Here is a 57671-nt window from a genome sequence, read left to right as displayed (position 1 = left end):
CACCGCCTTGGGGCCGATCACCACGCGCGGTTTGCGCGAGGGCTTGAAGGAAAAGCTGAAGTTCGGCTTGGTCACCTCGATACCGCCATGCACATGCGAGCCCACGCCAACGGTGATGTCGCCGTTGACCGTCTCGATGTCCTTGCCGAGCTCGGTTTCGACCAGGCCGATACTGCCGTTGACGGTTTCCACGCCACCGCTGACCTGGCTGCCGCGCTCGACCAACACGCTGCCATTGACCGTTTCCAGGCCCCCGGAGACGGTGACCTTGCGGCCCAGGGAAATCGCGCCGTTGACTGTGGACACGCTGCCGGTGCGGGCCCCATCGCCGATCGTGATACCGCCGTTGACGGTTTCCACATCCTGGGTCTGCGCACCGGCGCCGATCTCGATGGAGCCGTTGACCGTTTCCAGGCCGCCGTAGGTCTTGCCGGCCTCGGCGCTGATGCGGCCGTTGACCTTGCTGATGCCTTCTTCGGCCCAGGCGGTTGAGCAGGCCAGGGACAATGCCAGGAGAAGATACTGGAGCTTCATGCTGAACCTCGCGCGGTGGCGTCTGTCTTGGGCGTGGCGGCGATCACACCATGCTTAGCTACAATCGCGCACCTGCCTGAAGTCACTGGACCTTTCGTTGCCCCCTTCGCCTGCACCGCTGCCGCGTCTGCCGCTCGTCTCCGCCACCGGCGTTGGACGCAGCTGGCTGGCCACGACCGCGTTGGTCTGCATGCTGCTCGGCAGCACCGGCGCGGGCGCGCAGAACCAGCGCGAGACCGAGCGCAAACTGCAGCAGCTGCGCGATGAGCTCAAGACCATCAGCGCCGACCGACGCGAGCTGGAAGGCAAGCGCGGCACCGCGGCGCAGCAACTGCGCCAGGCCGACGAAAAGGTCGCCAAGACCTCGCGCGCCCTGAGCGAAACCGAAGCGGCGATGCGCGCACAGGAACAGCATCTGTCCACGCTGCAACAGGACCGCGCGCAATTGCAGCGCGGCCTGCAGAACCAGCGCGTGCAGCTGGCCGCATTGCTGCGTGCCGCCGATCAGGTAGGCCGCAACGCGCCGTTGAAGGTGTTGCTGTCGCAGGACACGGTAGGCGATGCCAACCGCATGCTCGCCGATCACCGCTACGTGCAGAACGCACGCGCGCAGCGGATCCACGCGCTGACCACGCAGCTGGATGCGCTGACCAAGGTGGAACAGGACATCGCCGCCCGGCGCCAGGCGCTGGATGCGGCGCGCGCGCAACAAAAGGCGCAGGCGGCCACCTTGCAGAAGGACCGCTCGCAGCAGGCGGCCACCGTGGCGCAGCTGGACGATCGCTATAAACAACGTGCCGAGCGCGAAAAGGCGCTGGGCCAGGATGCCAAGTCGCTGGAGCAACTGCTCGCCAATCTGCGCGCGGCCGCGGCCAAGGCCGAAGCCGAACGCCGCGCGGCTGCAAAGCGCGCGGCCGCCGAAGCCGCCGCACAGGCCAAGCGCGGCAAGACCGATCGCCCCGAGCGTCCCGGCAAGACCCCGCCCAAGGTCATCGCCAGCGCACCGGCGCCCAAGGTCGGTGGGCTCAGCTGGCCGGTGGCGGGCAATCTGCTGGCACGCTTCAACGCCACACTGCCCGACGGTCACACCAGCAAGGGCGTGCTGATCGGCGCGCCCAAGGGCAGCACGGTCACCGCGGTGGCCGACGGCACGGTGGTGTTTTCCGACTGGATGACCGGCTACGGCATGATCCTGATCGTGGACCACGGCAACGGCTACATGAGCCTGTACGCGCACAACGACACCTTGCTGCGCGATGCCGGTGCGGCGATCAAGCGCGGCGAAGCGGTGGCCAAGGTCGGCAGTTCGGGCGGGCAGGGCGTGCCGGCGCTGTACTTCGAATTGCGGCGCAATGGGCAGCCGGTCGACCCATCGAGCTGGTTGCAACGGCGCTAGTCGCTACGTGCGGTGAGCGGCGGCCGACGCGGAGCATCGCGGAACTCGCAGCCGTGCTGCCGGTCGCTGCCGTGCTCGCTGGGTGATCAGTGTCTGTGCGTCCTCGCAGCGCGCCACGGTCACCGCAGCGGCCAGGCGCTGCTCACCAGCACGTGGCGGCGACATCGCAGCGATGCAGCGCGTTTCGCCGCTGCAGCCTTCCCGGCCACCCCGGCAATGCTTTCATCGCGGCACTGTCCGGCTGCACATCGAAGCAGCGCATGGCACTGCGGTTGGCGGTTGGCGGCCGGGTGCGAGCAGACACCCGTGCGCTGCACGCTCGCCGCCCGAGTTGCAGATGCCCGGCCGCACCAATGCGTCACACATCCGTGCTTCGGTCGCCAGCCAGCTGGCCGCCACCGAACTGCCCACGCAACACGCGCGTAATTCAACGCGGATTTACCGCTGCTTCGCGCATAATCCGGTCAGCTCCGTCGTGCGGAGCGTCTTATCTCTTTGTCGGAGTGCTTCATGCGCGTAGCCGTCCTGTCCGTTGCCCTGTCGCTGGCCTTGTTCGCGTCGCCTGGTTGGGCGCAGACCGCCCGTCCCGCCGCCGCCCAGGCCGCTGCGGACGATCCGGAAGCCAATGAAGCCGCTGTCTCCAAGGTACCGCTGGACGAAATCCGTCGCTTCGTGGCGGTGTACAACGCGGTCAAGCAGGCCTACGTCGACCCGGTCGAAGACAAAAAGCTGATGCACGCCGCGGTGCGCGGCCTGCTCTCTGACCTGGACCCGCACAGCACCTATTTCGACAAGGAAGATGCCGAAGCCTTCGACGAACAGGCCACCGGTGCCTATGACGGCATTGGCGTGGAGCTGCTGCAGCAACAGGACAACACGCTCAAGGTGATCGCGCCGATCGACGACACCCCGGCGGCGCGTGCCGGAATTCGCGCAGGCGATGTGATCGTGGCCATCGACGGCAAGCCAATCGATGCCAGCAAGGCGATGGAACCGCTGCGCGGCGAATCCGGCAGCAAGGTCACCCTGACCATCGTGCGCGACAAGACGCCCAAGCCGTTCGATGTGACCCTGCAGCGGCAGACCATTCGCGTGGCCAGCGTGCGCAGCAAGCTGCTGGAGCCAGGCTATGGCTACATCCGCATCAGCACCTTCCAGGCCGATACCGGCGCCGATTTCCAGAAGAACCTCAAGCAGCTGCAGGCCGGCGGGAAACTGCGCGGGCTGGTGCTGGATCTGCGCAGCAACCCGGGCGGTCTGCTGACCTCGGCGGTGCAGGTGGCCGACGATCTGCTCGACAAGGGCAACATCGTCAGCACCCGTGGGCGTATCTCGATCAGCGACGCCAAGTTCGATGCCACTCCGGGCGATCTGCTCGGCGGTGCACCGGTGGTGGTACTGGTAGACGCCGGCTCGGCCAGCGCCTCCGAAGTGCTGGCCGGTGCGCTGCGCGACAACCAGCGCGCGCGCATCATCGGTAGCCGCACCTTCGGCAAGGGCTCGGTGCAGACCGTGCTGCCGCTGGATAACGGCGACTCGGTCAAGCTCACCACCGCGCGCTATTACACCCCCAGCGGCAAGTCGATCCAGGCCAGCGGCATCGTGCCGGAAGTGATGCTCACTCCCGAACCGCAGCCCGGCGATGCCGACGTGCCGGCCAGCCTAGCCGATTTCAGCGAAGCCACCTTGCCGGGCCATCTGCGCGGCGATGCCGAGGGCGAAGAGGGCTATAGCGCCGGCGATGTATTGCCTGGCGATGGCCCGATCACCGCAGCGCTGGCCGAGCTCAAGCAGCCCGGCTCGGCCGCCAAGGCGCAAGCCGCGCTCAAGGCAAAAGCCCAGTCCGCACAGAAGGCGAGGGCGGCCACCAAGGCAGCGTCCGAGCCGAAGCCGGCAGCAGCGCATCCGGCGGGCACCGACAAGGCCAAGCCAACTGACCCAGCCAAGCCGGCAGCGCCAACGGATAAGCCGGCACCGGTCGAACCGACCAAGTAAGCGCAGCGAACAGGGTGCGAGCGCGGGTCGGCTGGATGGTGCCGGCGCCGCGCTCGTCACACGCGGCGCGCACGACGATGGTGCGCGCTGCGTGCCGATCAAGCTTGTCCATGCATTGCATGACGCGTGCTGCGTGCTGCGTGCTGCGATCAGCGAATTTGAAGCCGCATCCCTCAGTGACTCCAGTGCAGTGACTCCAGTGCAAAGCACGCGCTGTGTCTACGACGAACGTCATTGTCTGAGTCAGTGACAGCACCGATCGCTCGCACGGCGCCGGACGTTGTTCGATACGGTAATCGCTACAGCGCAGGAAACTTCGCTGCGCACCACACCCAGATCTTCGCAGGTAAACGAAGGCCGCGTACGTGCGTCATTCAATCACCCGCTCGCTCAGACATGCGTTGATCGGGCGATCATCGCTCTGTGAGGATCGACTAGTTGCATGGATTGCCAGCGGCATGCAGCGCCGTGTCGGGCGCCGGTTTCAGTGCAGCTAACAAAGGGACTTTGCAGGCTGCCGGTGCTCGGTGCGGCATGTACCCCGCGTACATTCCGGTTCCTCCGCGCCGTCCACGCCCACCTGACCACTGCTCGCTACGTGTTGTTAGCCGGGCTTCGTCCTACGCAATCCAGCGCCTTTGCAAACCTGTCCATGCGTTCGCGTGCGCATCGCTGCGCCATTCGCGTGCATAGGTCTTCGCGCATGCGTGGTTCGATTCATCACGCGAAACACGCGCTAGCGCGTCATCGCCAGCACTTCCGGATTGACCAGATTGCGCGGGGTGCCCGCAGCAAAGGCCAGCACATTGTCGAAGGCCGCTTCGAAGTACAGCGCGTAGCTGTCGCGTTCCACATACCCCAGGTGCGGTGTGGCCAGCAGGCGCGGGTGCTGCAGGAGCGGGTCGCGCGGGTCCTGCACCGGCTCGCGCTCGAACACATCCACCGCCGCCTGCCCCGGCCGACCAGCATCCAGTGCGGCCAGCAATGCGCCGGGTGCGAGTAATTCGGCGCGGCTGGTGTTGACCAGCAAGGCATCGGTGCGCATGTGGCCCAGATCCTGCGCGGTTACCTGATGGCGCGTCTGCGCGGTGAGCCGGCGATGCAACGACAGCACATCGCTGCGCTCGAACAGCTCCTGGCGACTGGCCGCAATCGCGTACCCATCGCGCGCCGCCTGTGCGCACGATGCTTCGCCACCCCACACCAGCACCTGCATGCCGAACGCGCGCCCGAACCCGGCCACACGTTGACCGATGCGCCCATAACTCCAGATGCCCAGCGTGCGCCCATGCAGCGATCGGCCCAGGCCGGGGTCGCCGACCGCCTGCCAGCGGCCCTGGTGCAACGCGCGCTGATACTCGGTCAGGCGGCGGCTGGCCGACAGGATCAGCGCCCAGGTCAGCTCGGCCGGCGCCACCGGCGAGCCGACGCCCTCAGCCACCGCCACCCCGAACTCGGTACACGCGGCCACATCCACATGCGTGCCCACGCGCCCGGTCTGGCTGATCAGCTTGAGCCGCGGCAACCGCCGCAACAGCGTCGCATCCACGCGGGTGCGCTCGCGGATCAGCACCAGCGCATCGGCTTCGACCAGGCGCTCGGCCCATTCGTTGGGATCGGTGGCCAATGCACCGAGCACCTGCACATCGTGGCCCTGCAGCCGCTGCAGACAGGGCAGCTGACGTACTGCGCCCTGGTAATCGTCGGGCACCAGAATGCGCATCAGCGTGGCTTGGTCGGCACCGGAAAGGCCACCACCTTGTCGCCGGTGGTGGCATCGCGGATCACCGACTGGCCTTTCTTTTCCACTTCTTCGATACGCACGATGCTCTGCATCGGCAGGTGCAAGGTCTTGGTATTGCCGAACTCTTCGCGCAGGCGTTCTTCGGTGGGATCCACCACCAGGCCGTCGTGCACGTCGAATACCAGCTCGCCGATCTGGTTGAAGCCCCATAGATGGCTGCCGGTCACTTCGTGCGCGTAGAGCTCGTACACCTTGCCGTGATTGAGAAAGGTGACTTTGTACAAGGGCTTGGACATGCACCGATTATAGGCGCGCCATCGCGATGGACGCAGCGTACGCGCGTTGACCCGCCACACGCCCGCGTCCCCGGTGCGTCGCTTGCCGCGCTAAAACCCGTGGCGCTTGCGCAACCGTCGCGCGATGGCCGCACGCACATACAGCCCGTAGACGATGCCGAACAGGAAGCCGGCGATGTGCGCCGACCACGCCACCATGCCGAACGCCGGGCCGATATAGGCGAACACCACCTGCAGCAGTGCCCAGGCACCGATCAGCAACGGTGCCGGCACGCGGATGAATTCCAGAAACAGCCCCAGCGGCAGCACCACGCCCAGCTTGGCGCCGGGAAACAACGCCAGGTAGGTGCCGATCAACGCCGACACCGCGCCGGAGGCGCCGATGATCACCCGATCCGGTGTGCCGATCGCAAAGATCGCCGCCAGGTTGGAGGCCGCGCCGCCCACCAGAAACAGCAACAGCAGGCGCCACGGCCCCAGGATGCGTTCGGCAGGCAGCCCGAAGATCAGCAGGAACACCAGGTTGCCGAGCAGATGCGACCAATCGGCGTGCAGGAACAACGCCGTGAACAGCCGCAGCACGCTGCCATCGCGCAAGGTCGCCCACCAGTCGCCCAGATTGGAGACGCCACTGGACAGCGCGCCCCAATCCAGCCACAGCGTATTGCGCGCTTCGCCCGGCCGGCTGATCGACCACAGATAGGCCAGCCACACCGTGGCGAACAACAGCGGCACCGCCCAGCGCGGGGTGGGTTTCTTGCGGGAGGGGAGGGAAACAAACATCGGAGACGCACAATAGCCGGTCCACGGGCCTGAACCCAGCCCCAACCCAACCGCGTGTTCAGGACGCAAGTCGTTATTGTTCGGTTAATCGTGGTGGGTATACTGCGTACGGCGTCGTATGTCGGGGGGGGGTCTCCGGCGCGCTCCAGGCACTGGATTGGTGCTGGGCGCGGGCGCTGAACCGACCATTGCAGTCTTTATCCGGAGAGCTACAACTCATGTCTACCGCTTCCACTCTGAGCCGCGCCACCCTGCTGGCTGTTGGTATCGCTGGCGTTCTGGCCGTTGGCCAGGCGCACGGCGCCGCATTCCAGCTGAAGGAAAACAGCGCCAAGGGCCTCGGCCGCGCATTCGCAGGTTCGGGCAGCGCCCCGGACGACGCCTCGATCATCGTCAACAACCCGGCCGGCATGCGCCAGCTGGACGGTCGCCTGTTCCAGGCCGACGTCAGCGCCATCCACTTCTCGGCCAAGTTCAAGCCCGAGAGCGGCAACTACGCCAACGGCGCCCCGGTGTCCGGCGGCAACGGCGGCGACGCTGGCACGATCGCACCGGTCCCGGCGATGTATTTCCACGTGCCGTTCGGCGAGAACAACAACATGCACCTGGGCACCTCGCTCACCGTGCCGTTCGGCTTCAAGACCGAATACGACCGTGACTGGGTGGGCCGCTACCACGGCACCAAGACCGAGCTGCAGGCGATCGACTTCAACGTCGCGTTCTCCTACGACGTGAACCCGTACGTGTCCTTCGGCGCCTCTGTGTTCGCCGAGCGTCTGGATATCGACCTGGGCAACGCGGTGGATTTCGGCAGCATCCTTGCCGCGCGCCGTGCGCCGGGCTTTGCGCCGGGCAGCGCCGACGGCTACTCGCGCATCAAGGGCGACAGCACCGAAGTGGGCTTCACCCTCGGTGGCTTGTTCAGCATCGACGAGAACACCCACATCGGCTTCAGCTACCGCTCGGAAGTGGAGCACAAGATCACCGACGGTGATGCCGACTTCACCACCCCGCCTAACGCCGCTGCCGTGCTGGGCGTTGCCGCACCGGGCACCTTCATCGACACCAAGGGCCGTGCCACCGTCACGCTGCCCGCCAGCGCCACCGCCAGCTTCACGCACAACGTGAACGAGCAGTGGTCGATCATGGCCGACGTCACCCGCACCGCCTGGAGCAAGTTCGACCAGGTGACCGTGGACTTCGCGTCCAATCAGCCCAACAGCGTGCTGGACTTCTCCTACCGCGACACCACCTTCGCCTCGATCGGTGCCGACTACCGCATGAGCGAAACGCTGACCCTGCGTGGCGGCCTGGCCTACGACCAGACCCCGACCACCGCCGAGCACCGTGACGTGCGCGTGCCCGATGCCAGCCGCAAGTGGGTCTCGCTGGGTCTGAGCTGGCGTCCGTCGCAGCAGGCCGAATACAACTTCGGTTACACCCACCTGTTTGTCAGCGACCCCACCAGCGACACCCGCAGCGCCACCGGCGACCGCCTGGCGGGTAGCTACGATGTGCAGGGCAACATCCTGGCTGCCTCGATCAACTACAAGTTCTGATCGTCGCAAACCGCGTTGTGTGATGAAAAACCCCGCTTCGGCGGGGTTTTTCTTTGGGCGGCTGTGCGTTGGGATGGTGCGTGAGCACACTGGGCGGCTGGGCCGATAAGCTGCATCGACAGACGCGTCGCGCGGTGATCTTGTTGCTGACCGTTCGCGGCTACGTCATCTCCGCAATCACAGCGCGACGCCGCCGACCTAACAAAGCGACGGCGATCAGTGATGGGCGACATTCCGCCGACGCAGCACGGTGATCGAAGGCGCGCGGACTTCCGAGCGTCAATGCATGAGGCTCGAGGCATTGGAAATCCTTTGATCACGCTGCTTACCGCAGCGCGTTTACATTGCTATGGTCGTGCACATGAGCCAACCCGACTTTATCCAGATCACCGACAACGCCGTGGCGGCCGCCGATTGCGCGGCGATTGTGCAGCGCATGCGCGACAGTCAGCAGCTGCATCCGGGCCGCATCGGTGGCGGCGTGTTTCCCGAACTCAAGTACAGCCGCGATCTACGCATCAGCGGTGTGGCCGAGTGGGCCGAAGTGGAAAGCCGCCTGCAACAGGCGGTGTTCGACGGCGTGCTGACCTATCTGCGGCAGTATCCGCAGGCGCTGATCTCGCCGTTGATGCTGCAGGTCACCACCGCCGACGGCACACCGCATCGGCTGGTGGCCGAGGACATCGCGCAGATGAGCGACCAGGCGCTGGGCGATCTGGCGCGCACCTGCCTGCGTCCGGGCGCGATCAATCTGCAGTGGTACACCGCCGACCAGGGCGGCTACCCGTATTGGCATTGCGAGCTGTATCCACGCGATGCCAGCGCCGACACGCTGCATCGGCACCTGCTGTGGACGCTGTATCTCAACGAAGACTTCGAGCAGGGCGAAACCGAATTCCTGTTCCAGCAACGCAAGGCCCGCCCGCGCACCGGCAGCCTGTTGATCGCCCCGACTGCCTTCACCCACACCCACCGCGGCAACCGCCCGGTCGGCGGCGACAAATTCATCGCCACCAGCTGGATCCTGTTCCAATCGGCGCAGGCGCTTTACGGCGGGGAATAGGGAATCGGGAGTGGGGAATCGCAACGGCAACGGCGGCGCGTCGTTGCCGTTGCCTGGCGGCTTTCATTCCTATGGCTGATTCCCGCTGCCAGAACAGCTATGTGGATTGATACGCGCTGCCGTAGTGACGACAACACTTCATCGCGATCAACCAGATCGCCCAGACATTGCAGACGTTTCATATCAGCCAATCGGACCTGATCGATCGAAGCGCCGTTGCCGTTACGAATCCCCAAGCCCAACTCCCCAATCCCGGCAGCTAAAACAACTGCCCCTGCGGCGAGTCGGGCACCGGCTTGGCCGGCGGAGCGGGGCGGCGGAAGGCGCTGCAGTCCAATGCCGGCATCGCGCGCGTCTCGAATCCTGCGCGGCGATGCGCGAGCGCAAAGCGGCGCGCCAGCAGGTCGGCATACACGCCTTGCCCACGGAATCGGGTGCCGAAGCTGCTGTCGTAATCCTTGCCGCCGCGTAGCTGCTGGATGGTGCTCATCACATGCGCGGCGCGCTGCGGGTGATGGGTCTGCAGCCAGTCGCGGAACAAGGGCGCCACTTCGTGCGGCAGCCGCAGCAGCACATAGCCGGCACTGCTCGCACCCGCGTCGGCAGCGGCCTGCAGAATCGCTTCCAGCTCATGGTCGTTGATCCACGGGATCACCGGCGCGGCCATCACGCCCACCGGCACGCCGGCCTCGTGCAAGGTGCGCATCGCGCGCAGACGCGCATGCGGTGCGGAGGCGCGCGGCTCCAACTTGGCCGACACCTGCGGGTCCAACGTGGTCACCGAAAAATACACGTTGACCAAATTCTCGCGCGCCAACGGTGCAAGCAGATCCAGATCGCGCGTCACCAACGCATTTTTGGTGATCAGCGTGAACGGGTGCCGCGTTTCCCACAGTACTTCGATCAATTGCCGCGTCAGTGCGCGCTTGCGCTCGATCGGCTGATACGCATCGGTATTGATGCCCAGCGCGATCGGGCTGGGCACATAGCTTGGCCGCGCCAACTCACGCCGCAGCAGGTCCGGCGCGTTGGTCTTGGCGAACAGCTTGGTCTCGAAATCCAGCCCGGGCGACAGATTGAGATACGCGTGCGAGGGCCGCGCAAAGCAGTAACTGCAGCAACACTGTATGGAGACTTCGCTTTTCTGTTCAGTTGCTTTGGAGGCTCAACGACGATATTTGGGGGGGGCATTTGGGCAAAGTGCGCAAGATCGGCTTGGTTGCATCCAAGGCTACTGGCCGCCAGCGCCACCCGTAAGGGGGGTTGGGGTAGCTTTCACGCCCCGCTTGAGCTGACCGCCTTGACCATGAGTGGTAGACGACCTGAAACCAGTTTTTGGCAGTGCGGCAAGATGAGCGACTAGGCCGTTGATCGCCCGTTTTCCTATGAGCTAAGTCTTAGCCCGGCGGACTATCATCACTTCCGCAAACTTATCTTTCGATACACCGTTTGATCCCAGTCGCTTCCCCTCCCTGGCCCATCTCTACCTACGCGCTATTGCCGCGCATCCACCAGTGCAATCCGAGAAAGCTATGAACCTGTACCACTACACCGATGCGCAAGCTGTGCAATCAATACTGGTCAACCGGAAGCTTTGGTTGACTGACTTACGTTTTATGAATGACTCGACCGAACTTTCGCATGGCGTCGAGATCCTGAAGAAGGCGATGGAGCACCAGCCGCATGGGCTGTTCTACAACTGGGATTATGCTGAGAAAGCCATGTCATATTTGTCTAATTCATTGAACGAATATGAAGACGCTTCGTGGACTGAGGATCCTGTGTTTGCCATGTCTTTCAGCCGAAAGGATGATCTGCTCAGTCAATGGCGTGGATACGGCAACTACGTCGTCGTCTTTGATAGCGAGCGCCTAAAAGAATTCGGACTAAAGCTGAGGGACTGCATCTACGATAGTAAGTCAAAGGCGGACCAAGCTTCACAGCAGTTGACCAATGCTGGCACCAGCATTTCGCGGTCCATGGCTAAGATTAACGGCTGTATTAGCGTTGATTCGATCGACAAGCAGATCGAACTGATCGAGTTGGCAGCTACCTTCAAAGATGCGGGTTTCGAGGAGGAAAGCGAAGTCCGCATGATCGCGCGCCCAGATCAGCACGACATCAAGTACAGACCCAGGAATGGGATGCTGATTCCTTACGTTGAGATCGAGATCCCCGCAGAAGCGATAGTTAGTGTTCGTGTTGGCCCCATTCGGGATCAGCACCTGGCTTCGCTATCCATGAAAATGTTTCTCGGCTCAGTTGAGAGTGCCTATCGCAGCGATGGCGGGGATGTTGAGTGGTCTGTGCCAGTGGATACATCGAAGACGCCCTACAGGCAATAGGGTCAGTTATTTACTCTCAGTTCTCGAAGTAGAACAAGGTGCTCAAGCTTCCTCAGCGTGCTGGTAGACCCGTTCACGCTCGACTCCTGCCATTGACACCCGATCTCCATCCGTTAATTTATGGATATCATTATGTCCAGCGATTCCGAAAAAATCCTTCCTTCGAATATTATTAAATATGTCGTAAAAACCACTTCCAGGGCAACCATCGGAATTTTTTGCCAGCACTGCACTGTAGATAGCTGTGCGTGTGTCGGAAAGCGCTCGGCTAGCGGCTTCCAAAGTATCGTACACGTCATTACTTCGAGTACCCTCATCGAAAATTTCGTGAAGCTTCTTAAATCCAACAGTGCTTCTCGACTGGGCAGCCTCAGACAATAACTTAGCCACGCTAGAAATTTTTTCTACAACAATCATGTAAGACCTCATCAATAGATGGCAACCTCATCTGCTACTCTAGCAATAGCGACGGCAGGAGGATTCAACTTCAATGTGCAGCGCACTCGCATCCCCGATGGAAGCCCAAATGAACGAAGAAAGTGCGATTCCGGTCACTGTTATGAGCGCATCTCAGAAGGGGAAGTTCTTTGTTCTTGAGCCCAGCTTCTGGGGAAATGGCAGACAGCCGGGCTTAGAGATTGCTAACAAGAAGCAGCTACGGCTCCCTGGGACTTTCATGATTGAAAATCCAAATGGCGATCCAAATCAGTACCCAGAAAAACCCCACCTGATCCATGTACCCGACCAAGGCGGGATGCCGAGAGATTTTGAAAAGTTGGCAGGTAAGTGGATTGTTTCCGAATCTCTGAAACACATCTTCGAGTCTATTGATCCGCACGGGTTCGCTTTTTGTGCGTGTGATTTTACCCTCGCCGATGGTTCTGCAGGTCCCCAGTACTACTTGTGTGGTGTGGTGCGTTCGCTCGATGCGCTCGATGAGGAAAATTCACGGGTGAAGATCGAGTATGAGCGCGATCACCAGACCGGAGAAGATCTCAAGTTCTACAGCGTGGCCGGCGGTGCAAGTCTCGGTTTCAAGGAAGAGATCGTTGGTGACGCGCACGTTTTCCGGCAACCGCGACTAGCGATAGATGCTATCTGCGACCGTGTTCTAGCGGATGCACTGATGGCTGCGAACCTCGACGGTGTTCGGATACGAGACGCTGCGGAAATTTGATTCCGCCGACGCATTCATGGATTTTTGCGCAGGAGCACCAGCATGGCCGACACACCTGTTTTCCAGGGACATCACGTAATTGAGCAAGTTGCGTATGCCCGCAGTGAATTACTACAGGCGCTATCGGAACGCGGTTTGTTTGAACTACATGGCCCACGCAATATTCTCAATCTGCCCGCAGACCAGGCATTGGCGGCAGAGATGGGATTGTCGCCTCATCCAGGTGGTCCCCTCGGCGCATACACCGACGAGCTTAAGACTGCTCTTGATCGGCTAGAGATATCTCCCGACGGCCAACAAACCCTGCTCGGGGATAAAGCAACGGATCCGGGAGCAGCTCAGCGAATCGCAGCTAGGGTCAACGCCTTAACCGACACTCTTAAGGTGGGCTTAGTAAATGGAGATCTTGTCACTAACACGCCTCAGGGCATGACGCAGGAGCAAGCGAACGCGAAGATCCGAGCGTTTCATGGGGATCTCGCTGCGTACAAACAGGGCCACGCAGCCCAGATTTCCGAATTGGGAAAGATGGCAGATGCAGAGGCGAAATGGGCTGGCGTCACTCAGTCAGAGCGTAACGTCAGGCTAGCATTGGATGCGATCAATCAGCCGGGATCATCTACCCTCAGCGACAAGTGGGGTGGCCACAAGTCGCTGGGCACCGCAGTTGCTGAAGCGAACCAGGCCGGGCGCCTATCAATCACCGAACCGATTGAAGCCCGTCTTCGCATCTCCTTTGCACAGGAGATGCCCCCAGTTCTCGCACGGCCACCGGCTGGGCCCCGGCTCCCGGGCACCCCAGGCGAAGGCAGCGTCGTGGCGGGCGAAGGGCTTGCAGCGGAAGCTGCCGGAGCGCGCGGGCTTTCTGGTGCTCGTGTCGCGGGTGCGGCCGGCGTAGCGCTCATGGCCTACGACTTCGCTGTGACCGGCCATCGCGTTGTCCAGCTAAGCACGCAGGGCAACGACACTGGCGCCGAGTCGGCAGCCACGCATTTCGTTGGGCGCAATGCGGGCGGCATCGCCGGCGGCTTCCTGCTTGGTGCAGGTTACGGAGCCGTCACAGGGTCGTGGACGGGGCCTGGCGCTCTGGCGACTGGCCTGGTAGGCGGCGTGGCGGGCGCCTACCTTGGCGAACGTTGGGCCGAGAAGCAAGACATCAACCGGATCTACACACAGCCAGATCGCAGTGGCAACGAGTGGACACGCAGCCCAGAAGATCCACAAGGCACCTGGACGCGTACGGTCAGCGCTCCGTTGCCAAGCGGCGGCTATCAGGAGACCCGCCTGGTTGCCGCTGGCCGCCTTGCCGATGAACTGAATTACCGCGCGGCGAACGACTCGTATTCGCTCGGTCTGGCAAATCCACCAAAGCCGCAGGATCCATACCGCTTAGATGCCAAGGCCGAAACGCACCCGCCGCGCGAACCGTTTGAAACGGGCCGTGACTATGTGCGCGATGCGCAGACCGGGCAGTGGCAGCTCGAAATCAGAGAGAATATCGACGGCAAGATACCAGTCACACGCAACGCCCCGATCAGTGCCGAGCGTGCGACAGCGCTGGAGAGCCAGTCGCAGACGATCATTGCGCAGAACGCCGCCAACACGCCGGAAGCAACAGCGGCCCGCTACCAGATTGCCTACAACCAGTTCGGCTGGAATGAGTTCGCCAATCGCGAACCGGTGCCCCAGGCCATCACGAATGCGCGCACGCAACCGCAGCCCTTACAGGCTTCTGACGGTAACTCCTACACCCGCGACGCCGGCGGCGAATGGACCACGCCCGGCACGTTCTATGGCACCAATGCGGCCACCGGCAACACACGCGAGGAATTGAACCGCACGTGGCAGAGCCAGCAGGCCGGCCTTCAAGACATGGCTTCGATGGCGGAAATAGCGCGCACCCATCCCACGCCGACGCAGAGCGACTTGCACAGCCAGGTGACCGGGCTGTACGCCCGCGCTGGTATTACACGCACTGACGCGCAGATTGATGCCGCCACGGCGGCAGTTGCACAAGACCATGCACGCGATACGGGCAAGCAGATGCCCTTCTTCCTGCAGCTGCAGAAAGATGGCTCAATCGCCACGGTGGTTGGCCAGAACGACGACCGCATGGAAATCAGGGCTACCACGACGGCAGCAGAGATATTGCAGGCAGAACGGCAGCAGGCTATGCCCGCCAATGTCCCCCAACCCGATCCCTCCACGCAGTCGCCGCAAACACAGCAGCCTGCAGCGCCGCCCACGCAAACCCCATTACCCAGCGCGCCGTCGTCGCAGACAACGCCGGCACATTCGTCGGCGCTGAATGACGATCACGTGCAACAGCGTGCAGCGGCCACGAGCAGGACCACGGCACAGGTCGCCGCACCGGCAATGCAGATGGGTGCGCGCTCTAATCCATCGCACGATCCTCGTGAAGACGAGCAGCCATCTGTGAATCGTCAAAGCGCCGTTGGCCCAAGACCGCAAGACGCTGCGCTGGTGGAGCAACTACGCTCTTCCATCGCAAGACTCGATGAGAGCGCCAACAAACCTTGGGATGAGCGCAGCGATCGCATGGTTGCGAGTGCCTACAAAATGGCTGTGGAGGCAGGATTCAAGCCCGGCGACAAGGTCGACGTTGCACTGAACGTACAGACCGACAAGCTTCCAGGCGGCGTGACGATGTTCGTGATGCGCTCAGGCCCAGGCGCCTCCCCGGATCCTTTCGCCAACCGGGCACATATGCCGACTAGCGAGGCGCTAGCGGCAGCTCCGGAACAGCAATACCTAGCTGCGAGTCAGACCCGCGATACGCAGGAACAGACTCGATTGCAGGAGCTAGCTCAAGCACGTGACCAGACCCAGAATGACCCGAGCAGGATGGGGCCGAGAATGTCGTGACTGGGATAGGTAGTTGATTGGATCGAAAGTTAGACTTTGACAACAACAGACCGCATCTAATGGGCAGGCATCTGTACCACGCCTTACGCTAGGAGCAACAATGGCAAAGAAATCGGATGCGGCACGAAAAGCGAAGCTCAAGGAGCGTCGCAAGAGAGCTGAAGCAGCGCAGGCGCGACCACTCATAGGCATAAGTAAGGTTGAAGGTTGGATGGCCATCTCTGATGCGGAGCGCAACGTCATTGTTGAACTCATTGGGGAAGATGGAGCTGTTCTTGCCTACGTTGAAGGTGACGATACAGATTCTTGGACAGTCTTAGTGGGCGGTGATCCTGTCGCCGGCACTGATGACGAAATAGCTGCACTTGGCTGGCTCGTCGGCGTAGCAGTCGATGACATTGCAGACGGCAATGCCCCAGTGCTGGTCTACTCGCATTGGATTGTTGAGCAGGTTGAGGCGCGCTGTGAGGCCGAGCACATCCAATGGCACGATTTCCTACGCTCTCTCTTGCCTGCTGAAAAGCAGCACATGCAGCTCCCGCAACAGCGCACGATGTAGCAGCGCCTACGCCGTCACTTGCCGGTTAAGTGATTGAACGTCGCGAACGCACTTCTCAGTAAGCGATGTCATACCGATGGAGTTCGCCGTCAAATTTGCTTCTCATCCAAGGTCGAATTTTTCAGTTCTGGGAGAGTCTAAGGCGGGGAGGATATCTCCGACGGCGCGCATTGCCAGGTCTACGCAGAAATGCGGGCGGGTGCTCCTAGCAGCGTCCCGCCCGTGACCACACTCGATCAGGTCAGTTTGTAGCGCTCATTGATTGCCGCGAATAGTTGAGCGGCGTCTTCTTGGGCGCGGCTGTTTTCCTCGGCCGCGAGTGGTGCCAATTCGATTCCGTCGTCTCCCCCGACATACGCTGGCCCGCCGACATCGTCGTCATACGGAGCCCCATTCTCGCTGACCGCTTCATGCCGGTCTTGGCTCAGGTCCCCACCCAGCATCCGCGAGAGGTACATCCAGACCCAAGCGCGGAACGGGGTCTCGCCCCGGCCTTCGATGAGCTCCCGCATGGCGGATACATCCCCCTCGCGTGCGAGCACTGTCAGCCATCGGTAGGTCAGCTCGGGTCGACCATGCATATCGGCCAAGTCAGCCATGTCGTACGGATCCATTTCGTCCGACGGCTCAAGCTCAATCGCCCCAGGATCACCGTAGCGTTTCGCGGTGAGCAGCATCGCGCGCCTATCCCCGCTCCGTGCCGCAGCAAGGAGGTGATACCGATGTTTGGCAACCAACTGAGCGAACGAACTGAGTGTGTCTGCGGCAATCGTCGCGAAGCCCACTGGCTCAGTTGACCACTGACCACGCCGGCGTAGTTCCCGACCGAAGCGGCGGTCATCCTCGTCTGGCAGATCCACATATGGCTCAAGCATGTAGGCAGTAGCAAGGTGTGCAGCGGATATGCCGCGCGCCGCAGCCGCCTCTAATCCTTCGAGCAGCAAGAGGAGCTCGCCGAGCAGCGCATCAACCCCCTGCTGAATGCGGCTGATCAGTTCGGCCGAAACCCACTCGGCACCGACATCCGACCCCGCTTCATCTGTGTCCGCCCACGCGTCTTCATCGCTTGCGAGTGCGGCAATCAGCTCCTCAAAGCGCACCGGCGCGTAGCCGGATGAGTCGAGGAAGCTGACCAAGGCTTGGGCTACGCGCTCAGCCACCGCGGGTGGCATCCCAAAGTGCAGACACCGGTGGACGACCCTATCACTAACCGGAGTGAGGCCAGTATCGCGCCAGGCTACATCGCACCATGCAGCTTGGTGATGGAACGCGGCATGGGTGGCAAACCCGGCGGCAGCAGCCAGCAGCTCATGGACTTGGCTGCGGGTAAGCGACGCGAAGCCCTGCGTCCTAAGGTACGCGTGGGCACGAAAAGCATATTGCTTGATGGTCATGACTCGTCCTCGACGGCCACGCAGATCCGGGTCAGGCGCACACGTTTAACTCCCCGGCAGCGGGCCAGAAAGAAGAGTCGATCAGGGAAACAGCCTGTTTTTGCTCGTGTGCAAGCAAGGCGGGTGCCAAGGCTAGTGTATGCCCTCTACTAGCTGGTTTCCAAGGCCGCGCTAAAAACTGCGTCTCGGGTTCACTGAGCCGCCTTCCCTGCTATGGGTGACCTCGAGGAGAGCCGCCCAGCGAAGCCGGACTCTGAACTAAAGCGGGACTCGCCGGGACCAGATACACCGTGGTGCGCCGCTTTTAGTATTCGCTGTAATCGAACCGACAGCGGAGTAAGGCCTCGGTGGGCTCGTAATCTCCGCGTCTACCACGTGATCGACCCGTCTCCGAGATCAGGTGCAAGTTTTTGCGAGCGCGTGAAGCCAAGACATATAGCAGCTTGCTCGCCGCGACATCACCGTCGGCATCGCTGAAGTGAGGCACCATACCCTGAAGAAGCCCAAATGCAATTACGACGTCGAACTCTCCACCCTTGACTCCGTGGATCGTCGACACAGTAATCCCGCTTCGCTCGCGGAACACTTTCTTAAAAAAAGACAAGTCAGTAATGTAGGCCGCACCTGATTTTCCTAGCCGCTCTAGCCGCGCCTGTGAACTCGCAAAAAATGCCTCGCGGTGCTCAACCAGCCCGGGAAACGAGTTCAGGTCGATTTTCAGGCGATTAAGCAAAGAGTCGAACGCCTTGTCCAAATATGCGAGGCCCTCTGCTTCTGTGATATTCAGAGAGTTGGACTCTCGCAGCAGCGACCTTCGGGTGATGCCCGACGTGTCGACACCGAGATCTCTCAGGTCGGCGATAACGTCCCTGGCCCATCGCATGCGTCTTACCAGCATCTGTGGCGACGACTCCGTCAGCAATATCTTAGAGAGCTTGAACCAAAAGTTGTCGGGATCATTGCTGAAAGGCACTAATCCCGGGCCGTCGAACTGCTGCTCGGGCAGCAGCGCCACAAGTTTTCGAGTGGTCGACGCCAGCAAGGCCCACCACGGCGCCAGCACGCAAATCTCTTCGGGGGCATGCCCTTCTGCCAAGCTTTTTTGAATGAGCCTTCCCAACTCATTGCTAAGGTCTTCGTGCGCGATAATTTGGTTGTAAGAGATCTGGCTAGGATAGCCAATCATCTTCCCTGCACCCTCTATTTCGGTGGCATGCACATTGAATTTGGAAAAGTGTCCGATGATCCTGGCGCTTGACCGGTAGTTCAATCGCAGCGCCATCTCTCGGATGGGGATCCCGGTGATCGCGCGAAAGTCCGCAACCGAGATGGCATAACCACCAAGCGAGCCGTAAATCGCTTGATTGGGATCTCCCACGATGAACGTCCGGGTGCCGCCGGCTCCTGCCCGCAGGATGGCCCCTATCAAGTTATATTGGATCCGCTTCGTATCCTGGTACTCATCGACGAGGACATAAGAAAAGACCTTGGATAGAAGCGCCGCGATATGTGGTTGATTTCGGATCAGCACCTGGGAGTACCAGAGGATCAACTCAAAATCGATTCGTCTTGTGGCCGCCAGCTCTTCAAAGTAAGCCGATAGCACCTGACGGATCGCGTCATGCTTCCATGTGTCAGCGCACCCTAGCCGGCACTCATCCCCTTCGAAATAATAGTCGCAGTCCCACAAAGTCACGCCCGTATACGGTGCGCAGAGCCGCTCAAGCATCTTCTCCCGGTCGTGTCGATCCAAAATCGTGTACCCACGCGCCAGCTCCGGAACATAGATCCCATAGGGCTTGATGATCCATTCGAGACAGAACGAATGGATGGTCCCGATCCACAGGGCGGTAGTATCGACGCCAAGGGCTTCGATTCGCTCCTGAATCTCGTCAGCGGCGCGGTGGGTATAGGTAATGGCCACGATGATGCGTTTGTCCGTGCGCCGGGATAACTCATAAGCAATCTTGTAGGTCAGCGTGCGCGTTTTTCCGCTGCCCGGGCAGGCGACCAAAAAGACGCTCGACGGTTCTTCGACGGCAGTCGCTTGCTCGGGGTTGAGTTCGGTAGCATCCCAGACAAACATCAGGACATACCGGACAAAAACGCATGGACCACGTCGCCCGGCAATGCTGTTGCAGCCGCAGCGCGAAGTGCGGGCAAATCGATTTTCTGATCATGAAACCGTTCAAGTTCCGAGGCAAACGCTTTGAGACGCATGTGTGAGGCGACATCAATGCGCGACAGGCAGTTCAGTCGGTACTGGAGGATTCGAATGATAAGCGGGCGCGAGAATGCTCCATGCGCGAACAGCACCGCTTCTCGGATGTAGGGTGGCACCACGACTTGGTGATCCAGAGTTTGGGCAAGCAAGACCGCGAACCATCCCTTCCCTTCCTGCTCGGCCATCGTCAAGGTGCGGAAGCCACTCTGGTGAAGGAAGCCCGAACGAAGGTCGGTCGTTGCTTGCGCGATCATCGCTGGTGCCTTGTAGACCTTATCGACGCTACGCACGATCGCTTCATGGTTGCCTGCCGCGACAAAATCCACCTCAAAGGTATGCGTAGCGTAGAAGCTTCGCAGCCAAACGTTCCCAGCCCCAAACGCGTCCAGATCAGCCTTTCGCCGAATTCCGGCCGTGTGCGAGCCAATCGCCTTGCGCTTCCTGGCAGCCCAGGCCTGATCGTCCGCAGAATTCAGCGTGGTGTCGAAGAAAATCGCGTCCAGGTCCGTGACGATGGCGCATCGCTTACGAATCCGGATATCGTTGAACAGGATCGCGACGTTCTTAAACCCAGTGCTGCGGATGTTGATGATGCTGAGCCCCAATTCGTCCACGCTTAGGCCCAGGGCCTGCTTGACAAGCGCAGGTATTAGGATCTCTTCCGCGTCTCCCTCTACCAAGATCACGCTCTTGGCGAACAGCAAGTTACTCCGAACCGCGTCCAGGTATCGCTGGATGCTGGTCACCTGGGTAGGATCAAGCCCGGTAGTTGGCTGGTAGGCTTCACAGAACGCGCCGCATCGGCCAAGAATGTTGACGTTGCTTACATTGCTCACTTCTGAGATCTGCGTGGAGTGGGTCGTGTAGATGACCTGGGCATCCTCGTAGGCAATGCGGTCAAACAGCGTCTTCTGGATATGGGTATGGATATGCGCTTCGGGCTCTTCGATGAGCAGGAAATTTGCGATAGCCATCTTCTCGCGCTGATATTTGAACTCCAGCAGCTTGAGCGTCAGGTAGATCAGGTTGGCGCCGCCGAGGCTTAGCTCGTTGATAGTCCCTTCGTACCCGTCTTCAGACTCTCCGACGAATAGACGTAGTGACTGAAACAGCTGCTCCGCATCCTCGGGCAGGTCCGATCGGATCGACAGCGACGTCGGGGAGTAGGTTTCGCCGGCCGTGTCCTTGATGGTCTCGCGGATGTGCTTGCGCACGTACTGCACGTCCTCAAGCCCTTCGATGGCGCCATTGAGATTGCGCACTTGGCCCACGATGGGAACGAGAGCCTCCGCGTTGATCTCACCGCTCCTGCTCTTTAAAAGATTGAGCAGTGGATTAGTGCGGTTGTTGTGGAACTCAGCCACGACGTCTCGAAGCGCTTGGATGAACGTGAGTGACACTTCCTTGGTGACCGAAAGGAAGCCGGGCACCTTCGCCCCAAGTTCGGGGAACTCGGTTTCTTCGTCGAAGCAACATACATCGAAGTTTCCGACGATCTTTTGGTAAGTTGCCGGATCGCTAAAATCAGCGCTGCTTCGGCCGGTGAAGATGGTCTCGTAATCGTCGATGGTGATCTCACCCCGGATCGCTTTCAACGCCGCAAAGTCTAGTTCTTCGAGGGACGCCAGCTTGAGCCGAATTTCCTTCTTGGGTCGAAAAATTAGGCTGTACGTTGCCTTGGAAATCGGTCCGGCGTGGATCCCAGCTACGCCGTGTAAGAACAGCGCCTGGACTGCCTCGTCAGGGCTGAGGTCCTCGAACTCTATGCTAATAATTATCCAATGCCCCTTCCACTGATCCAGCGTGCGGCTGAAATCGGACTCATCCAATCGATAAGCTGCGCGGACCATGTTGTCGTCCAAGAGCAGACGAATAGCACGGAGGATGTTGGACTTGCCCGCGCCGTTCTCTCCAATGATGGTGTTGACACCACGCTGGAACTTCAAAATGGTGTTCTTGAAGTTTCGGTAATTGACCAGGGTGAGTTTGGAAATATGCATGTCTTTTACCTTGAGCTTCCGGTGGCGGCAGTGTCCATACATGAGCTATCGTAGCTTGGCAGTGAGGGCGATAGCGCGGTTCTTGGCGACCAATTGCCACAATCCCACATGTCTCGCTCCAGAAAACTGGTCGGCACAAGCGGACAAAGACGGCAGAAGCGGCTAATAGTTGAAGCAGCGCGGGAGGTGACATGCATCAATAGCCCGAGCAGGGTCCCGGGTTCACCTCGTCCGTAATCACATAAGCCCAACCCGAGCCCGCAGGGAAAAAGTTTACCAAACGGCCTTTCATGGTAAAGAGCCGCCAATCAGGCTGATTGAGAGGAGCCATTACATACGCCCGTTCTGTAAGACGATCACGCGTTGCGGCATCAAAATCGCCGCAACATCCTATCGATTGCGGCAATCGCCGCAGTCGATAGGATGCCGTTTAGAAATCCTATTTCAGATCTTTGAGCTTTTGCGAGTAAGAGGACAATATCTTAGAAACGGATAAGTTGTGCAGGTCTATCAACTTCTGGGTATGTTCATCTAAAAGATCCTTGAAATTCAAAACCTCAAAGGCCTTAAAGAAAGCGCGGCACGATTGAACAAATTTTTTCAAATCTCGCTCACGCATTCCCTCAACGTCATGAGTAAACGCCGCAGCACTCTGAATCTTGCCCGCCGGATGGATGATGATCCGCTTGGCTTCAAACCCTGGATAGTGCTTCTCAAACCAAGCACTAGACCGATTCATCTGCTCGGTTTCGCGCTTGTTGACTTCGGCACGCATGATGTCGACTTCGCTTTTGCATTCGATGAGGAGATAATTCCTATCATCGAGAGCCCATAGATTGTCAGGGCCCTCCTTCCATTCCGCATCAGGACGCTCGCCCCTGAATCCCAGCGCGGAGCTTAGTTCGTTGAGCGCGTGCTCAAATTTGTCGGCGTTCATGCCGAAAACTAGCCGACTCAAAATGTCTGAGACCGCGACATCAAGATCCCCATAATTGTCGAATTTTCGGATCCAATTCTGGACAGACTTAACTCGCCCTTGGCTACGCACCGTCAGCTTGGTGACCGTCACGCCGGTTGCCGGCTTAAGGAGCAGCTTGTTGGATTTATGGGCTGCCTTCTGCTGTTCATTTGAATCATTTCGCGCCGAGACGTAGAAGTATCGCGCTCTCTCCTGCAGATACCAACCTTTTTCATCGGCATCTATGTCGCCACTGTCGAGAAGGTCCTGCAGGGTTGTAGCAGCCTGGACATAGTCGCCCGCTATATAGGCGTTCTCGGCCTTAAGTTCAGCAGCGTAGATATCGAGGATGGCCTTGTTGGCACCAGCTGGCGCCACACCATCCATCTGCTCTACGTAGTAGGCTTTCCACTCATCGTCGCGTTTTAGGCACTGGTTGATTAGTCCTTGGAATGCGTCGAACGGGGCCTCGCCGTCGGCAATTTCTTGCTTCGCCATTTTTCCAAGCTCGATCCCTATCTCAATCTGCTTAGCGAACTGAGGCGAGAGATACCGGCGCGAGGTTGCATCGCGAAGTGTGCGCACAAGCTCCGATCCTACGACAATGATGACGGAGTAGTCTTTCTCGCCGCGGACGCTGCGCCCCATGCCCTGTTCGATCGTGCGCATCGTCTTTGTAAGTGTAGCCTTGGAGTTGGGCCTTACCCGTTCAGCATAGAGATCGATCAGGCTTTCCGAAAACGGCTTAGAGTCGAATGTCAAAATACGGCAGCTCGCGTCGGGCAAGTCAATTCCGTCATAACGGTTAACCAGTGCCACAGTTTTCTCGTAATTTCCCTTCCTTAGTCCATCAATGACTTTGTCGACATTTTCTTTGTCAGTGATGATCGCACCATAAGCTTTCCAGTCTTTCGAGCGCGCTGTACTTGGGACCAAGCCGACCCGACCAAATTTTCTTTTCTCGTTCGGAGTTGCAATCAACTTAACCAAACTCTCGCGATCCAGAACTTCATCAATAACTGACGGCAGAAGAATCATCTTCTCGCCGGACCATGTTTCCTTAGCGTAGGTGAGGGGACTCGAAATGGTCGTCGGTGAAAGTTGGAGACCCTTCACTAAGAAAGCATCATCTGTCACCGTTGCTGACATAAAGATGCGGTGTGCAGCATTGGCGTAGGAGCCGAAGGCTTCGAGTGGCGCAACATAGGGCTCAATTTCGATCGCTGCGCCTGAGACTACGCATTGGCAATGCTTAAGCATGTCCTTCAGTAAGGGCCAAGCGAACTTGATAGATTTACGGTCAGCATTTTTGGCAAGGATCCCGGCGATTTCGCTTTCGTGCGATAGCCAGCTCCAATAGGGTACCGGAAGGAAAGCATCCCTCTTTTCATTTTCGATCTCGGCAAATGTACCGCTTCCCTGTTGCTCAAGCTCGCTACCAAATAGTGCCAGAAGCGCCGCATAGGCAGGCTCCTCTCTTGGGATGCGAACGCGACATTGTTCTCGAATTCGGTCGGCGCAAGCATGCGCATCATCCATGAGTACGGTGTCAAGTGCGATTGACTGACGATTCAAACCGAATTTTGTCATGCCATTGAAAAGCTTGCTGGCGGAGGTGACTAGGATTCGGTCACCATTGATAAATTCTTCGGGCAGATCGCCGTCACTTATACAGGTCCGTATGCCGAACTGTTCGGCCTGCTCACAGGTTTGGTTGATTAGAAAATTATCCGGACAGAGATAGATAACCGGAGATTTTCCTGCGTTCAGACGGGACTGGAGCATGAGCAGGCCGACCAGAGTCTTACCCTGTCCGGTGTGGAGCTTGACGATGACATCGCGAATCGTGGCCTGCTTCTGATGCCAAGCCGCGAGAATCGCTTCCTGAGCTGGTCTCAAAGGACCCTTATCATGCGTACGATCGAGCGTTGCGTAAAGCGCCACAGGATCAATCGGCTTGGTTGCTACCTTGCCAGCGAGGTGCTTCTTGAAATTAACCATATGTCACTACCCTAAATTCATGAGACGAATATGAATTGGTTTTTCTGATTCGATGCGGCAGTATTATTCTCGACGCAACATTGGATCGCGTTGTTGTTCAAAAGGTCCCTAGGTTGTGGAGTGCTGCCCTACTCTCGATAAGCCAAGGGCCTGCCGGCAATAGCCTCAGGCGGGCGGAAAAACAAGTTTGACGGCTTGCGACGCGGTGAGGCCCAGGGTCGAGGTCAGCTGAAAGAACTCGATGACATCCAGCCGACGAGCGCCGGCCTCAACCGCAGAGACGCGCTGCTGTGGCCAGCCCAGTGCGCGGGCCACGTCACTCTGCGACAGCCCTAGCGTCTCACGGCGGTCACGTAGCCGTTCGACCAGATTTCGATAGTCATCACGATAAATGGTTTTTGACGCCACAGTCGTCACCGGGCTTGGACGACTGAGCAATCTATGACCCACCTACCGGTTACATGAAAAACGTGTAGATAAAGCGGGCAGTCACTGGTAGCATCCTCGGCTTACTCGCGAGAGGTGCGATGGTATGTGCAACCACTCAACCGACTCTGCCGCCCGCCGCCTGCGACTTGGTGCCCTATGCACAGTCGCTGGGCTTGATACGTCTTGCGTCTTGGTATGCGCTTGAACTGTCTACCTCGACCCATGCGCCCTTCAGCACCGGGACAGCGCTGAGCCACTCGTTGCTAGAGCGCTTGGAGAATGCAGGAGTGATACGGGTCTCCCAGAGCCAGGAACCCGGCATTCGGCGCGCACTGTACGAGCCGCTGGCGTGGTTCTATCCCACCGCTTGGGGCAGTCCGCAGGATCTCCATGCCAGACTTCACGCCATTCTGGTGGAGCTGGCGGCGCGCCCCGATACAAGGGACGCCAAGGTAGAGCTATGGGGCGCGTTGGCCGATGCCGAGATTGAAACCTATCTCACCCATTTGTTACGTCGCCAAACGCTCGAGCCGGCCGGCGCATCCATGATCATGCATTTGATGACAAATGAGTGGGCCAAGCTCAGCTTGGCGCGCAAGCGCTACTTGGCATGGTACGGGGCCAGGGGGGCGGCCGCTGCGTTCTTGCGAACGGGCATGAATCAAGAAGCTGCACGTAACGCGATGTTAGATGAGATGCGTCGGCGAGCGCGTTGGCTAACTTCGCGATCGACCAGCAATACACTGGCACGCGATGAGTACCGCTTTGTACCGGATCCGAATTGGAAGCGGCCTGTCCTTCTGGATGTCTTCCTGAGCATGTTGCTGCCAGAAGGAACGTCGTACTGGTCAGATGTGCCACAGCCCAACAATGGGCCTCCGTCCACCGCAAACCAGACACTGCCCTGATCGAGGTTCGGATGTGGAGTCAAAAATTTACCGTAGGCGCGCACACCCGCGAGATGGCAGCAGCGTACCTGAGAGAGAAAAAAATGACGATGCCAGTCGAGCGCACGCGCAACCTTATCCAGGCTGGGGCGTTTCTTAAAGAACTTTCCGCTAATACGGCCGTGCCCAAAGCGGTCCGAACGGAGGCATACCGACTTCTGCGTCACTTTCCTTCAGTATCGGACGTTGAAGCAATTGCGGCGAATGAAGCGCATCTGCTGCAACTTACGGGGTCGAGGCTTGTACGAAACTATCTGAGCACCGCGGTCGATCCTGACTGGACTCGTGGGTATAAGCATGGTCCACATATCGGAGGCTAGAGATGATCTGATCAATGCGGTAGGAGGATGCGACAAGCCATACCGGCTACGTTGGCGGTGCTCGAACACTTTGTGGTTTGCCGTTTTAGCGGTGTTACCCAGGCGATGCCCCCCTCTCTCCGTCAGTACACAGGGCTAGGGTTTTTTCGCTTCCCAGTGTATTCGCGCTGCGTTTGGTTCGAGCTCACTTGGCATCTGAAGATGAAATGAACCTCGCCGAGGTTCTTCATGAATACGATGCAGCTTCCAGCTTTATGGCCAGTTCGTCGACCAGCTTCAGTACCTCAGCCAGTGCGTTGTCGTCAGACGGATCAAGTGGGGTGATGCCAAGTGTGGCAAGCACTTCGCTGATCCGCTGGTCCACGTCCTTGCGGAACAGTAGGTCTGGGTCACGGCCTTCCCCTAATTCAATCTGTTCATTCAAAACACTCTTGAAAATCAAGTCGTAGCGCGGTGAGTGGAGCTTGGCAAGTGCGTATAGGTACTCCATCTCGTCAGTCGGAATGCTCCTTTCGTTAGCCGACAAGGCCGCCTCCAGATACCCAATGGCGTCTGAGACCGGTCTGTCCACAATCACCAAGTCCGCACCTAAGCTCTCAAACTGCTCTTCGCGGATCACAGTCGCCATAATCCACAGTGTGCTTTCGAAGGTGTGATTCTTGAGAATGCCGAAGCCCAACCGGGCGCACTCGGATGCGTTGTCCTTTACCGTTCCGACGCGCAGGCCCCTGGCACGTGCTATCTCTGAGATGAACTCAACGAACGTGGACTTGCCGGTGGAATGGGTTCCAGTAATTGCGATGTGCTTGGCCATTAGAACAGGCTTCCTTGCTGTGATTTAACGTAGCTGTCTTCACTGGCGCACGCTATCTGAGCGAGTGCCAGGAAGTTGAGATCAATCGTCTTCTCCAGGACAGAAGCCAGGTGAAGGAATAGCTTGGCGGTTACAAGGGCATCGTCTGCAGCCCTATGATGCGTCCACGCTTCCGCGTCGGGAAGAACATCCGCCACCAAGGACCTGAGAGAGTAGTCACCTCTGCCGGGTAGCACGTGCTTGGCTAACGCCCTGGTGTCGATAAGTGACAGCGGCTTCCAGTCCGGTTGAGTGTGAGTGATTACGCGCGCATCAACACTGACGTTGTGGCCGACCACTACGCGGCCTTCCAGTTGGCCCAAAATCTCTGTCGCATTGGCAGCCCATGGCTCAAACCTCTCAGCCATGGCATTTGTGATCCCGTGGATCTGAGTGACCCGATCCGTGATGGGGCGTGGGGGTCGCACGCCCCAGGATCTTGGTGCCTGGGCTTGTCTATTTACGATCTGGACTGTAGCGATCTCGATCAAATCGTGCGGTTCTTGTCCATTGCCCTCTACGTCGACAATAACTAGGGGGCACTCGCTCCAATGGAGGTTGTTCATAAGGTTTGCACGATCAGAGGGATGGAGCGTCGCGGGGTAATTGTCGGGGTAGCGTACTGGTCCTGCTCGCCCTTGCGGATCAGCTCAAGAAGCGAGGTCCGGCGTTCGTCGTCTAGGTCTTCCATCATCGGGCGCATCAGCTCGCACTTGAGATCGGCTGCCGTTTCCGTCAACGCCTGGATGCGTGTACTGACGACTGAACTGTCCAGTTGTTCCATGCTATATGCGGGTGTATCAGGACGTGCCGAGAAGGGAATGGCGACGTTGATGTGGAAATTCAAAGAGCGTACGACCTCCTGAGTTCTCGCGAAGTCCTCATCTGACTCGCCTGGGAACCCGATCAGCCAGTTGCCGTATAGAACGGTAGTGGTGCTGCCACGGAACTCACTGAGCAATTGCGCAACCTTGTCGATGTCATAGCCTCTCCGCATAAGCTTTAAAATCCGAGGAGATCCACTTTGCAACGATAGGTATAACAACTGAAGCCTGCCGGCCTTCGCCCAAGCCAGGATGTCCGGGAAGTTGCGCAGGAATGGTTTTGGCTCGATATACCGGATGGACAGCCGTACAGCCGTCGACAGGTCCAGAAGTGCCTGAACCAATTCCTTGAAGCCCGGGCCGCTGCCGCCCTTGCCGTAGTTACCAACTTCATCGCCAATCAACACCAGGTGATTCTTTCCCATCGCAATGGCCGCACGGGCTTTTCCAAGGATGTCTGAGAGCGGTACGGACGTGTACTCGCCCCTGCCTTGGGGGATATTGCAAAAGCTACACTGATAGAGACAGCTTCGAGTGACTGTGATCATCTCGCACGGATCATTCTCATCGTAGAAGACAAAGCCCTTTGTCGTCTGCCGATAGGCCCGAACCAGGCTCGTGCCGTGTCTTCGGTCTTCCTCTTCCAACTCGGCCAGCACCCTCGACTTTGCTGAGCCGACGCGTGTACGAAGATTGTGGAGTCCGCCGGCTGAGGTCGATTCAAAGCTGTTCTCGGCGCTCTGCGAGAACATGCGATCGACCTCCTCAAACGGAGTGTTAGTGCTCTCCCGGAGAACTTCGTCCAAGGGAAGAATGTCTAATTGGTCACTATTGACGCTCGCGCGAACTTTGTCTGCTCTGGTGTTGGCGATGCAACCTGTCACGACGATACGAGCGTTGGGTGCTCGGCTACTGGCCTCGGTTAACTGGCTGATTGCATCATCTACCCAGTGTTCGCGCACCGAGCACCCGGAGAAGACAATCTCGTCTGCCTCCTCTGGCGTGCCTACAATGCTGCTTCCGGAACCTTGAATGCCAGAGCGAAGCACATTGAGGTCATAGCCTGCGTTCAAGCATGCGTTGTGGGCGAGGAAGACCTTCTTGGTCATTCTGCAGCATTCCTTTGAGGCAAAGCTCAACCGCTGATTTAGGTGCAAAGCGCTACTTGTACTGAGATTCCAGTCGGGCTCGCCATCAACAGTAGATAACTAGCAGGGTACGGCCGCCGTCATTACGGTCCAAATCTGCGTCTGGGCCGCAATGCGTTTTCGATTGCGGTCAGGGCGCGATCAAGGCGCCACAAGCAACTGATCAGATGGCCAAGGGCACTTCCCCGTTGCTCAGGAGACGCTGTCAGTGAAGCTAAATAGGTAGCGATAGCTTCGATCAGGGCCTTAGCTGCAGCAAGTAGCTCCTCTTTCAGCTCGTCGATCTCAGGGTCTGGATCGTCGGGGGTAGATTCGAGAACGAGCTCAAGTCGTTCGATCAGTTGCGCGAGAAGATCCCTGACTTCCTCTGGAAAATTTTGCTTCGCAAATACTCTTAGCTCTTGTAGCAATTCTAGAATGGCAGTCTGGAACGCTTTCATGCAAAGCCCGTCCGTGAGTTTTCCCTAGGGTAGAACACCGCAAGTACCGCAGTATGTCGGGATGAACCCTACAGGCGATAGCTCTTGATATCCTTCCAGCATGTGGCCGGCAATCGCATTTCTTCTTAGACTTGGAGAAGTAGTGGAGGCCAACAACGGCATGACCGTACCAGGGCCTGCGGGCAGCAATGGCTGCGACCACAGTTGGCCTCAGCTACCACACAAAAACGCGTCTGCAGCAGCTGTGCGAAGGACCCATCATCGGTCATGCGCGCACTAAAGCGACCGTCGTGGCCTTTTCTTCACCCATCTGCTGGCTCAGGCTCATGACGTGGTTGGCCCTAGCAGGACAGTCCCCGGAACGCTTCCGCCTTCACGGCCATCAGGTCATTCCCAGGTCCTTGACTGGCGCAGCAGCTTGAACGCCGTACTGAAGCAGAGGGCTCAGACGAGCAGTTCGCCTACAGCCCCATGACCATCTTGCCAGTCGCGTGGTCACCCATCCACTCCTTCCCCCCGCACTGGCTCTGGCTTTGAAAGCCTATTCCGACGCGGTCGTCCGCCAAAAACCTCAGCTCCCCAAGCGAACCGGCGACAGGCATCCGGCCCGCAGCTAGAACACATATATAAGGTGTATCCATACGACTGCTGCCGACATATCACCGGTCATAGACAGATTGGTTCCGTCTCTTGGGCCACAGAAGCAACAGCGGCACCCGTCACTCGGTTCCCCAACGCCCCTTGGGGGGGCCTGCCTCAGGCGTGCTGGCACTAATGAACCCTCATGTTTACCGCATCTGCACATTTTCGCTGACGATTCCGTCAAGATGCGACTTTTTAAATACTTTTGAACGATCTTTGCCGATTTTTGGCGAACTTAAACGATATTTGCTACGGACTAGATCGAAAGTAATAGGCCTCTAAAAGCCCCCTGCAACGCACTGGGGGCCATTCACAGGCAAATGCTACGTGGGTAAGCTGGACACCCTGCAAACGGCCCCAGGGCCCGGGCAGGGCCGCTAGCGTCGATGCTTGAGTAAGACTTTCCTGAAATGGCTTGACTGAATGGCGCAGGCAGGTTACCGTACAGTTACTTGGTCGTGAAGGCCACGAAAAAACCCCCGCCGTTTAGGGCGAGGGTCAGTTCTTTAACAATGTAGACGTCACCGAGGGTCGCGTTGGCGCGCGATTCCTGGGTAACAAGGCCGGGGACAGGAGCGAGTGCCGGAGGGGACTCACCTGTCAGACTGCCAAGTGCCGTCTTGTCGTTTGCGTTCGACCAGACAATGGTTCCATGGTTCACCGAAGCGTGTCAACAACACGCACGGGCAACCCTGGAGCTCTCTTGGCGAGACCGTGCTCCTCTCACCTTCTCCGAAGGAGAGTAGCTATGCATACCAAGAATGTGCCGGTACGTGCCTACACCCGCCGTCGTTTCGGCCGTGTGGAACACGTCATCCGTCATTACCGCTCCTATCCGCGCCGCTAAGGGCTAATAGGAAGGCCCCGGCCCACTGGGTCCGGGGCCTGGACTTGGAGCAGAGCGTCTTCTAGAGAGATCTCGCAAGAAGGATCAAATATGTCCAGTAAGAAGGGCCCTGCGGACTTCCGCAGCTCGGAGACTGGTCGGTTTGTGACCGAGCGCTTCGCGGAGATCCACCCGCGGACCACTCAGAAAGAACACAACCGTCCGTCGCCGCCTCCCACCAAGAAAAAGTAAGAATAAAAAAGGGCCCGCATTGCTGCGGGCCCTTTTTTCGTTCCGATAGACCCGTGCGTATCGCCTGCATGGATGGCTATGCGTTGCGGCATCGCATCAGAACGCCTGGACTCGGCAAGAAAGCTCCAATCTTTAGGCCTGCCAATGGAACCCTGCAGCTCGGAGACTCCGTAGTTGAAGAGGCAATGCCCGCATAAAGTGGTTCACGTGAATAGAATCCCAAGCCCGCCCGCACACGCCACAAAACGAGCACGGAGGCTGGCAGCTAAACGTGGGCTGCTACACCTAGGAGCCTACCGATGCCTGGTGCTCTTGACGCATCTTGAGCTCCTTGTACTTCAAGCGGCTCGAACGATGAAGGCTGTCGGATACAGATGGGAGCGTCGGGCAAAGCGCTGGTCTCAGGCCCATCCGTATGCACTGTTGGCTGCCTTCCCCATCTGGGGCGATCCCAAGTCGTTTCCGATACCGCCAAAGGCTCGCCTTAGAGATGCGATCCGGGACGCCTTCAAAGGAAGCTGGCCATTGGTAACCATGGCGGTTGCGCCTTGGGCGATCGCCTATGACCAGTACCGCTCCATGTTCTTCGACACGACGGAGGACAGGATCGTAGCCGAGCTCGGTCAGATAGCCTTTGAGAATATGTCGACATGGCTGGAGATCAGCACGTATGTGTTCCCAGCGGTGGCCTACCTGGGAATCGTCGCGATATCGCTGATCTGCGCTTTGGTGTACCGGCTTCAGGTAGTCATTACACACTTGGATTGGCGCGCCAAGCCAAGGGTCGGCTTTCGATTCCACCTTACCCAGGTGGCCTCAATGGCTCTCTACCTTGGCCTCCCAACGCAAGCGGTTGCCTGGACTATGAATCATCGAAGCTTCGCCGAGCCCTGGATCCAGGTGATCGCGAGTTCTCCGCTGATGGTGATTCCAGCCTGCGTCTGGGTAATTGGGCGACGCCTTCATCAGAGAAACAGGGAGCGCTACCGCCGAACGCTCTACGGCAGCCCCCGGCGAGCACTTGTGGCATCCATACTGACTACGGTTCTACTGCTTGGATTTTTCGTAGGCTGCAGGCTGAGCTTGCGCTAGTCAAAACGTCACAGTGTAACTGTGTTTAGGGAATCTCTGACATCTGAAAAACTGCGACTAAGATCACCTTGGGAGCGCGTCTCTGGAAAACGGAGTGGTCAATGAAAGATTCAACTCAACAGCAGTTGGAAGATGCTCTGAAGAGACTACGCGATGGTGAACCGGCTCACCCAAAGCTTCGAGCAAGTCTCGATTCGAAGCTTGGTGCCGGTAAAACCTACAACTTAGTCTCTATCGCCAATGTCGCCCTAGAAGCGGGAGTGAGTCGCACCCTTATTGGTTACGACGGCTGTCAGTACCCTGCGATCCGAATGGCAGTTCTGAAGGCGAAAAAGGCAGCTCCAAGTTCATCCACCATCAAGGCGTTGCGTCAGGAAATCGCAGAGCTAAAGAAACTTAAAGCGGAATTGGTTACGGTGATCGCCTCCCAGCGTGCTGAGCTAGATCGAGCTCAGAAAGCGCTGATCGAGCTCGGCGCCGATCCCACTGTGCGCAGCATGCAAAGGAACTTCAGAAACAAGCGCACTAAACAGTGAGGGCAGCAAGGATCGCATCGCATTGCTTCCTACGCCGTGTGGCGATTGCCAGGCTCGCCTTGTCTCCAGACGCATGTGCCCGCTTGATCAGCACTTGGTTCTCGTCGCGTCGATTACGCCAGAAGTCCTCGTGTTCAGGACTAATGGCAAGACAACTACAACCTAGACATAACTCCAGATGGGCAACTTTGAGATTGGGCTTGGTCGCTGCGAATGTAGACGTGCCCGCACGCTGATTGCACAAACTCTTTGACGGAAGCTGCGACGCCCAGCAGCGGCCATAAGGTGTGTTCCACAATGACACCTCATTCTCGTTGACGTAGCGGGCAGCGGTTTCGTCGTCCGACAAGCTTTCGCTAGTCAGCTCCAGGCTCAGTGCCTTACGTACCGCACTTACAACCTTAGAGAACCCGCCGGCCATTGGGGCAGATGAGAAGGTTATTGAGCGAAGAACGTGTACCGCTGACATCGCCTGAGCATCCGAACACGCTGAAACGAGCGTTGGGTCATTTCCTATGTAATATCGGCACGTGATCGCATCGTTTACATGTTTATAATGCTCGCTGAGCGGTTTGAGCATATTGGGATTAGTCCGAAAAACGAATGTCGCAAAAGTTGGTCGCCATTGATGCGGCCTAATTCGCCCTTTCTTGTAGGCCGCATGCTCCTGCCCAGCGAGCATGCTAAAGTCTACCCAGTTCAGAAGAAACTCCCGCTGCAATCTTGCGAGGTAACCACCATTCATGGACGTGACTGAAGCGGCGGTCGTGGGAAGCCCACCTTTCGCTCTTAGAGTGATAAGGAGCTCGGATTGACCACCGAGGTCGCGAAACTCTTTAAGAAGCTCGTTGAGCGCCAAAACAGCGCGCACTGTAGGAGGCATGTAGTCAGCACCAACCGGTCTTGCGCCAATTAGCCAATCTGCCTGTCTAGGCCTACCACGCTTGGCAGTCGTGGCTTCCACATAAAACATCTCTAACAATCCATCGGGAGTAACCGAGCTATGCAAACACGCCGGCCAACCATTAGTTCGACTGGCTTTTGCGCGTAAGCTGAGTAGCTCATGGGCTCTCATACCTGTTCCCGCTTGCAGCACGATTGAGCAGGCTGCAACACACGTGACAATTAAATAACGAAGTACGAGAAGCGGCTTGTCAAGAACAAAATGATCGCCTTCGGAGTTCCGCCTGGTAGCCTTTTCACCAAGTAACAGTGATTCCTCGCCATTAGGCATCGGTATCTGCATCTCCTTTGCGAACGCGTTGACCTGAGCGTACAACTCTAGACGATCAGCAGCGCTAATCTCGTCCCAATCCTTTTTAAAACCCCTGATGGTAAGAATCTTTCCTACTGCAACGCGTAGTGCTTCCACTGAGCGGTCCATAACGCGTGACGCCGCATTTAGTATCGGTATCGCAACCTCATCAGGAATCGCAGGTATGGTTTTACTTCCTCGTTTGAGTCCTAATTCTTTGTTCACTACTTCGTAGGGCGACTTGTCATCGTAAGGCGCAATTTTGAGAGTCCTGGCACCTAGGCTGGACATTGCTAAGCGCTGCCTATAGATCAGAGTTAGAACATTGACAGATGGGATAACGCCAGCGTGGGTAGGCCTTCGTGAGGCGCCCCAATGTTCTGCATCCCTTGTTCCTGCTTCGTGCACTATAACTGCGTACTCAGCAAAGGCCCATGAGTCTCCTGTGTCCAACTCGTCGAGATCCTTTATGCCCTCATCAATCATGAAGCTCGCGAGGTCTCTTACTCCAATAAGGACCCTTTGTAGGCCGCCCGCAGTTGTAGCTGCAGATCCTTGCGGCATGTAAACCAGCGTCCATACGAAGCATTTAAGAGAGAAGAGAAGATCCTGATGTTCAGGCGCGAAAAGCGACTCCCCATTTATAAGAAGCCTGTCCCATCTCATCACCGCGTTCTTTTTTACTTGACCAGGGGTTTCATTGGGAAGCATCCAGACGCGAGCGTTAAAATCTGCACCTGCGAAAGTAAGTCGGCTCAGCTTTTTTCTTTCACGTGTTGGCATATTCTATTCCAACGGCGGTATGGGGTTGAGAACTAATTGTTCCAGTCGCTTCACATTTGACTTCTTAAGCGTGGATGCGAGAACTGAGCCAAGGCGGTCGTATGCATTTCCATACCGCTCTCTGAAACGCTGCGTGCCAAGAGTGCGGAGCGCTTCACCGTACCTCTCGAAAATCTGAATTCTGCGCCCGATGGAAACATCGTCATTCATTTCGACGGCAAGAGGACACGCCGGACATAATCCATAGCCAGTGCACATGCGCCCGTTAATTTGACCCGGCATTGGGCTTTGAAATGGATCCAGACACTGGTAGCCGGGTGACGCCGCAGATCGATCGCCGAAGTGACTGCGTGAGTCGACTTTCGCATTGCTATCATGGTAGCGAAACTGTAAAGCCATGGCTCCAGCTAACGCTTCCTCGTCATTTCTGCGAGTTACTTTAGAACGGTAGTTGTTGTGTGTGACCGAGACCGTGCTGTGTCCAAGGAGAACACGGACCTTCTCCGTATCTCCAAGTATCTCATTGAGGTATTCAGCCCCCGCTAACCGAATGGCACTTGAGCCTGCGGCTCTGAGGCCTCGCTCTTTGAAGAACCTGGACTTCCTTTCGGCTGAAAGATTGTAGGTCCCACGGAGCGGTTGTCCCAGCGAGCGGATTGCTCCGATCTTTCTGGTCTTGAACTTGCACGCGTACAGAAATAGGTCGTCACGTATTCGTTGGGGGGCGTGCGCTCGAAGGTGTTTGGTCCATCGCTCAACGAAGTCTATAACGTTGCAGGGATTGAACAACTCGTCGCCTTTAAAGAACGAGCGATGGACCATGCCTTTTCCACGAATCTTTATACTCGATAGCTTATACTTGTTTGAGAATAATCCGGAACACCTGTCGATGTTTGAGATACGCAAGCAGCACAGTGGTTGTTCGTTCCAATGAGTAAAGCACTGAAGAATGATGAAGGCAGGCAACAGGTCATTGATGCTTGGGCTGATCAGCTTTGCGACACGCAGGTAACCCACCTCTTCCACGCGATTAAAAAAATCAGGTTCGTGTTGCTTTAGCCATTTGCGCTCCGGAAGTATGCCTCCATACTTGACTATCGCTTGAGCGCATAGTCCCTCAAGAGTGTTTTGGAGTCCTGAATTAATTTTGATGAGAGAAATATTGTGATCTATCTGTGTAAGCGAGACATCCAATTCTCTGAGAATTTGCTCATGTGCCTTGATCGCGGCTCTCATCAATCCCAAAAAATGGTCTTGTGATATCGCCTCCTTGTCGTTGCCTTCGTTTCTGCGCGGATTGTCTCCAGGCCACGGATTTATCGGAACATCATGCTGGACGCCCAGCTTTGACAGCTTCGGAGAAAGCCGTGCAATCATCTTGCGAAGCGCACTCAGCTTGTGCATTCTATCGGAATAGCCCCAAACGCTTTTTTTTCCATCTCTTCCTCTGCTCAGCCATTGTGTAAAGTCTTGAAAAGTTGCTCGATTAAGGCTACGCAGCTCGGCGTTAGGAGAGGTTTCGTTCAAGTATTGAATAATGCCGTAGCGAAGCGATCGGTGCGTTCCGTTTCGAGTTGTTGCTCTTTCTGATGCAAGGATGGCAAGTGTTGCATCAATGAGATCTTCGGCGATTTGAGAGAGACCTGCCCATCCGGAAAAATCGTAAAGTTTGATATCTTCATCGAGTGGCCCTTCGCACTGAAAGTGCAGTAGTCCTTTTTTCTCAAATCGAGAGAAGCGCACTTGAGTAGGACCGAATGAATTTTGGCCGGACTCCGTGCGAAATCGCGTACGTTTCATGTTGCGTACCCATCCAGTGCATTCATTAGATGGCGTTGATCCTTCTCGGACAGCTTTTCTTCTAGTAGCAGGCTCGCGTTTAGGTATATTTGTTCTGTGGTAGATCTGTTTGCATGTCCAAGAAGCGCCTGAACTTTCTTTGCCGGGTCGGGATTTCCCGCACGCGCTTCCAGGATGAAGTGCCACAAAGCAAAAGAATGTCTACAAGCGTGCGGGGACGGGATACTGTTGTTTACGGTTTCTCCAACTGCACGTATTGCGGCGCGCCTCATTATCTTCCTGAAGTTATTTGCTGTTAGCGGTTGACCACGAGAATAACGAGCAACCGCATGATTGACGAAGACTTGGTTATGCTGTGCCTTTCCTTTCGAAGCGTGTACGGCGTCGGCACGCTCGGTAGAAACATAGATGCTTAGTTCTGCCAATAGCCAAATAGGTACAATGAGTTTTCGATGCGCTCCTCCTTTTCCCATTACTTGTATGTGGCAAGCTGCAAGGGAATTCTCCTTACCGACTTTTTGAAATGGCAGATCGCTAATCTTGATTGATAGCGCCTCTGAGATCCGGGCACCGGTATTCAGCAAGAAGGCAAGCAAGAGGCGATCCCGAGTCAGGACTTGCGTTTTTTCACTGGGCATCTGGCCAAGGTTTTTGCTAATTGCCTCTACAAGGTCCGTAGCAATATGTTTCACCAGCGCATCCGTTGCAGGCGTCTTTGGCACTTGAACGTCCGGCGCTATGACACGCTTTTCGATTCCTCTTTGCAGGATCTTTGCGATCTTGAAGCGATTCTTCAAACGCCCGTTATTCTGCAGATAATGGAAGAGCCGCTTTGCAGTCGAGACCCGCTTGATGACCGTCCGATCTGCGTAATTCAGAGATGTCTGCGGACTCACTACGTACAACATGCTATCTGCATACTGCTGGAGCAGTTCTTCCGAAAACTCTGCAAGAGTTGTGCTGATTTCGTTGGCGAAGAGAAGGAGGTCCACCAAGTCTTCAGCGTTAGCCTTACTTGTATTGGACTGGTGGCGAAGTTTTGGCCTACCCAGCAGGCTAACGTTCTCCGAAATCAAGAAGTCATAGACGTCGGGGATAGGGACCGACGTACGTCTATCGACAACGAAGTAGAAGCCCGCGGGAAGCGCGGCGGTAGACCCCAGCAAGTGACGCGCCTGCCCACGGGCAGTCAAGGCAACCGTTTGGGCGATCTGAGGCTGGTAGATATCCAAGACTGCTTCTCCCGGGGGCCGGAACGAAGAAATCACGGCCTTGGGGATCATGCAATCTAGCGAGCGGCCAACATCGGGCCAAGTTGAACACTGTCGACCAAGGCTTCGGGACCTAGCTTAGTTCGTTCAGTGTTCCATCTCAACGAAAGCGCTGCTAACCAACGTTCAACGCAGCCCTACGTTGTGAACAATCTACCAAAACACCATACCGTGCTCGCAGCCGCGATATGGGTTGACCGATTGCGAGAAGCCGATGTCCGGCGACTGGTTGCGGCTGATGATGCTGCGCGCGGTTTCCTCGGTGACCTGCGTGCGCAGGACGCCCGCAGCGAACTCCTCGCTGTCGTCCACGTGCCAGCCATCGTCTACCGCCTGCTCGGTGGTGACCTCGAACCGTCCGGGCAGATAACCGGTCGCACCCCGGCCCTTGATTGCGCTTGCCATCGGCGCATCGTACGACCGGCGGGTCTCACACGCCGCGACTGTGCTTTCGACACGAACACGCTTTCAGGCGGATACCGAAGCACCACCGCATTGGCACCACGGTCATCGCAGCACGGCGCACGCGCCGTAGAATCCGCGCATGCTCGCATTTGCTCAGGGCGCGTGGGATTGGCTGGCCAACATTCCCCATCTCGAAGCGCTCCTCCTCGCCGCCTACGTGCTCTACCTGCTGTGGATCGCCAGCTGGATCGTGCTGCAGAAGCGTGAGCCGGTGGCCACGCTGAGTTGGGTACTGTCGTTGGCCGCGCTGCCGTACCTGGGGCTGCTGATCTATTACTGGCTTGGCCCGCAAAAAGTGAAGCGCCAGCGGCTGCGGCGCGGGCGCTCGCGTTCGGGCATGGAAAGCTACAGCAGCGTCTGCCCGCCGGATGCCGATTGCACCGAGCTGGCCAAGATCGCCCAGTCCACCACCGGGCTGGCGCCGAGCAGCGCCACCGAAGTGCATTGGCTGGTGGATGGCGCGGCGACGTATGCGGCCATCATCGAAGCGATCCGCAGCGCCCGTGACCACATCCATCTGGAGTACTACATCTTCCAGCCTGACCACAGCGGCACCGCGATCTGCGACGCGCTGATGGAACGCGCCCGCGCCGGGGTAAAGGTGCGCCTGTTGATGGACGCGATCGGCTCCTCGGCGATGACCCGGCGCGCGCTGCGCACGCTGCGCGATGCGGGAGTGGAAACCGCCTGGTTCCATCCGTCGCAGTTCCTCAAGCCCTTCAAGCGGCCGTGGCTGAACCTGCGTACCCACCGCAAGCTGCTGGTGGTCGACGGCCGTATCGGCTTTACCGGCGGCATCAACGTCACCGACGAAGAGAACGAGCAGGTGCGCAGCGATGCCTATCGCGACCTGCATGTGCGCCTGCAGGGCCACGTGGTGCGCAGCCTGCAGCTGGTCTTCCTGGAAGACTGGCTGTATGCCACCCGGCAGGAGCGCGCCGCTTTCCACGGCCAGCAGCTTTGGCCTGAAGACGTGCCCACGCGGGCGCAGGGCTCGGTGGATGCACAGGTGCTGGTGTCCGGCCCGGATTCCTCGTGGGAAGCCATCCACCGCCTGATGGTCGCCGCCATCCACGAGGCCAAGCACCGGGTCTGGCTGGTCACGCCGTATTTCGTTCCCGGCGAGGCCGCGCGCATGGCGCTGACCTCGGCCGCGCTGGGCGGCCTGGACGTGCGCCTGCTGGTGCCGCGCGTCAGCGACTCGCGCCTGGTCACCTATGCCGCGCGCTCGTATTTCGACGAACTGCTCGAAGCCGGCGTGCGCATCTACGAGTACGGCCCGCGCATGCTGCACACCAAGGCGCTGCTGGCCGACGACGAGGTCTGCATTGTCGGCAGCGCCAATTTCGACAGCCGCAGTTTCCGGCTGAATTTCGAGCTGTCGATGCTGTTCCGCGACCAGGCGGTGTCCGCCGAGCTGGCCGGGATGATCGACACCGACATGCAACAGGCGCAGGAAGTGCGCTTTGTGCATCGCCGTCCGCTCTGGCGCTCGCGCCTGCCCGAAGCCTTCGCACGGCTGCTGTCGCCGTTGCTCTAAGCCGCCCCCGTCCCACGTGGAACCAGAGCGGGCGCGGCGCTACACTGCCGCCACTCATTGGGGAGCTCGTCATGCACTGGCTGTTTCTGCTTATGGCACTGGGTGCGCTGGTGCTGGCCTTCACTACGCCGCACGTGTGGTTGCTGGTGGTGTCGCTATTGGTGGCGTTGCTGCTGCTGCTGTTGTGGACCCGCGGCTGGTTCGCCGCGCGCATGGACGATACCCGGCGCGACACCAGCAGCATGATCGACCCGGCCGAACTGCGCCGGCTGCGCGAGCTGGCCGAGGCCCGCAAGGCCGCAGCGCTGGCAGCATCCCGCGACGGCGAGCCGCAAGCGTAGAGAACGATGTCGTGACCACCCAGCTCAGCGTCAACGTCAACAAGATCGCGGTTGTGCGCAACTCCCGCGGTGGGCACGACCCGGACGTGGTACAGGCGGCCCGCACCTGCATCGCCGCCGGCGCGCACGGCATTACCGTGCATCCGCGTCCGGATCAGCGGCATATCCGCACCGACGACGTGCTGGCGCTGAGCGCGCTCACGCGCGAGCACGGCGTCGAGTTCAATATCGAAGGCAACCCGTTTGCACCGCCGCGCGCCGGCTATCCCGGGCTGCTGGAGCTATGCGATGCCACACGCCCGGAGCAGGTCACCCTGGTACCCGATAGCGATGGGCAGCTGACCTCCGACCACGGTTTCGATTTTGCGCAGGACACCGCGCATCTTGGCGAACTGATCGCTGCGTTCAAGGCGCTCGGCAGCCGCGTCAGCCTGTTTGTGGATGCCGGCAATCCGCATCTTGACCAGGCTGCCGCACTGGGTGCGGACCGTATCGAGTTGTACACCGGTCCGTACGCGCACGCGCATGCCAGCGGGCAGCCGCAGACCGAACTGGCCCTGTTTGCCGACGCCGCGCGACGTGCCACCGCCGCAGGCTTGGGAATCAATGCGGGGCATGATCTGTCGCAAGCCAACCTTGGCGATTTCCTCGCCACCGTGCCCGGCGTGCTGGAAGTGTCGATCGGCCACGCGCTGATCAGCGAGGCCTTGTACGCAGGCCTGGATGCGACCGTGCGGGCGTATGTGCAGCTGCTGCGCGGCGTCGGCACGCAGACGTAGGCCACGGCGCGCGGTTTTCGTAACGGTATTTATCTATTCGATGTTTGGTTTGCCAACCTTGCGCGGCGCACTGGCTGGTGGCGGTAGGCGATGCGCATTGCAGCGACGCCTGCGTGCACCTTCCAAAAACTGCCAACAGAAATGTCGTGAGCAGTCGTCAGATGGGTTTACGCGGCGTACTCAGAACCGCAATGCATGCGTGGTACCTGCCGTACCAAGCACCAGCCGCGCCAGCTGGGTGGCTGCGCAATCGATCTGTTTGCCGCGCTAGTCTGTTAACCGCTCTAGGTCTGCCAAATCTTCTCGCCAGGCCGTCTTGCCGGTTGGCGGCAGACAGGTCAGTGCAGGGTGGAACGCCGGCTGGCGCCACAACGGGCGATGGACACCCCGCTACTGCTGCTGAGCATCAACCCACATAGCGTGCAACCGCCGGTCCGTCATGCTGCCAACGATGCGCTACGGCAAGCCAGTGAGATAGGCGAGCGGTGCTGCGCTGCCTCCACATTCATCGCGATGCTGCTCACGCAGTGCATCGATAGACACCGCGTGAGCCTTTGATGACCTGCATCGCACGACGCAGGCACCTCTGCGCTCTATTGCACGAAAGCGATGCGCTCTACCTGTGCGTTCTTCGCTGCTGCCAGCACCTTGGCCAGTACCGCATATTCGGCCTCCTGGTTGGCAGCGATACGTAACTCCGGCTGATTGCCGGCCGTCTCGCGCATCTGTTCGATCAAACGCGGCTGCAGATCCTGCAAGCTCACCGGGTTGGCATTCCAGAACACCTGGCCGTCGGCATCGAGCCGCAAGGCGATCGGTGCAGGCGGCTCCAGCGGCACGCGCGGCTGGCTAGTGGGCTGCGGCAGATCCAGCGTCATCGTGCGCGTCACCATCGGCGCGGTGACGATAAAGATGATCAACAACACCAACATGACATCCACCAGAGGCGTGACATTGATCTCCGCCAGTGGTCCCCGAGTCCCTGCTGTACTGAAAGCCATGACTGCCTCCGGTGCTGTGATCGTGGGTGCTGCATGGCCGAGCATACACCTGGTAAGCCGCCATGGAATACGCATCGAGACAGGTCTCAGCACGGCCTTGAACGTGGGAGCGGGGTGTTTCTGCGAAGAACCACGTGTCCAAGCGGACGCTCAGCCGATGGCATAAACGTGTGCGTTCGTGGTCCGGCCGCATGCAATGTGTTGTTGTTAGCTAGCTTCTAGCTGATCGCCTAAACATGTTGATCCGTGATGCGTACACATCTGAGGTTGCTCTCTAGCTGGCTTTTATTTGGCTCTGCGTAACGTCAGAGGTCTGTAAACGCATGCACGGTCTTGCCCGCATGATGGGTAACCGCCACCAACTCAACGAGCGGTGCGGATTAAGTAAAGGGAATCTCGAAGCGAGAAAGCCGCCTTCAGTTGCATTAGATGTCTACCCATCCGACGTTGCTCTCTAGCTGGCTTTTAGTTGGCTTTACGTAACGCCAGACGTCTGTACACGCATGCACCGTCTTGCCCGCATGATGGGTAACCACCATAACTTCAACGAGCGGTGCGGATTAAGCAAAGGGAATCTCGAAGCGAGAAAGTCGCTTGGGTTTGCAGGTATCTGCACCGAATAATCCACTTCATCAAACCGCTGTTGCAGATTCTCGGTATCTCGCACTGCAAGGCGAAGTGTCCATCTGTTGTTCGCACGCGATCGCGTCGGTGAGATCGCAGTTCGCAGGCACCAGCCCACAGGAGCAGGCACAAAAAAACGCCACCGTTTCCGGTGGCGTTGCAGTCGCGTCATGACTGTTGTGTTGCGGTATTGCAGATGCGTTTACTGCTGCATGAAACCGATTTTCTTCATCTGCGAGTTCTTCGCAGCGGCCAGCACCTTCGCCATCACCTCGTACTCCGCATCCTGATTTGCATCGATGCGCAGTTCCGGCTGATTGGTCGGATCGGCCTGGACCACTTCTTCCATCTTCTGCTGCAACTGATCAACCGGCGTCGGGCTGTTGTTCCAGAACACCTGGTTGCTGGCGTCGATACGCAACTCGATCGGCGGCGGCGGCTCAGTCGTCTGCGGTGGCGGGTTCAGCACCCGCTGCGGCAGATCCACGGCGATCGGATACGTCATGATCGGCGCGGTCACAATGAAGATGATCAGCAGCACCAGCATCACGTCCACGAGGGGCGTGACGTTGATGTCGGCCATCGGCCCACGGCCTCCACCAGTACTAAATGCCATGGCTTACTGCCCCTTCACTTTGGTTGCAACAAAACCGACGTCCAACATGCCCTGACCCTGCGCGATCTTGGTGATCTCGTTGATCGTACGCATTTTGGTCGTGCGGTCGCCGCGCAGGTTGAGCGGCGGCTGCGGGGTCTGCTGTGCTGCGGTGGACAGGCGCGACTCCAGGGCTTCCTTGGAGATCGGCTCGTCGTTCCAGTACAGCGACCCATCTTCCTTGACGGCCAGAGTGATCGGCGCGGCGCGTTTCTCCGCATCTTCCTTCTGGATCAAGTTGGCCTCTGGCAGCTCCACCTTGACCTTGTGGGACATCAGCGGTGCCGTAATGATGAAGATGATCAGCAGCACCAGCATGACGTCCACCAGGGGCGTCACATTGATGTCGGCCATCGGGCCACCGCTGTTTCCACTACTGAAGGCCATAACGGGCTCCGTCTAAATCGTTGCGAAGGCGTTCTTTACTACCGGATTAGCGAACGCGCGAACCGGTGGCGAAGAAGTCGTGCAGGTCGTGTGCAAAGGTGTCGAACTTGGCGATCACCGAGCTGTTGACCTTGGAGAAGAAGTTGAACGCGAACACGGCCGGGATGGCGACGAACAGACCGATCGCGGTCATGATCAGCGCTTCACCCACCGGGCCGGCAACGGCGTCGATGGAGGCCGAACCGGTTGCACCGATCTTGATCAGCGCGCCGTAGATGCCCCACACGGTACCGAGCAGACCGACGAACGGCGCGGTCGCACCGACGGTGGCCAGCAGGGTCATGCCCGACTGCAGCTTGGTGCTTTCGCGGGTCACGGCCTGACGCAGGGCGCGGTCGACAAACTCCGAACGGCTCAGGCTCTCGCCCAGACCACCGGTGCTGCCTTCGGCACGCTGGTGGTGAGCAGCAGCCTGGGCTGCGTCCAGCGCGATCTTCGAGAACGGCTCGGAAGCCGGCTGTTCTTCCATGGCGCGAATCGCGTCCTGCGCATTCGGGGCATCCCAGAACGCGGTGGTGACGCGGTCAGCCGCGCTCTTCAGGCGGGTGGCGCGGAAGATGTTGATGACAGTCCAGTACCAGGAGGCGGCGGACATGGCGATCAGGGTGATCAACACGACCCAAGACACGGCAAAGTCGCCCGGGCTCGAGGTCATTTCGGTGATCAGGTGCTCGAAGCCCATCTGCGAAAGTGCGGCCGACGGATTGGAGCCCCCTGCAGCGGCGGCGATAAAGAATTCCTGCAGCATGACGCTTACCTTTGTTGTGTGTGGTGATGAAGGGTGGAGCGAAAGGAAGACAGGATCCTGGGCCGGCCGTGGCCGGCCCGTGGGATCAGTTCAGAGCAAAGTTGACCGGGACGCGGACACGTCCGGCGGCTTTCTGCCCGTTGACAGTGGAGGCGTTGAACTTCCACTTGCGTGCTGCGTCCATCGCGGCACGGTCAAGGTCGCGGTTGCGGCTGGACTTTTCGACCGACACATTGGTCACGTTGCCGCTCGCATCCACATCCACGATCAGGATGACCTCACCTTGGACGCCGGCACGGAACGCTGCTGGCGGGTACTTCGGCGGGTTCATGTTCTTGGACGAGATATCGACACTGGCGCCGATGTCACTCGGCGGTTGCGGCGGAGACGGTGGGCTCGGCGGCGTGACGATATCGCTGGGACGCGGTTCGGGAACATCGACAACCGGTGCTTCCGGCGGCGGCGGAACCGGTGACGGCTTCGGCGGCGACAGATTCTTGACCGGCGGTGGCGGCTTGTCTTCCGGCGGCGGCGGCGGCGGCGGCGGCGGGGGAGGAGGCGGTGCATCCACCAGGGTAACCATGGTGGTGCGCTCCTTCTCTGCCGGAGCCTTCGGCGCCACTGCAGGAATCAGCAACATCATCAGTGCAGTGAGGTGCAGGGCAATTACAAAAGCAATACCGATAATGCGGGCCCAGCTCAGACCCTGGTTCCCGGCATCATAGTCATGCCTGTGGATAACGAGTTGTTCCGTCATGCGCCAATGGCTCTTTCAGTGGGGGCCCGGATCACTGTGATGATCCCCAGGTTTTCGGACGGCTTTGACACCGCAGGAACTCCCAAGCTTATACCAATCCCGAGTCCTGTAACCACTAAAAACACAGGGATTTCGGGGGTTTATTTTCTTTTTTTACTTCAGGTTGATGATCTTCTTGGCGTCTTCGGGTTTTTTAACGCCCTTGGCGATCGCCTGCTGTGCGGCCTGCTTGGCCTCCGGGATGCGACCTTCCGAATGCAGCACCTTGGCCAGATTCAGATAGGTCTCGCCGTCCTTGGAAAGCGGTGCGGCTTTCTGCCAGTTCTCGATCGCCTTCGGCACGTCTTCGCCGTAGTAATAGGACTGAGCCAGCGCAAGGTATGTCTGATAATCGGGCTTGAGGATGCCTTTTTGCATACCTTCATTGATCACCGCGATGACATCCTTTTCCTTGTTCTCGGTGTTGGCGTAGATGGAATACAACTGCTTGTATTCCTTTTCTTCGGTCAACTGCCCGGCGGCGCGCAGCTTGTCCATTACGCCGGCGGCCTTGTCCATCTGATCGGCCTGCATGTACATGCTGGCCAGATTGAGCTGGGCTTTCTTGTCGTTGGGCGTCTTGGCAGCCAGCGCCTCTGCGGCAGCCACGGCTTCACCGGTCTGGCCGGCTTCGGCGTAGGACGCCATCAGGAGCTGGTTCCAGGTGTCCTTCGGCTCGGGCGAGGCGGCGATGGCCTGCTTCAGCACCGGAATCGCTTCCTTGTAGCGCTCGGCCTGGTACAGCGCCTGCCCCTTGAGGATCAGATCTTCCGGACGCTGCGACTTGCTCTCGTCCAGATACTTGTCCAGCGTGGCCAGACCTTCGGCCTGCTGGTCGTCCTGCATCTGCAACTGCGCCAGCATCAGCATCGACTGGAACTGGCCGTTGTTGTCCAGCGCATTCAGGCCAATGGCCTGCTGCAGGTACTTCTTGGCGCCAGCGGTGTCGTCCAGGTTGTAGGCGGCCTGCGCAGCGAGCTGGGCGGCGAGCGCCTTGTCGGCTTCGTTGGCAGCGCTGTTGGCCAGGATTTCATCGGCCTGGCTGCGCACGCCCGGGTAGTCCTCGCCCTTGTTGAAGATTTCGATCAGCTTCTGCAGCTTGCTGCTCAACTTGGACGACGGCTTGATCGTCGGTGCCTGACGGGTCGACTGCGGGTACAGCTCTTCGGCCTTGCCGTTGCCCTTGGACTTACGCGCGGCGCGCTCGGAAGAGCGGTCCGACTGCGCGACCGCATCGGTGACGACAGCCCCGCCCAGGGACGCTGCGATGAACAGGGACAACAGGGCTTGCTTGCGGTTGAGCAGTTTCATGTTTCACCTCGGACGAGCCGCCGTTGGGCGGTACGAAAAGCGGAATGGAAGCTGTACGAAAAATCTGAGCCGGCAAACTTAGCAGAAAGTCTCAGTTCCCGAAAACGGTTTCCATGTTGTGGTGCGTCAATCGGGACAGGAGACAGTTGCTTAGGGCGGCTAACGGTAAGGCATCGGAAGTGAGCGTGCGGTGGGCACTGCGCACTGATGTAAGAGGCGAATACAGCGCCAACCTTGGCAATTTTGAATGCCCGATAGCATCGATTGCAGCATCACTGCGGCAGGACTTAGCCGCATCGTGGGGCGCGTCCGGCTTGCCGTGCCTGCTGGTACACCGGTTCGAGCTGGTTGACGTCGGCCTGCAGTTCACGGATGCGGTTGGTCGGGTCGGGGTGGGTAGACAGCCATTGCGGCTGACGGTTGCCGCTGGCAGCCATCATGTTCTGCCACAGCGTGACTGCCTGAGCCGGGTCGAAGCCGGCCTGCGCCATCAAGCGCTGACCGACCACGTCGGCTTCGCTCTCCTGGGTCCGCGACCCGGGCAGCAGGAACACGGTCTGCGCGGTCATGCCGCCGACCTGATTCACCGCGCTGGCCGCGCCGTCGCCGTAGGCCGCACCAGCGAGTGCGCCAATGATGCCCAGGCCGGTCTGTGTACCGAGCTGGCGGGTGATGCGCTCCTCGTGGTGGCGCGAGATCACATGGCCGATTTCGTGTCCCAGCACGGCGGCCAGTTGGTCCTGGGTCTTGGCAACGGTGAAGATGCCGGTGTTGACCCCGACCTTGCCGCCGGGCAGGGCAAAGGCATTGGCCTCGTCGTCGACGAACAGCGCCGTCTCCCACTTGGTGTCGCGCCACTGCGGCGGCAACTGCGCCACCAGTGCATTGACCACGCACTGGACGTAAGCATTCTGCTTGCCGTCGGTGCTGACCTTTTCCTTGGCCTTGGTCTGCGCGAACGACTGCGCGCCCAACTGGTCGAGCTGTTCTTGCGACACTCCACCCACCACCTGTCGGCGGCCGGTTGGCGACGTAGTGGTGGCACATGCCGTCAACGCGAGGACGGCAACAACGATCAACAACCTGGCTTTCATTCGATCCCCCTGAATCATGCGGACCATTTTGGCAGGCTCGTCTTAACTTTTCGTCAAACGGCCTGGATCGGCCAGCAAAACGTGGCCAACGGCCATCAGATAAACGCTAATGGCGCGCTCGGCATCGCGATGTGCGGGGGGGGGGGGCCGGACGGATCGCAGGCACTGACCGCAACGGTCTGACACCGGCCGAGTCGCAGCGCTGGCTTACCCGATTCCGAAAAAGTACAGGGCAGCCAGAGCGGTGGCGTTGTTGATGCCGTGCGCGGCGATCGGCGCCCACAGCGTGCCGGTACGCCAATACAGCCAGGCAAATGCCGCGCCCATGCTGCCGTAGATCAGCCAGAGCTGGGCGATGGCGGCCGGGCCATTGCCGCTGATGCCGGGGACTTCATGCACCAGCGCAAACAGTGCGCCGCTCAAGACGATTCCCAGCCAGGGGCGGCCGGCAGCCAGCAGGCGGCCAAACAACACGCGACGGAACAGGAGCTCTTCGTAGGCCGGAGCGATGACCACCGCAAACAGCGCCAGGGCAAGCGGCCACTGCTGGATGGCTTCTTCCATCAGCGGTAGGTTGGTGGGTACGGGTTTGATGCCCAGTGCCGAGGCGGCCACGCTGACCAAATTGCTGAGCACAAAGACCGCGGCGGCGATCAGGGCGGTCCAGCCCCAGGTGGAAGTCCGTCGCGCAGCCGCCCGCGAGGCCGCCTGTTCGACGGACGTGGCGCGGCGGCGCCAGTAGTACAGCAGCACCGCTGGGGTGGCGGTGCTGACCAGGGCGGTGAGCAATTGCACCATCACCCCGGGTTGGCCGATGGCGGCCATGACGTCGGCGGAGGAGGGCGTCAGGCCCTGCGCCTTGGCGGCCTGCGCATAGCCGATGCCACGTATCGCACCCCAGATCGCAAAGCCGGCCACGCTCAGGCTGAGCAACAGGCCGACGGCGATCAACACGTCGATCGCGAAACCGAGCAGCACGGGCGGCAACGGAGAGCGGCCGGCCGCGGGGGGCGGTGCCGGTAGGGTGGAAGGGTCTGTGCTCATCGTCGTCCTGCGGACACCGGGTCGCCGGCACAACGCTGCTGCGTTGTGCCGGTGCGACGCGGGCGGCTCAGATATCCAGGTTGGACACCTTCAGCGCGTTGTCCTCGATGAAGTCGCGACGCGGTTCCACCACATCGCCCATCAAGGTGCTGAAGATCTGGTCGGCGGCCACGGCGTCCTCGATGCGGACCTGCAACAGCCGGCGCGTATCAGGGTTGACCGTGGTTTCCCACAGCTGCTCGGCATTCATTTCGCCCAGGCCCTTGAAGCGCTGCACCTGACGGCCGCGCTTGGCCTCTTCCAGCAGCCAGGCATGTGCCTGCGCGAAACTGGTGATCGGGTGGGTCTTGTTGCCACGCACGATCTGCGCGCCTTCGCGGATCAGGTCGTTCAATGCCAGCGACACTTCGCGCAGCGGACGCAGCTCGCCGCTTTCGAACGCGCCCATCGGCAGCACCTGGGTGAATTCCTCGCCCATGTGCCGGCGGATGGCGACCAGGGTTGCGGCGGTGTTTTCCGTGGCCGGATCGAAGCGCAACTGGTAACGCGCGGTGCCCAGGGTGCCGCGGTTGAGCACCGCCTGCAGTGCGTCCAGGGTGGGATGCACATCGCCTTCTGCCTGCAGCTGCACCACATCCAGCGGCGGCAGGTCGATCAACGCGGTCAGCAGGGCCGGGTCGTAACGATGCGCGTTGCGGGCAATCGCCTCGTTGGCGCCGGTGTACAGCAGCAGCAGCTTCTCCAGCGCTTCGCCAGTGATCGGCGGCTCGTCGGTGGCGGGAATCAGCGCCGCGCCTTCGACCGCATTGCTGGCCAGGTAGGCATTGAGCGCCGCGTCGTCCTTCAGATACAGCTCGCTCTTGCCCTGCTTGAGCTTGTACAGCGGCGGCAGGCCGATGTAGATGTAGCCGCGCTCGATCAGCTCCGGCATCTGCCGGTAGAAGAACGTCAGCAGCAGGGTGCGGATGTGCGAGCCGTCCACGTCGGCGTCGGTCATCAGGATGATGCGGTGGTAGCGCAGCTTGTCCGGGTTGTACTCGTCGCGGCCGATGCCGGTGCCCAGCGCGGTGATCAGCGTGCCGACCTGGTCGGAGGCCAGCATGCGGTCGAAGCGCGCGCGCTCGACGTTGAGGATCTTGCCGCGCAGCGGCAGCACCGCCTGGTTCTTGCGGTTACGGCCTTGCTTGGCCGAGCCACCTGCCGAGTCACCCTCGACGATAAACAGTTCCGACAGCGCTGGATCCTTTTCCTGGCAGTCGGCCAGCTTGCCCGGCAGGCCAGCGATGTCCAGCGCACCCTTGCGGCGGGTAAGATCGCGCGCCTTGCGGGCGGCTTCGCGCGCACGCGCGGCATCGACGATCTTGCCGGTGATGGCCTTGGCTTCGTTCGGATTCTCCTGCAGGAACTCCTGCAGGCGCGCACCGAAGGCGTTTTCCACCGCCGGGCGCACGTCCGAGCTGACCAGCTTTTCCTTGGTCTGCGAGGAGAAGCTGGGGTCGGGCACCTTCACCGACAGTACCGCGATCATGCCTTCGCGCATGTCGTCGCCGGTCAGCGCGACCTTGGCCTGCTTGGCGATACCGTTCTGCTCGATGTAGTTGCTGAGCACGCGTGTCAGCGCGGCGCGGAAGCCGGCCAAGTGGGTGCCGCCATCCTTCTGCGGGATGTTGTTGGTGAAGCAGTACATGGTTTCCTGGTAGGCGTCGGTCCATTGCAGGGCCACGTCCACCACGATGCCGTTGTGCTCGCCGGTCACCGAAATCACGTTGGGGTGCAGCGGCGACTTCAGCTGCGCCAGATGCTCCACGAAGCTGCGGATGCCGCCTTCGTAATGGAAATCGTCGCGACGGCCTTCGCCGCGCTCGTCGATCAGCGCGATCTTGACGCCGGAATTGAGGAACGACAGTTCGCGCAGGCGGCGCGCCAGGATGTCGTAGTGAAACTCGACGTCGCTGAAGATCGCCACGGCCGGCTTGAAGCGCAACGTGGTGCCGCGCTTGGTCGAGGCTTCCAGTTGCTTGAGCGGGTACTGCGGCTCGCCCAGCGCGTATTCCTGCTGGTAGTGGAACCCGTCGCGCCAGATGTCCAGCCACAGGTGCTCGGATAGTGCGTTGACCACCGACACGCCCACGCCGTGCAGGCCGCCGGAGACTTTGTAGCTGTTGTCGTCGAACTTGCCGCCGGCGTGCAGCACGGTGAGGATCACCTCGGCCGCCGAGACGCCTTCTTCCTTGTGGATGTCGACCGGCACACCGCGGCCGTTGTCCGACACCGCCACCGAGCCATCGACCAGGATTTTCACCACGATGTCGTCGGCGTGACCAGCCAAGGCTTCGTCGACGGAGTTATCGACTACTTCGAACACCATGTGATGCAGGCCGGTGCCGTCATGGACATCGCCGATGTACATGCCGGGGCGCTTGCGGACGGCTTCCAGGCCACGCAGCACGGTGATCTTGCTGGAGTCGTAGGTGCCGTTGGGAGTAGGCGAGGTGTTCTGTTCGTCGGTCATGCGTGTGCCGTTAGCTCCACAACACGGAACGGAAACGGCAGGAGCCGCATCGCACCGTGGGAAAAGGGGGATAGCCCGTCAATTATACCAGTCGGCCCGCTCTGGCCGTCGGGCTTAGTCAGCCGCGACTTGAGGCGCGATCGTTCCGTGTTCCACGTGGAACCGGTGCAGAAGTTCGCCGGCATCGGCCAGGCCCGGCGGTGTCTCCGTCGCCGTGATCAGCACTTGTGCCGGTGCTGCGGCCAGACGCTGCAACACGCTGGCCTGGTGGTGCCGATCAAGCTCCGAGCCGAGGTCATCCAGCGCAATCACGGGCCACTCTCCGCGTTCGTGGGCGAAATCCTCAGCTTGCGCAAGCAGGCACGCCAGCGCGGTCAGCTTCGCCTGGCCTCGCGATAAGGCGTCCTTGCCGGGAATGGCGTCGAAACGGGGTGCCCAGTCGGCGCGATGCGGGCCTTGCGAGGTGTAGCCATTCTGGCGGTCGCGTTCGCGCGCCAGTAGCAATGCATCCGCAAGCGAGACCTCATGACGCTTCCAGCCTGGCGAAAACTCCAGGGCGGACAGGCCCAGCGACGGCGCAATCGCAGTGGCGACCGGAATCAGGCGCTCCTGCAGGCGCTCGAGGTAGCGCAACCGTCTGGAGGTCAAGGTTTCTCCCGATTCGGCAAGCTCGTGGTCCCAGGCATCCAGCATGCGCGGCTGCGCCCCCTGTTTGAGCAGGGCATTGCGCTGTTTGAGCGCTCGCGCATAGCGCCGCCAGAGCGCGAGGAAGTCAGGTTCCACGTGGAACAAACCCCAATCCAGGAACCGGCGGCGCGGCTCACCGCCACCGCTGATCAAGACGTGGCTTCCCGGCTCGAACGTGACCACGGCCAACGCGGCGCAGAGCGAACCAAGCTGTGCGACATCTTCGCCATCGAGCCGCCCCGTCCATTCCTGCCCGCTATGGCGAAGCCCGGCACGTCGTGTGCGTTCTGCAGCCTCACCCATGCGTTCGCGCCATTCGACGAACACTTCCAGATCGCCGGCACCTTGCTGGATCAGTCCATCGCGCACTCGCCCACGAAAGCTGCGCCCATAGGCCATCAGGTGCAATGCCTCGAGCACGCTGGTCTTGCCTGCGCCGTTGTCACCGGTCAGCAGGTTCAGGGAACTGGCGGGGTAGAGGTCGACTGTCTCGAAGCGACGAAGCCGATGTATGGACAACCGCACTACGTGCATCGATCAGTCTGCTCCGGGCTGTGATCCGGGTCCCCGGCCGGTCCGCAGCATACGTGATTGGTCCACCACCCGCGCGGTGGCACCGAGAACGCGCGACAGGACTTCCTGGGGATAAGTTGGGGACAAAATCAGCCGTTGGACGGGCGGTTGGTCTTATCCACAGGTTGCAGGGCCGAAGAAGGGGGTTAAAACACAGGGTTTCGCGCCTATAAAAACCAATTGAAACAATAGCTTGACCTACTTTTAGGCGAAATCTGGCCCTACCATCACCACCAAGCTCTTAAGTTATTTCTATTTTTTAAAGCAAAGCTTGATGTGCATAAGTCGAAAACTGCTGTTTCGAAACAGCATGATGAGAGTTGCTGCGTGGACCTCGGTACGCGCCAGTGCTTCCCGCTGAACGAGTTTATTTTCCAGGTACGGATTCACGAAAGAAACTTCAGGCCAAAAATTAGCCGGTCTCGCGGGGCGGTGAGATTCCTGCTGGCTGGCGCTGCTAGTCATGTTGCCGACCTCACGCAGCCGAGACCTCCAAATTACTTTTTGCAATGCATCTGCATTGCATCGCTCGCAACCGGCTCGCAATCGGATCAATGACCCATGGTGCTAGTAGCAAGGCAGTAAACATCCACAGCGCGTCCTCGCACGACCTGCGACGCAAGGGTCTGCCAAACGCAGGTGCGACGCTCGCTGATGGCGGCCAATACTCTTGAGCCGCCCATCGGCATGTCCCCGCCCGCGCCGTGGCGGCTGTGAGCCGATTCAAGCAGCAAGGCCAGCTGTGGATCCACGAGACGGCAACGGGGATGCGGGGATCTTCGCCACTGACGCGTGGCAAGAGCTCCGCATCCATCCCCGCTGGGTGGGCCTCCGGTAAGCACGTAACCGCCAACTCTGACCAAAACACTGACACGCGCTGTCCCACACCCCGGCGAAGCCCCGTTGCGCCTTGGATGCCCGCTTGCGAGCACGAGACACAAAAAAAGCCCGACTCTCGCCGGGCTTTCGTGTTCCACGTGGAACGCAACGTCAGAGACGCAGCGGCATGACCACGTGGCGGGACTTCTCGCTGCTTGCCTCGCGCACCAATGCAGACGAATTTGCGTCGCGCAGCTGGATCACCACATGCTCGTCGCGCAGTGCCGACAGCGCATCCAGCAGGTAGTTCACGTTGAAGCCGATCGCCAAGTCGTCCACCTTGGTGTCTGCCTCGATCTCTTCCTGCGCCTCTTCCTGCTCGGGGTTGTGCGCGCTGATTTTCAGCTGGCCCGGAGACACCTCGACGCGAACGCCACGGTACTTCTCGTTGGACAGGATCGCAGCGCGCTGCAACGACGCACGCAGCGCCTCGCGGTCGACCTTGACCTCACGGTCGGCGCCAATCGGAATCACTGCTTCGTAATCCGGAAAACGGCCGTCGATGAGCTTGGAGGTGAAGGTCACATCGCCACGCTTGACGCGGATATGACTACGCCCGACTTCCAGCTCGACCTCACGGTCGGCCGCTTCCAGCAGGCGCAGCAGCTCGGTCACGCCCTTGCGCGGCACGATGATCTGGCGCTTGGCGCCGCCGGACTTCTCCAGCTCGGTTTCGCACAACGCCAGACGATGTCCGTCGGTGGCCACGCAGCGCAGCAGGCCATCACGCAGGTCGAACAGCAAGCCGTTGAGGTAATACCGCACGTCCTGCTGGGCCATTGCGAACGCCGTGCGCTCGATCAGCTCCTTCAACGCCGCTTCCGGCACGGCAACGCGTTCGGTCGCTTCGACTTCGTCCACAGACGGAAAGTCATTGGCTGGCAGCGTCGCCAGCGTAAAGCGGCTGCGCCCCGCCTGCACGGTGACCTTGTCGCCGGTCTGCGAGATGGTGACGCGGCTGCCATCGGGCAGGGCACGCAGGATGTCGAACAACTTGCGCGCCGGGATCGTGGTTTCACCATCCTGCGCGTCTTCCACCATCGTGCGCGAGATCATTTCCACTTCCAGGTCCGTGCCCGTCAAGGACACCTGGCCGTCCTTCACCTGCACCAGCAGGTTTGCCAGGACTGGCAGGGTTTGACGGCGTTCGACCACATTGACCACCTGGGCCAATGGTTTGAGGAAGGCTTCGCGCTGCAGTGTAAAACGCATGTGGTTCCGTGCCCCTATGCTTTAAAAAATAATGGATAAATCAAAAGCTTGGTGGTGATGGTAGGGCCGTTTTCAGCGGATAACCACCATAACTCTCTGTTTCCAAAAGAATTTCAGCACCTGAAAGCCGTTGGACTAGTGCCCCTGGTCTGCTAGGAAAACCTGTGGATAGTTTTCCGCCCGGATTGCAGGGCAACGTTATCCACAGATTCTCCCGCATTTGACCCCAACTCATCCACGCTTTTTTCCCGGCATGCCGAGAAGGGCGTCAACGACTCACTCGCTGAGCTTGCGAATCAGCTTTTCCCAGTCCTCGCGCAGCTTGCCGTCGGCCTCCATCAGCGTGCGGATCTGCCGGCAGGCATGCAGCACGGTGGTGTGGTCACGCCCGGCAAACGCGTCGCCGATCTCGGGCAGGCTGTGTTCGGTCAGTTCCTTGGCCAGCGCCATCGCGACCTGGCGTGGGCGTGCCAGCGAACGGGTGCGCCGCTTGGAGAGCAGGTCCTTCATCTGCAGCCCGTAGTAGTCCGCCACGGTCTTCTGGATGTTGGGGATGCCGATCGCCTGCTGCTGGGCCCGCAACAGGTCGCGTAGCGTCTCCTGGGCGAACTCCACGGTGATCGCACGGCCGGTGAAGTTGGCGCGTGCCACCAGCGTGTTGAGTGCGCCTTCCAGATCGCGCACGTTCGAGCGCATCTTCTTGGCGATCAAAAACGCCACGTCGTCGGGAATGTCGGCACCGCGCTCGCGCGCCTTGGCCAGCACGATCGCCGCGCGGGTTTCGAAATCCGGCGGATCGATCGCCACCGACAGGCCCCAGGCCAGACGTGACTTGAGCCGCGGCTCCAGGCCCTCGACTTCGCGCGGGTAGCGATCGCAGGTCAGGATGATCTGTTGGCGGCCGTCGAACAGCGCGTTGAAGGTGTGGAAGAACTCTTCCTGCGTGCGGTCTTTGCCGGCGAAAAACTGGATGTCATCGATCAACAGCGCATCGATCTGCTGAAACTGGCGCTTGAACTGGTCCATCGCCTTGTCCTGCAGCGCTCGGATCATCGCGCTGAAGAACTGCTCCGAGCGCAGATACATCACCTTGGCGGCCGGATTGGCCTGGCGCAGGGCATTGCCGGCCGCGAACATCAGGTGGGTCTTGCCCAGCCCAGTGCTTCCGTACAGCAGCAGCGGGTTGTGCGCACGATCGCCTGGCTTCTGCGCCGCCTGGATCGCCGCCGCCAGACCAAGCTGGTTGCTACGGCCTTCGACGAAATTGGCGAAGGTGTAGTGCGAATCCAGGTTGCCGGCAAACGGCACGATCGGCGCGGCGACCGGCGCACTGGGCGCGGCCATCGGCGCCGGCAACGGATCGGGCGCACGGGGGCGCGAGCCCACTGCCAGCGCCACCTCACCATTGCCAGCGAAATACGCCAGCAATTCGCGGATGCGCGGCAGGTAGCGTTCACGGACCTGGTCGACGATGAAGGCGTTCGGCGCGTACAGCACAATGCTGTCGCCGCGGTCTTCGGCCTGCAGGGGTTTCAACCAGGTGTGGACATCTTCGGGCGGGAATTCAGCTTCAAGACGTTCCAGACAGCGGGGCCAAGCATCCATCAAAGTGTGATCATCTGTTGCTGGCTGCGGCGCGCAGCAAGGCGCCGTGCACGCAGCCCGGAAGTGAAAAGAGGATGGACCAGACTAGCACCGCAGGCAGGCTTTTCCCAGAGTTATTCACAGGTCCATCCACAGGGCGTGCGCAGGCTCACGGTTGGTAAAGCAACGGGGGAGTTGACCCGGCCCGGGGAGGTCCTATAGAATTTCCGGTTCTATTCGTCTCCATCCATGCAGAGGGCCCCATGGCCACCAAGCGTACTTTCCAACCCAGCAACCTCAAGCGAGCACGCGACCATGGCTTCCGCGCACGTATGGCAACCGCCGACGGCCGCAAGATCCTGGCTCGCCGCCGCGCCAAGGGCCGCAAGCGCCTGAGCGCTTGATTGCCGCGCCGCTCTCCGCGGCCGAGGCAAGTCCTACCGTGAACGCATCGAACCCGTGCAGGCGATTTCCTCGCTCTGCGCGGGTTCGTACGCGTGCGCAATATACGGTCGTCTTCGATACCGCGCGTCGCACCTCGGATCCGCTGCTCAGCCTGCATTGGCGCACCGGCGATACGCCGCCGCGCCTGGGCATGGCAGTGTCGCGCAAGGTGGACACGCGTGCGGTCGGACGCAATCGCATCAAGCGCGTCCTGCGCGATGCCATGCGGCATCTGCTGCCCGAACTGGCCGGTGGCGATTACGTCATTGTGGCCCGCTCCGCAGCCGCCAAAGCGACCAATCCACAGATTCGCGACGCCTTCGTGCGTCTGCTGCGCCGTGCCGGCGCATTGCCCCCACCTGCTGCGCCCGGCACAATGCCGCCCGCCAGGACGATGCACCCATCCTCCCTTTCCCCGACAGAGCCGGAACTGTAGTTCCGACTGAGCGAGTTGCTGCCCGATGAACCAGACCCGTGTTTTCCTGATCTTTGCCTGGCTGATGGTCGCGGCGCTGCTGTGGATGGAGTGGGGCAAGGACAAGGCGGCCGCCAACGCACCTGCCGCAGTCGCCACGCAATCGGTACCGGCTGCGCGCGACCTGG

The 57671-nt window shown here is 59.6% G+C and carries 47 protein-coding genes, 1 other RNA gene and 2 pseudogenes (2 of these 50 cut by a window edge); 19 read left to right on the top strand and 31 right to left on the bottom strand.

The window, feature by feature from the left end; all coding sequences use genetic code 11:
• Positions 1–534: the 5' portion of a hypothetical protein gene (locus VC212_RS20475; protein WP_055852605.1), read on the bottom strand. The gene continues 123 nt to the left of window position 1, outside the view; the window shows 534 of its 657 coding nt (coding positions 1–534); it begins with the start codon at positions 532–534; the stop codon falls past the left edge of the window.
• A 97-nt stretch (positions 535–631) separates the two neighbouring features.
• Between VC212_RS20475 and VC212_RS20470 the strand changes: the two genes are divergently transcribed.
• The 3 genes from VC212_RS20470 to VC212_RS20460 all read left to right on the top strand — a co-directional run bounded on the left by VC212_RS20470 (position 632) and on the right by VC212_RS20460 (position 4535).
• Entirely contained in the window at positions 632–1930 is a 1299-nt protein-coding gene (locus VC212_RS20470; protein WP_323526770.1) for a peptidoglycan DD-metalloendopeptidase family protein, read from the top strand.
• A 510-nt stretch (positions 1931–2440) separates the two neighbouring features.
• Positions 2441–3925 carry a S41 family peptidase gene (locus tag VC212_RS20465; RefSeq protein ID WP_323526769.1) on the top strand — a complete coding sequence of 495 codons (1485 nt, stop codon included), beginning with the start codon at positions 2441–2443 and terminating at the stop codon, positions 3923–3925.
• Between the two features lie 534 nt (positions 3926–4459).
• Positions 4460–4535, top strand: a non-coding RNA gene (locus VC212_RS20460) — sX9 sRNA.
• A 126-nt stretch (positions 4536–4661) separates the two neighbouring features.
• Here VC212_RS20460 and VC212_RS20455 read toward each other — a convergent pair.
• From VC212_RS20455 to VC212_RS20445, 3 genes are all read right to left on the bottom strand, one after another.
• Complete coding sequence (locus VC212_RS20455; protein WP_115526546.1) at positions 4662–5648, bottom strand: D-2-hydroxyacid dehydrogenase family protein; 987 nt, start codon at positions 5646–5648, stop codon at positions 4662–4664.
• Complete coding sequence (locus VC212_RS20450) at positions 5648–5965, bottom strand: DUF1820 family protein (RefSeq protein WP_055852962.1); 318 nt, start codon at positions 5963–5965, stop codon at positions 5648–5650. Before VC212_RS20450 ends, VC212_RS20455 begins: the two co-directional genes overlap by 1 nt.
• Before the next feature lie 90 nt (positions 5966–6055).
• A complete protein-coding gene (locus VC212_RS20445; protein WP_046962787.1) occupies positions 6056–6748 on the bottom strand; it encodes a rhomboid family intramembrane serine protease in 693 nt (230 codons plus the stop codon).
• Between the two features lie 218 nt (positions 6749–6966).
• Here VC212_RS20445 and VC212_RS20440 point away from each other — a divergent pair, with 218 nt between their 5' ends.
• Both VC212_RS20440 and VC212_RS20435 read left to right on the top strand, forming a co-directional pair.
• A complete protein-coding gene (locus VC212_RS20440; protein ID WP_323526768.1) occupies positions 6967–8307 on the top strand; it encodes an outer membrane protein transport protein in 1341 nt (446 codons plus the stop codon).
• A gap of 361 nt (positions 8308–8668) precedes the next feature.
• Complete coding sequence (locus VC212_RS20435) at positions 8669–9370, top strand: 2OG-Fe(II) oxygenase (RefSeq protein WP_323526767.1); 702 nt, start codon at positions 8669–8671, stop codon at positions 9368–9370.
• A 259-nt stretch (positions 9371–9629) separates the two neighbouring features.
• Here the strand turns inward: VC212_RS20435 and VC212_RS20430 are convergent.
• Positions 9630–10487: pseudogene (locus VC212_RS20430) on the bottom strand (PA0069 family radical SAM protein); the annotation flags it as partial.
• A 415-nt stretch (positions 10488–10902) separates the two neighbouring features.
• On the opposite strand from VC212_RS20430, the gene VC212_RS20425 reads away from it, so the two are divergent.
• The gene (locus VC212_RS20425; RefSeq protein ID WP_104576980.1) at positions 10903–11715 is read left to right on the top strand and encodes a DUF2971 domain-containing protein; all 813 of its coding nucleotides are present in this window, start codon (positions 10903–10905) and stop codon (positions 11713–11715) included.
• A 42-nt stretch (positions 11716–11757) separates the two neighbouring features.
• Here the strand turns inward: VC212_RS20425 and VC212_RS20420 are convergent, their stop codons facing one another.
• Positions 11758–12132, bottom strand: coding sequence for a hypothetical protein (locus tag VC212_RS20420; protein ID WP_146095747.1), 375 nt, complete (start codon positions 12130–12132; stop codon positions 11758–11760).
• 97 nt (positions 12133–12229) lie between these two features.
• Between VC212_RS20420 and VC212_RS20415 the strand changes: the two genes are divergently transcribed.
• The 3 genes from VC212_RS20415 (at position 12230) to VC212_RS20405 (ending at position 16337) form a co-directional block, all read left to right on the top strand.
• Positions 12230–12892, top strand: a complete 663-nt coding sequence (locus VC212_RS20415) for a DUF1629 domain-containing protein (RefSeq protein ID WP_184388310.1) — start codon at positions 12230–12232, stop codon at positions 12890–12892.
• A gap of 42 nt (positions 12893–12934) precedes the next feature.
• The gene (locus tag VC212_RS20410; protein WP_323526765.1) at positions 12935–15778 is read left to right on the top strand and encodes an XVIPCD domain-containing protein; all 2844 of its coding nucleotides are present in this window, start codon (positions 12935–12937) and stop codon (positions 15776–15778) included.
• A 100-nt stretch (positions 15779–15878) separates the two neighbouring features.
• Positions 15879–16337, top strand: a complete 459-nt coding sequence (locus VC212_RS20405) for a hypothetical protein (RefSeq protein ID WP_184388308.1) — start codon at positions 15879–15881, stop codon at positions 16335–16337.
• A 236-nt stretch (positions 16338–16573) separates the two neighbouring features.
• Here the strand turns inward: VC212_RS20405 and VC212_RS20400 are convergent, their stop codons facing one another.
• From VC212_RS20400 to VC212_RS20380, 5 genes are all read right to left on the bottom strand, one after another.
• On the bottom strand, positions 16574–17731 hold the full coding sequence (locus tag VC212_RS20400; protein WP_323526764.1) for a hypothetical protein: 1158 nt from the start codon (positions 17729–17731) through the stop codon (positions 16574–16576).
• A gap of 304 nt (positions 17732–18035) precedes the next feature.
• Complete coding sequence (locus VC212_RS20395) at positions 18036–19817, bottom strand: ATP-dependent helicase (protein WP_104576984.1); 1782 nt, start codon at positions 19815–19817, stop codon at positions 18036–18038.
• Complete coding sequence (locus VC212_RS20390; RefSeq protein WP_104577003.1) at positions 19817–21955, bottom strand: AAA family ATPase; 2139 nt, start codon at positions 21953–21955, stop codon at positions 19817–19819. Before VC212_RS20390 ends, VC212_RS20395 begins: the two co-directional genes overlap by 1 nt.
• Before the next feature lie 439 nt (positions 21956–22394).
• Positions 22395–24914 (bottom strand): DEAD/DEAH box helicase, encoded by a 2520-nt coding sequence (locus tag VC212_RS20385; protein WP_323526763.1) that lies wholly within the window; start codon positions 24912–24914, stop codon positions 22395–22397.
• A 165-nt stretch (positions 24915–25079) separates the two neighbouring features.
• On the bottom strand, positions 25080–25322 hold the full coding sequence (locus VC212_RS20380) for a helix-turn-helix transcriptional regulator (RefSeq protein WP_104577004.1): 243 nt from the start codon (positions 25320–25322) through the stop codon (positions 25080–25082).
• A gap of 308 nt (positions 25323–25630) precedes the next feature.
• On the opposite strand from VC212_RS20380, the gene VC212_RS20375 reads away from it, so the two are divergent.
• Complete coding sequence (locus VC212_RS20375; protein WP_323526762.1) at positions 25631–26251, top strand: hypothetical protein; 621 nt, start codon at positions 25631–25633, stop codon at positions 26249–26251.
• An 11-nt stretch (positions 26252–26262) separates the two neighbouring features.
• Positions 26263–26610 carry a BPSL0761 family protein gene (locus tag VC212_RS20370; RefSeq protein ID WP_323526760.1) on the top strand — a complete coding sequence of 116 codons (348 nt, stop codon included), beginning with the start codon at positions 26263–26265 and terminating at the stop codon, positions 26608–26610.
• A 226-nt stretch (positions 26611–26836) separates the two neighbouring features.
• Here the strand turns inward: VC212_RS20370 and VC212_RS20365 are convergent, their stop codons facing one another.
• From VC212_RS20365 to VC212_RS20350, 4 genes are all read right to left on the bottom strand, one after another.
• On the bottom strand, positions 26837–27424 hold the full coding sequence (locus VC212_RS20365; RefSeq protein WP_104576987.1) for an AAA family ATPase: 588 nt from the start codon (positions 27422–27424) through the stop codon (positions 26837–26839).
• Positions 27424–28029: a 3'-5' exonuclease gene (locus VC212_RS20360; protein WP_184391049.1), complete on the bottom strand. Its 606-nt coding sequence runs from the start codon at positions 28027–28029 to the stop codon at positions 27424–27426. Before VC212_RS20360 ends, VC212_RS20365 begins: the two co-directional genes overlap by 1 nt.
• A complete protein-coding gene (locus tag VC212_RS20355) occupies positions 28026–29396 on the bottom strand; it encodes a radical SAM protein (RefSeq protein WP_104576989.1) in 1371 nt (456 codons plus the stop codon). The genes VC212_RS20360 and VC212_RS20355 overlap by 4 nt, the downstream gene beginning before the upstream one ends.
• A 122-nt stretch (positions 29397–29518) precedes the next feature.
• Positions 29519–29875 carry a hypothetical protein gene (locus tag VC212_RS20350; protein ID WP_146095749.1) on the bottom strand — a complete coding sequence of 119 codons (357 nt, stop codon included), beginning with the start codon at positions 29873–29875 and terminating at the stop codon, positions 29519–29521.
• A gap of 2074 nt (positions 29876–31949) precedes the next feature.
• Between VC212_RS20350 and VC212_RS20345 the strand changes: the two genes are divergently transcribed.
• Both VC212_RS20345 and VC212_RS20340 read left to right on the top strand, forming a co-directional pair.
• Positions 31950–32687 (top strand): hypothetical protein, encoded by a 738-nt coding sequence (locus VC212_RS20345; protein WP_146095750.1) that lies wholly within the window; start codon positions 31950–31952, stop codon positions 32685–32687.
• A gap of 101 nt (positions 32688–32788) precedes the next feature.
• Positions 32789–33223, top strand: a complete 435-nt coding sequence (locus VC212_RS20340) for a hypothetical protein (RefSeq protein ID WP_146095751.1) — start codon at positions 32789–32791, stop codon at positions 33221–33223.
• On the opposite strand, the gene VC212_RS20335 is transcribed toward VC212_RS20340, so the two are convergent.
• The 4 genes and pseudogenes from VC212_RS20335 to VC212_RS20320 all read right to left on the bottom strand — a co-directional run.
• Entirely contained in the window at positions 33213–35261 is a 2049-nt protein-coding gene (locus VC212_RS20335) for a hypothetical protein (RefSeq protein WP_146095752.1), read from the bottom strand. The genes VC212_RS20340 and VC212_RS20335 overlap by 11 nt on opposite strands.
• 3 nt (positions 35262–35264) lie before the next feature.
• Positions 35265–37061 (bottom strand): hypothetical protein, encoded by a 1797-nt coding sequence (locus VC212_RS20330; protein ID WP_146095753.1) that lies wholly within the window; start codon positions 37059–37061, stop codon positions 35265–35267.
• Positions 37058–38293, bottom strand: coding sequence for a tyrosine-type recombinase/integrase (locus VC212_RS20325; RefSeq protein ID WP_323526758.1), 1236 nt, complete (start codon positions 38291–38293; stop codon positions 37058–37060). Before VC212_RS20325 ends, VC212_RS20330 begins: the two co-directional genes overlap by 4 nt.
• Positions 38294–38500: 207 nt before the next feature.
• Positions 38501–38737: pseudogene (locus tag VC212_RS20320) on the bottom strand (radical SAM protein); the annotation flags it as partial.
• A gap of 139 nt (positions 38738–38876) precedes the next feature.
• On the opposite strand from VC212_RS20320, the gene cls reads away from it, so the two are divergent.
• The 3 genes from cls to VC212_RS20305 all read left to right on the top strand — a co-directional run bounded on the left by cls (position 38877) and on the right by VC212_RS20305 (position 41457).
• Positions 38877–40337, top strand: coding sequence for a cardiolipin synthase (gene cls, locus VC212_RS20315; protein WP_115526543.1), 1461 nt, complete (start codon positions 38877–38879; stop codon positions 40335–40337).
• Between the two features lie 71 nt (positions 40338–40408).
• Positions 40409–40678 (top strand): hypothetical protein, encoded by a 270-nt coding sequence (locus VC212_RS20310; RefSeq protein ID WP_323526757.1) that lies wholly within the window; start codon positions 40409–40411, stop codon positions 40676–40678.
• Positions 40679–40689: 11 nt separating this feature from the next.
• Complete coding sequence (locus VC212_RS20305; RefSeq protein ID WP_323526756.1) at positions 40690–41457, top strand: pyridoxine 5'-phosphate synthase; 768 nt, start codon at positions 40690–40692, stop codon at positions 41455–41457.
• Positions 41458–42050: 593 nt separating this feature from the next.
• Here VC212_RS20305 and VC212_RS20300 read toward each other — a convergent pair.
• From VC212_RS20300 to dnaA, 12 genes are all read right to left on the bottom strand, one after another.
• Complete coding sequence (locus VC212_RS20300) at positions 42051–42458, bottom strand: biopolymer transporter ExbD (RefSeq protein WP_323519630.1); 408 nt, start codon at positions 42456–42458, stop codon at positions 42051–42053.
• Positions 42459–43284: 826 nt separating this feature from the next.
• Positions 43285–43698, bottom strand: coding sequence for a biopolymer transporter ExbD (locus VC212_RS20295; RefSeq protein WP_055852577.1), 414 nt, complete (start codon positions 43696–43698; stop codon positions 43285–43287).
• 3 nt (positions 43699–43701) lie between these two features.
• Entirely contained in the window at positions 43702–44124 is a 423-nt protein-coding gene (locus VC212_RS20290; protein ID WP_005912447.1) for a biopolymer transporter ExbD, read from the bottom strand.
• A 46-nt stretch (positions 44125–44170) separates the two neighbouring features.
• The gene (exbB, locus tag VC212_RS20285; protein ID WP_005912445.1) at positions 44171–44932 is read right to left on the bottom strand and encodes a TonB-system energizer ExbB; all 762 of its coding nucleotides are present in this window, start codon (positions 44930–44932) and stop codon (positions 44171–44173) included.
• Positions 44933–45017: 85 nt separating this feature from the next.
• Positions 45018–45575 (bottom strand): energy transducer TonB, encoded by a 558-nt coding sequence (locus VC212_RS20280; protein ID WP_029218135.1) that lies wholly within the window; start codon positions 45573–45575, stop codon positions 45018–45020.
• Positions 45576–45842: 267 nt separating this feature from the next.
• Positions 45843–47039 (bottom strand): tetratricopeptide repeat protein, encoded by a 1197-nt coding sequence (locus tag VC212_RS20275; RefSeq protein WP_323526755.1) that lies wholly within the window; start codon positions 47037–47039, stop codon positions 45843–45845.
• 287 nt (positions 47040–47326) lie between these two features.
• Positions 47327–48133: a M48 family metallopeptidase gene (locus tag VC212_RS20270; RefSeq protein WP_055852573.1), complete on the bottom strand. Its 807-nt coding sequence runs from the start codon at positions 48131–48133 to the stop codon at positions 47327–47329.
• Positions 48134–48340: 207 nt separating this feature from the next.
• On the bottom strand, positions 48341–49177 hold the full coding sequence (locus VC212_RS20265) for a CPBP family intramembrane glutamic endopeptidase (protein ID WP_115552384.1): 837 nt from the start codon (positions 49175–49177) through the stop codon (positions 48341–48343).
• Between the two features lie 67 nt (positions 49178–49244).
• Positions 49245–51689 carry a DNA topoisomerase (ATP-hydrolyzing) subunit B gene (gene gyrB, locus VC212_RS20260; protein ID WP_115552383.1) on the bottom strand — a complete coding sequence of 815 codons (2445 nt, stop codon included), beginning with the start codon at positions 51687–51689 and terminating at the stop codon, positions 49245–49247.
• 114 nt (positions 51690–51803) lie between these two features.
• Positions 51804–52910, bottom strand: coding sequence for a DNA replication/repair protein RecF (recF, locus tag VC212_RS20255; protein WP_323526754.1), 1107 nt, complete (start codon positions 52908–52910; stop codon positions 51804–51806).
• A gap of 1029 nt (positions 52911–53939) precedes the next feature.
• Positions 53940–55040, bottom strand: coding sequence for a DNA polymerase III subunit beta (gene dnaN, locus VC212_RS20250; RefSeq protein WP_055852563.1), 1101 nt, complete (start codon positions 55038–55040; stop codon positions 53940–53942).
• Between the two features lie 276 nt (positions 55041–55316).
• Positions 55317–56645: a chromosomal replication initiator protein DnaA gene (dnaA, locus tag VC212_RS20245; RefSeq protein ID WP_055852560.1), complete on the bottom strand. Its 1329-nt coding sequence runs from the start codon at positions 56643–56645 to the stop codon at positions 55317–55319.
• Between the two features lie 242 nt (positions 56646–56887).
• Here dnaA and rpmH point away from each other — a divergent pair, with 242 nt between their 5' ends.
• The 3 genes in view from rpmH to yidC are tightly spaced (at most 38 nt apart) and all read left to right on the top strand, a layout consistent with a single transcriptional unit that may run on beyond the window.
• Positions 56888–57028, top strand: coding sequence for a 50S ribosomal protein L34 (gene rpmH / locus VC212_RS20240; protein ID WP_002805908.1), 141 nt, complete (start codon positions 56888–56890; stop codon positions 57026–57028).
• 38 nt (positions 57029–57066) lie between these two features.
• Positions 57067–57504 carry a ribonuclease P protein component gene (rnpA, locus tag VC212_RS20235; protein ID WP_055852557.1) on the top strand — a complete coding sequence of 146 codons (438 nt, stop codon included), beginning with the start codon at positions 57067–57069 and terminating at the stop codon, positions 57502–57504.
• A gap of 25 nt (positions 57505–57529) precedes the next feature.
• A protein-coding gene (yidC, locus tag VC212_RS20230; RefSeq protein WP_323526753.1) for a membrane protein insertase YidC crosses the window boundary here: on the top strand, positions 57530–57671 show its 5' end (the start). Its footprint extends 1583 nt past the window's final position; only the first 142 of its 1725 coding nucleotides appear in the window; its start codon is at positions 57530–57532; its stop codon lies beyond the right edge, outside the window.

Source organism: Xanthomonas sp. WHRI 8932A, from assembly GCF_035012785.1.
Lineage (GTDB): Bacteria > Pseudomonadota > Gammaproteobacteria > Xanthomonadales > Xanthomonadaceae > Xanthomonas.
This window is presented reverse-complemented; position numbering and strand designations above follow the sequence as displayed.

Excerpts from the sequence above, each read along its gene's own strand:
- VC212_RS20465 (WP_323526769.1), top strand. The coding sequence starts at position 2,441 with ATGCGCGTAGCCGTCCTGTCCGTTGCCCTGTCGCTGGCCTTGTTCGCG.
- VC212_RS20455 (WP_115526546.1), bottom strand. The coding sequence starts at position 5,648 with ATGCGCATTCTGGTGCCCGACGATTACCAGGGCGCAGTACGTCAGCTG.
- VC212_RS20450 (WP_055852962.1), bottom strand. The coding sequence starts at position 5,965 with ATGTCCAAGCCCTTGTACAAAGTCACCTTTCTCAATCACGGCAAGGTG.
- VC212_RS20445 (WP_046962787.1), bottom strand. The coding sequence starts at position 6,748 with ATGTTTGTTTCCCTCCCCTCCCGCAAGAAACCCACCCCGCGCTGGGCG.
- VC212_RS20440 (WP_323526768.1), top strand. The coding sequence starts at position 6,967 with ATGTCTACCGCTTCCACTCTGAGCCGCGCCACCCTGCTGGCTGTTGGT.
- VC212_RS20435 (WP_323526767.1), top strand. The coding sequence starts at position 8,669 with ATGAGCCAACCCGACTTTATCCAGATCACCGACAACGCCGTGGCGGCC.
- VC212_RS20425 (WP_104576980.1), top strand. The coding sequence starts at position 10,903 with ATGAACCTGTACCACTACACCGATGCGCAAGCTGTGCAATCAATACTG.
- VC212_RS20420 (WP_146095747.1), bottom strand. The coding sequence starts at position 12,132 with ATGATTGTTGTAGAAAAAATTTCTAGCGTGGCTAAGTTATTGTCTGAG.
- VC212_RS20415 (WP_184388310.1), top strand. The coding sequence starts at position 12,230 with ATGGAAGCCCAAATGAACGAAGAAAGTGCGATTCCGGTCACTGTTATG.
- VC212_RS20410 (WP_323526765.1), top strand. The coding sequence starts at position 12,935 with ATGGCCGACACACCTGTTTTCCAGGGACATCACGTAATTGAGCAAGTT.
- VC212_RS20405 (WP_184388308.1), top strand. The coding sequence starts at position 15,879 with ATGGCAAAGAAATCGGATGCGGCACGAAAAGCGAAGCTCAAGGAGCGT.
- VC212_RS20400 (WP_323526764.1), bottom strand. The coding sequence starts at position 17,731 with ATGACCATCAAGCAATATGCTTTTCGTGCCCACGCGTACCTTAGGACG.
- VC212_RS20395 (WP_104576984.1), bottom strand. The coding sequence starts at position 19,817 with ATGTTTGTCTGGGATGCTACCGAACTCAACCCCGAGCAAGCGACTGCC.
- VC212_RS20390 (WP_104577003.1), bottom strand. The coding sequence starts at position 21,955 with ATGCATATTTCCAAACTCACCCTGGTCAATTACCGAAACTTCAAGAAC.
- VC212_RS20385 (WP_323526763.1), bottom strand. The coding sequence starts at position 24,914 with ATGGTTAATTTCAAGAAGCACCTCGCTGGCAAGGTAGCAACCAAGCCG.
- VC212_RS20370 (WP_323526760.1), top strand. The coding sequence starts at position 26,263 with ATGTGGAGTCAAAAATTTACCGTAGGCGCGCACACCCGCGAGATGGCA.
- VC212_RS20365 (WP_104576987.1), bottom strand. The coding sequence starts at position 27,424 with ATGGCCAAGCACATCGCAATTACTGGAACCCATTCCACCGGCAAGTCC.
- VC212_RS20360 (WP_184391049.1), bottom strand. The coding sequence starts at position 28,029 with ATGAACAACCTCCATTGGAGCGAGTGCCCCCTAGTTATTGTCGACGTA.
- VC212_RS20355 (WP_104576989.1), bottom strand. The coding sequence starts at position 29,396 with ATGACCAAGAAGGTCTTCCTCGCCCACAACGCATGCTTGAACGCAGGC.
- VC212_RS20350 (WP_146095749.1), bottom strand. The coding sequence starts at position 29,875 with ATGAAAGCGTTCCAGACTGCCATTCTAGAATTGCTACAAGAGCTAAGA.
- VC212_RS20345 (WP_146095750.1), top strand. The coding sequence starts at position 31,950 with ATGAAGGCTGTCGGATACAGATGGGAGCGTCGGGCAAAGCGCTGGTCT.
- VC212_RS20340 (WP_146095751.1), top strand. The coding sequence starts at position 32,789 with ATGAAAGATTCAACTCAACAGCAGTTGGAAGATGCTCTGAAGAGACTA.
- VC212_RS20335 (WP_146095752.1), bottom strand. The coding sequence starts at position 35,261 with ATGCCAACACGTGAAAGAAAAAAGCTGAGCCGACTTACTTTCGCAGGT.
- VC212_RS20330 (WP_146095753.1), bottom strand. The coding sequence starts at position 37,061 with ATGAAACGTACGCGATTTCGCACGGAGTCCGGCCAAAATTCATTCGGT.
- cls (WP_115526543.1), top strand. The coding sequence starts at position 38,877 with ATGCTCGCATTTGCTCAGGGCGCGTGGGATTGGCTGGCCAACATTCCC.
- VC212_RS20310 (WP_323526757.1), top strand. The coding sequence starts at position 40,409 with ATGCACTGGCTGTTTCTGCTTATGGCACTGGGTGCGCTGGTGCTGGCC.
- VC212_RS20300 (WP_323519630.1), bottom strand. The coding sequence starts at position 42,458 with ATGGCTTTCAGTACAGCAGGGACTCGGGGACCACTGGCGGAGATCAAT.
- VC212_RS20295 (WP_055852577.1), bottom strand. The coding sequence starts at position 43,698 with ATGGCATTTAGTACTGGTGGAGGCCGTGGGCCGATGGCCGACATCAAC.
- VC212_RS20290 (WP_005912447.1), bottom strand. The coding sequence starts at position 44,124 with ATGGCCTTCAGTAGTGGAAACAGCGGTGGCCCGATGGCCGACATCAAT.
- exbB (WP_005912445.1), bottom strand. The coding sequence starts at position 44,932 with ATGCTGCAGGAATTCTTTATCGCCGCCGCTGCAGGGGGCTCCAATCCG.
- VC212_RS20280 (WP_029218135.1), bottom strand. The coding sequence starts at position 45,575 with ATGATGTTGCTGATTCCTGCAGTGGCGCCGAAGGCTCCGGCAGAGAAG.
- VC212_RS20275 (WP_323526755.1), bottom strand. The coding sequence starts at position 47,039 with ATGAAACTGCTCAACCGCAAGCAAGCCCTGTTGTCCCTGTTCATCGCA.
- VC212_RS20270 (WP_055852573.1), bottom strand. The coding sequence starts at position 48,133 with ATGAAAGCCAGGTTGTTGATCGTTGTTGCCGTCCTCGCGTTGACGGCA.
- VC212_RS20265 (WP_115552384.1), bottom strand. The coding sequence starts at position 49,177 with ATGAGCACAGACCCTTCCACCCTACCGGCACCGCCCCCCGCGGCCGGC.
- gyrB (WP_115552383.1), bottom strand. The coding sequence starts at position 51,689 with ATGACCGACGAACAGAACACCTCGCCTACTCCCAACGGCACCTACGAC.
- recF (WP_323526754.1), bottom strand. The coding sequence starts at position 52,910 with ATGCACGTAGTGCGGTTGTCCATACATCGGCTTCGTCGCTTCGAGACA.
- dnaN (WP_055852563.1), bottom strand. The coding sequence starts at position 55,040 with ATGCGTTTTACACTGCAGCGCGAAGCCTTCCTCAAACCATTGGCCCAG.
- dnaA (WP_055852560.1), bottom strand. The coding sequence starts at position 56,645 with ATGGATGCTTGGCCCCGCTGTCTGGAACGTCTTGAAGCTGAATTCCCG.
- rpmH (WP_002805908.1), top strand. The coding sequence starts at position 56,888 with ATGGCCACCAAGCGTACTTTCCAACCCAGCAACCTCAAGCGAGCACGC.